Source organism: Alistipes intestinihominis (assembly GCF_040095975.1).
GTDB classification, from domain to species: domain Bacteria; phylum Bacteroidota; class Bacteroidia; order Bacteroidales; family Rikenellaceae; genus Alistipes; species Alistipes senegalensis.
The window spans coordinates 173,015-230,685 of record NZ_JBBMFL010000002.1 but is presented as its reverse complement, the minus strand read 5'-3'; the positions used below and the strand labels follow the sequence as shown (position 1 = coordinate 230,685).

Genomic DNA, 57,671 nt, shown 5'->3' with positions numbered 1-57,671 from the left:
GTGTAGTAGAGCGCAGCGTCTTCGGGCGTGCGGACACCGCCCGCAGCCTTGAATCCGACCTTGCGGCCCGTCTTTTCGAAATAGTCCTTGATGGCCTGGCACATCACCACGGCGGCTTCGGGGGTTGCGGCCACGTCGATCTTGCCCGTCGAGGTCTTCACGAAATCGGCTCCGGCCAGCATCGACAGCAGCGAAGCCTTGCGGATCAGTTCGGGGGTTTTCAGCGCACCCGACTCGATGATCACCTTCAGCACCACATCCTCGTCCATCTCCGTGCGGATCACCTCCACCTCGTTGGCCGCTTCGTCGTACTCGCCCGTGAGCATGCGGCCCACGTTCAGCACGATGTCCACCTCGTCGGCGCCGTTCTCCACGGCCATCGCCACTTCGAGGGCCTTCACTTCGAGGAACGTCTGCGCTGCGGGGAATCCGCCCGCGACGCTCGTGATCTTCATCGGCGTACCGTCCACGGCCAGCCCCACGGTCTCCACGAATGCGGGGTAGATGCAGATCGACGCCACGTTGGGGATATGCGGATATTTCTGGTAAAACTCCACGGTCTTGCGGGCGAACTCCGTGACGGAGGTCACCGAATCGTTGCACGACAGCGTCGTGATGTCGATGGCCGAATAGCAGAATTTATAGACTTCGGTATTGTGGTTGCGTGCCCGGGCGACCTGACGGATGCGGGCGACTTCGGTGTCTACCTGTTCAGCGCTCCATGCCGGAGCGTATTCATTCAGATGGTTGGCGTATTCCATACGATCTTGTTTTTTACAAAATTAGAAAAATTATTCGATCCCGCGTCGCTTCCGGACCAATTATTTTACGAACGGGCCCGCTTTCGCATTTGTTGTCCGCTCCTTCCGGCGCCGATGCAAAAAAAGAGCCTGAACCGTTCCGGTCCAGACTCTTTTTATCGGTTCGTGCTGAAATTACTTCTGCAACGGCTTCAGGTTGATGTCCTTGGCAGCCTTCTGAGCCAGAGCGGGGTTCTTCGAAACGGCGCTCTTCAGCTGAGCCTCTGCGGTCTTGAGGTCGCCTTCCTTCGTGGCGATTACGGCACGCAGGTAGTCGGCGTCGGCCGAGTTGTCCTTGGCGATGGCCTTCTTGGCACCGGCCAGGTCGTTCGACTGAACCAGGGCGATAGCCTCGTTGTAGCCTTTGAGCCCTTTGGCGGCAGCCTTGTAGTCACCCTCGGCGGCAGCCAGGGCAGCCTTGGCCTGAGCGTCGGCGGCAGCAGCGTACTTCTTGGCCTCTGCGGTGTTGTTGTTGGCCAGGTTAGCCAGCAGCAGGTTCTTGTTGAGCTCCTTCGACGAATCCAGCTTGGCAGCCTTCTCGAACGATTTCAGGGCAGCGGCCTTGTCGCCGGCCTGCGTCTGAGCCACGCCGAGGTTGTTCCATACGCGGGCGTCGTTGAATTTCTTCGAAGCGGCGGTCAGGATGGCTACCTGCTCGTCGGCGTTCTTGGCCAGCTCCTGAGCGGCATAGAGATACTGCTCGACGGTCAGCTCGCCGCCGTTGCGGTAAGCGGCCATGATTTCAGCGTCGGTCAGACCCTGGAGGTCGGTGCTGTTGACGATCTGCGAACGGCGCAGCTCGGGAAGCACCTCTTTTTTCAGCTCCTCGAATACCGTTGACATGTTCTTGATCTCGGTCTCACGCTCTGCGGGCGAGTTGTAGAGGCTCAGCACCTGGAGAATGAGGTTCTTGTCCTTGATGTTCGACTTCTCGACCAGCTCCTTGAAGCCGTCCCAGTCTTCGCCGTAGGCAGCGGCGTCGATATCCAGACCTGCGTCTTTCAGCAGTTTGGCAACGACCTTCTTACCCGACTCGCTGCGGGCCTGCGAGAGTTTGTCGTTGAACTTCACCGGACCGTCGGGCGAAGCATAGCCCTTGACGGCGATGTTCTGCGTGGCACGGTCGTTCGTGAGGTTCTTGTCCACGTTCTCCTTGAATGCGCCGAGGTTGGCGTTCTTCTCGTTCTTCTTGGTCACTACCGACGAGTTGATCGCATAGAGCAGGTCGGTCTTGTCAACCACCGTGGTCACCTTCTTGTAGTCGTTGGCCATCTGATCCATCAGGTCGCCGTACTTGAGGTCCTTTTGCAGGGTGTTCAGACCGTAAGCGACCGTCAGACCGAATTCTTTGGCGATGGCAGCTTTGGCAGCGGCGTCGTTGCCGGCCAGCACGGCAGCCTCCTCCTTGGTGGGGATGGCTCCGGTGTTCAGGTTAACGAGCACGAACTCCTTGGCCTTGCCTTTCGGGCATTTGATCTCGGCGCGGAGTTGCAATGCGCACTGGTCCATGCGGGGATCGTAGGGGAACTCCACGTGCTGCGTGAAGTTGCCGCCGTTGATCTTGTCTACGACAGCGTAGTTCTCGTCAACTTTCGAACCCTGATAGTATTTGGTGGCGCCGGCCACTTCGCCGCCCTCGAATACGATGACGGGGGTAACCTTGATGATCGCCTTCTTGTTGAAGTACTCGACGGGGAAAGTGACATTGATGTCGGCGGCGACGATGCCGTTGTTCAGCGTGAGAATCTCGGGGGTAACCGTCAGTTTGACATCGTCCCGGTTCTTGGCCATCTTCTTGAAGCAATTACAGCTCGAAAATGCCAGGGCGGCAGCTACGAGCACAATGCTCAATTTCATTAAGTTTTTCATAATAGGGTAAATTAATGTGTTTATTTTTAATGTTTGCCTCTTGTCTGTCTCGCTTCCTCCCGGTTTTCGGAAACATTCCGTCTCTTTTCTGCCGGAGGAACAGCGCAAATATAGAAAACTCTCGCTAATTATGCAATATTCCGGACGGAAAAAAACGACGCATTTCCGTCCGAAATATCCACATTGACAGTCGTTTTAGTCCTCCTTGTGTTCATGGCGCTCCCGGCGTTCCCCGCGGTCGCGGCGTTCGCCGCGCTCTCCGCGTTCGGGACGCGGGCGGCGTTCCCGCTCCACATAGCCTTCGGGCTTGGGAAGCAGCGCCTTGCGCGACAGCTTGAGTTTGTTGGTCTTGGGGTCTACGCCGATTAGCTTGACATCGATCTCGTCGCCCTCTTTCAGACCGGTCTCCTCCATGGTCTCGAAACGCTTGTAGTCGATCTCCGAGATGTGGAGCAGGGCATCCTTGCCGGGCATGATCTCGACGAAGGCGCCGAACGCCACGATCGAACGGATCTTGCCGTGGTACGTCTCGCCCACCTCGGGAATGGCCACGATCGCCTTGATGCGCGCCAGAGCGCCGTCGAGAGCCGCTTTGTCGATGCCGAAGATATCGACATAGCCCAGGTTGTTGTTCTCGGTGATGGTGATGGTGGTGTTCGTGGTCTTCTGGATGTCCTGGATGACCTTTCCGCCCGGGCCGATCACCGAACCGATCATATCCTGCGGGATGGTGATCTGTACGATGCGCGGCACGCAGGGCTTGTAGTCCGCGCGCGGCTCGGCGATGCACTCGGTGAGTTTGCCGAGGATGTGCATGCGGCCTTTGCGGGCCTGCTCCAATGCGGCGGCCAGCACCTCGTAGGAGAGTCCGTCCACCTTGATGTCCATCTGCGTGGCGGTGATGCCGTCCTTGGTGCCCGTCACCTTGAAGTCCATGTCGCCCAGGTGGTCTTCATCGCCCAGAATGTCCGACAGCACGGCCCACTTGCCGGTCTCGGAGTCGGAGATCAGACCCATGGCGATGCCCGACACGGGTTTCTTGATCTTCACGCCGGCGTCCATCAGCGCGAGGGTTCCGGCGCAGACCGTCGCCATCGACGACGAGCCGTTCGATTCGAGGATGTCCGACACGACGCGCACGGCGTAGGGGTTCTCGTCGCCCAGCGGGATCATCGGCTTCAGGGCGCGCCATGCCAGGTGGCCGTGGCCGATCTCGCGGCGGCTCAGGCCGCGTGCGGCCTTGGCCTCGCCCGTCGAGAAGGGCGGGAAGTTATAGTGGAGCACGAATTGCTCGGTGCCCTGCACGAGCACTTCGTCCTTGACCTTCTCGTCGAGTTTCGTGCCGAGCGTCACGGTCGTGAGCGACTGGGTTTCGCCGCGGGTGAAGATCGCCGAGCCGTGGGCTGCGGGCAGGTAGCCCACTTCGCACCAGATCGGGCGGATCTCGTCGGTCTTGCGGCCGTCGAGGCGCTTGCCCTCGTCGAGGATCATGTTGCGCATGGCCTTCTTCTGCACGTCGTCGTGGAAATATTTGTGGATCAGCGGGGCCTTCTCCACGAGCTCCTCCTCCGAGTAGCGGGCCGCGAACTCGGCTTCGAGGGCGTTGAACTTGTCCTCGCGCTCGTGCTTCATCGTGCCGCTCGTGGCGATGGCGTAAGCCTTGTCGTAGAGCTCCTTGATGATCGTCTGGCGAAGTTCCTCGTCGTTGACCTCGTGGCAGTAGGTGCGCTTCACGTCCTTGCCCAGCTCCTTCGAAAGCTCGATCTGTACGGCGCAGTGCTTCTTGATCTCCTCGTGCGCGAACTTGATGGCGCCGAGCATGACCTCTTCCGAAACCTCCTTCATCTCGCCCTCGACCATCAGGATATTGTCGATCGTACCTCCGACCATGATGTCGAGGTCTACCTTCTCCATGTCCGAGTAGTTGGGGTTGATGACGTATTCACCGTCGATGCGGGCTACGCGGACCTCCGAGATGGGGCCGCCGAACGGGATGTCCGACACGGCCAGCGCGGCCGATGCGGCCAGTCCGGCCAGTGCGTCGGGCTGAATGTCCTTGTCGGCCGAGATGAGGGTGACCGTCACATAGACTTCGGCGTGGTAGTCTGCGGGGAACAGGGGACGGAGCGCGCGGTCGATCAGCCGTGCGACGAGGATTTCGCTGTCGTTGGCGCGGCCTTCGCGCTTCATGAAGCCGCCGGGATAGCGGCCTATGGAGGCGTACTTCTCCTTGTACTCTACCTGCAAGGGCATGAAATCGGTGTCGGGTTTTGCATCCTTGGCGGCCACCACGGTGCCGAGGAGCATCGTGTCGCCCATCTTGACGACGACCGAGCCGTCGGCCTGCTTGGCCAGTTTGCCCGTTTCGATCTCGATCTGGCGTCCGTCGGCCAGCGCGATCGTTTTGCGGACTGCGTTGTACAGCTTCTTTTCTTCCATAAAAATAAACCTATAATGTTTTTCGAATTGTTTTTTCACAATGAAAATGAAGGCAACCCCTCTCGGGAATTGCCTTCATTTCTTCCTCGGGACTACTTGCGGAGATTGAGTGTCTTGACGATTGCGCGGTAGCGCTCGATATCGACCTCCTTGAGGTACTCCAGCAACTGGCGGCGCTTACCTACCAGACGCAGCAGTGCGCGCTGGGTTCCGAAGTCGTGCTTGTTGCTTTTGAGGTGGTTCGTAAGGTGGCTGATACGGTAGGAAAACAACGCGATCTGACTCTCGGGCGAACCCGTGTCGGTGTTAGACTTGCCGTACTGGCCGAAAAGCTCCTGCTTTTTCTCAGCTGTTAAATAAGCCATCGTGTAAAATTATTTTTACGTTCCACTCTACGACGCATCCCCCTTACCGTGGATAACGCCAGAGCGTTCCGCAAAGGTACTAATAAATTAAGAATTAAGAATTAAAAATGAAAAATTATTTATCTTTTCGGCCGGAAAACTTACGATATACTCCGGAAAATCGTACTTTTGTGGCTAAACGAGTGGAAATTATGTTGAAAAAGGGTATCTGCGGAGTCTTGGCCGCACTTGTCGCGGCCGCTTTCTGGAGCTGCGGGCGGCGTCCCGCCTACGTCTCGGTGGACGGGGTGATGCTGGGCACGACGCTGCACGTCGCGGCCGACGTGCGGGGCGTCTCGCCGCAGGAGCTTTACGCCGCGGTCATGGAGCTCGACCGCGAGGCCAAGGCGTCGATGTCGATCTACGACCCCGCGTCGCTGCTGAGCCGTCTGAACCGCAACGAAACCGACAGCGTTGACAGCCATATCGCCTTCAACCTCCGTCTGGCCGACAGCATCGGTTCGCTGAGCGGCGGCCGCTACGATGTGACCGTCAAACCGCTGGTCGAGGCGTGGGGATTCGCCGGGAAGGAGCGCGTCGAGCGCCCGAACGTCGATTCGATCCTCGAATTCGTGGGGCGGGAGAAGGTGCGCATCGAGGCGGGGCGGCTGGTGAAGGACGATCCCCGCGTGCAGCTCGATTTCAATTCCGTGGCCAAAGGCTACGTCGTCGATCTGCTGGCGGCGCTGATCGAAAAATACGGCGCCGAGAATTATATCGTCGATGTCGGCGGCGAGGTCCGCTGCCGGGGCGTCAACCCCCGGGGCGATGCGTGGCGCATCGGCATCGAAACCCCCTTCGACGGCAACATGACCAACGGCGAGTATCTTCAGAAACGGGTGCGGATGCACGACGGCGGGCTGGCCACCTCGGGCAACTACCGCCGTTTCTACCTCGATGCCGAGGGGAACAAGATCGCCCACACGATCGACCCCCGCACGGGATGCAGCGCCGTTTCGCGCCTGCTGTCGGTGACGGTCGCGGCTCCGACCTGCGCCGAGGCCGACGCCCTGGGGACCATGTTCCTGGCGATGGGCGCCGACGATGCGCTGGCCGCGGCGGCCGCCATGCCGGGGGCGAAGGTCTATTTCATCCTCGCGGGCGACGGCGACGAATACGAGGAGTATGTTTCGCCGGCTATGGAAGCGTTGATCCTGCAATAACGAGATATAATGAAACAAGCTGTATTTCTCTACAACACGCAGTCGGGCAAAAGGAAGATCGCCCGCAACGTCGAGGGCATCTGCACGGTGTTCCGGGCCTACGGATACGAGATCGAACCCCGGCTGATCGACTTTTCGGCCAATCCCTTCGACGGCTGCGAGACGATCGACCTGATGGTTGTGGCGGGCGGCGACGGCACGGTCAACTACGTGGTCAACGCCATGAAGCGCAAGGGGCTGGACATTCCCGTCGGGGTGATCCCCGCGGGCACGGCCAACGATTTCGCCGGGGCGCTGGGCATGTCGCGCGAACCGCTCGAAGCGGCGCGGCAGATCGCTTCGGGAAGCATCGACCGGGTCGATGCGGGGTGTGTGAACGGGCTTTGGTTCGTCAATATCTTCTCGTTCGGCCTCTTCACGACCACCTCGCAGCGCACGCCCGACGCGCGCAAACACAAGATCGGCAAACTGGCCTACATCATCGAGGGGGCCAAGGAGATCCGTTCGATGCACGCCGTGCCGCTGGAGATCGAGGCCGACGGCGAACGCTTCGACCTGCGGTCGCTGATGGTGCTGATTTTCAACGGCGAGACCGCGGGCGGCTTCCGCCTGGCGCGCCGTTCGTCGATCAAGGACGGACTTTTCGACTGCATTCTGCTGGAAAAGAAGAACTTCTTCCGCTCGACGATGGCCATGTGCCGTTATCTGGCGGGCGGAAACCCGAAGATCGTCCGCCATCTGCGGGCCCGGACGATCGACATCCGTTCGACGATCGACGAGCCGACGGATGTCGATGGGCAGAAAGGCGCCGGATTTCCGCTGCACATCGAGTGCATCGCCGGAGGTCTGCGCATCATGTGCGCAAAACAGCAATAAGGAATCGCTGCGGGCGGAGGGTTCGGAGAGGGATTTGTGAAATATTTTTCCGACTCTTTTTGGGGGCGGTGTTGCGATTTCGGACCGTTTTTGTTACTTTTGTCGGAAAAATTACGACGATATGGCGGATATTGGCAAAACGACACGCGGCGGCGGGCGTGAAAACCTGCGGAAAGTCTCCATCTCCCGGCTCAAAAAGGAGATGAGCGATGTCTTTTACCTTTCGGACGATCTGGTCATCTCCGCACTCACGGCCGACAAGAACACCACGGCCGACTATCCGACCTCGATCGACGGTTTCACGGCCATCATCATGATGGCGGGCGAGGCCACGGTGTCGATCGACATGCAGAACTACAACGTCAAGCCCAACACCATCGTCTTTTTCAACCCCGATTCGATCATCCGCACGGTCAAATGTTCGTCGAACGCCGCGGCTTACCTGCTGGCTTTCTCGAAGTCGTTCGTCAACGAGATTCAGATCGACCTTTCGACCTCGCTGCCGGTCTACATGCGTTTCGGCAAGGCTCCGGTGCTGGAGGTGACGCCGCAGGACGTGGATGAAATCCGCCAGCTGTTCCAGCTCATCAAGACCATGCTCCGCAGCGACAAGGAGCGCTACCGCCACGAGATCATCCGCACGCTTTTCACCACGGCGTTCTACATCATCACCGAGATCAACCAGCGCGAGCAGCCCGGCGAGATCAAACAGGGCCGCTGCGAGGTGCTGTTCGACGAGTTCATGTCGCTTCTCCAGCAGTACAACAAACGTGAGCGCAACGTGAGCTTCTACGCCAAGCAGCTCAATATCACGCCCAAATACCTCTCTTCGGTGGTGAAGGAGGTGAGCGGCAAGACCGCCGCGCGGTGGATCGACGAATCGGTGATCCTCGAAGCCAAGGCCCTGCTCAAATACTCGGGCATGAGCATTCAGGAGATCGCCTACCACCTGAATTTCTCGACCCAGTCCTTCTTCGGCAAATATTTCAAACAGCATACGGGCACTTCGCCCTCGCGTTACAAACGCAAAGGCTGACATGCCATGAAACGGCTGTTTCTGCTCTGCTGCTGCCTCGCGGCGGCCGTGCCGTTTTCGGCCCGCGGCGAATCCCTCGAACGGGCCCTCCGCGCTGTGACCGACTCGGTGCGGGCGACGGTGGGCGTCGCTGTGGTGTTCGGCGACGGCGATACGCTCGCGGTGAACGGCGGACGCTGCTATCCCATGTTGAGTGTCTGCAAGTTCCATCAGGCGTTAGCCGTGCTCGACCGCCTCGACCGCCGCGGCCTTCCCCTCACGACACGCATTCCGGTCCGCCGTTCCGATCTGCTTTCCGGTACGTGGTCGCCGTTGCGCGAAGCCTGCCCCGGGGGCGGCCGGTTCACCGTGGCGGAACTGCTGACGTACAGCGTCGCGCAGAGCGACAACAACGTCTGCGACGTGCTGTTCCGCTTTCTGGGCGGAACGGAGGCCGTGGACCGCTACATCGCCGGACTGGGCATCGGCGAAACCGTGATCGTGGCCGACGAGGAGATGATGCACCGCCATACGGACAACCAGTATCTCAACCGGACCACGCCGCTGGCCGCCGTGCGGCTGCTCGAACGCTTCCGCCGCGGGGAGCTTCTCTCCGCCGCATACGGGGATCTCCTGCTCGAAACGATGTTCGCCACGGGGACCGGGCCCGACAAACTCCGGGGGCTGCTGCCTGCGGATGTCGCCGTAGCGCACAAGACCGGCAGTTCGGACCGCGACGGGCGCGGGGTGAAGATCGCCGACAATGACATCGGCATCGTCCGCCTGCCCGACGGGCGCAGCTATTCGATCGCGGTTTTCGTCATGGATTCCCGCGAGGACGACCGGACCAACGCCGCCGTCATCGCCCGCATTTCGCGGCTCGTCTACGATTACGCCGCCCGGCGATAATGAAAAACCCCTCCGCAGAGGGGCTTTTTCATGCGCTATTTCAGCGCCTCGACCACTTGCCGGATCATCGCCGGGATGGCGTGTTCCTCCTGCGCGGTGAAGAAATTGCCGTCGATTTCGAACGGGGCGTCCGTCGCCACGGGCCCCGTCACGGCGGCCTTGGCCAGCGGATGCACGGCGACACGCCGTCCGGCGGCGACGCCCGCGAATCCGAACATCATCCCCGCGGCGCAGTGGCCGATCATCGGTTTGCCCGTCTCCCCGAAGGTTTTCAGCACCTCCATCAGGTCTTTGTTCCAGGGCTCGCCGGCATGCTGTGCGAAGACCGGCACGGCGTCGCCGCAGGCGAACACCAGGGCGTCGTACTCGGCTTCGTGGCCTTTGAGGTTGGCGATCACGTCGTCCGCCGTCAGGCCGATGCCCGAGTTGGTGCGGATCTCGCGGCTCTCGGCCACGGCGAACACGGTGCAGGGAATCTTGTTCTCGAAAAACGTCTCCAGATACTGGAACAGGCCCATCCCGTTCACGGGATTCACGGCCACGACAGCTGCTCTTTTTGCCATGATTGCAATTCGTTTAGTGATACGATGGTTATTTTCGGTAAGTTTGTTATCTTTGCATACAAAGATAGGGCGAATCGCCTGCAAAAACAAGAACGCACTTAAAAATGAGTAGGTTACACGTGTGTAACCATTGCTGAATGCCAAACGGATGGAAACGGAAAAAAGTTTTCGGAATTTTACGCCCACGGGCCGTTGTCCCGTCCGGGATGTCCTGAGCCGGCTGGGGGACAAGTGGTCGATGCTGGTGCTGCTGACGCTGCACGCCAACGGCGTGATGCGTTTCAGCGAGATCCACCGCACGCTGGGCGACATTTCGCACCGCATGCTGACCGTCACCCTGCGGACGCTCGAAACCGACGGGATGATCCGCCGCAAAGTCTACGCCGAGGTGCCTCCGCGGGTGGAGTATGACCTTACGGAGCGCGGCGGGAGCCTGCTTCCGCATATTTTCGGACTGGTGGAGTGGGCGCAGGACAATATGGAGGCCATTCTCGGCGCCCGCCGGAAATCCTGAGCGGCATCCGCCGGGCACGGAGCCTTTCGGCGCGCATGTCCGGCCCGAACCGAAAAACGGGTCCCCGCCGGGGACCCGTTTCGTCATCGTCTGCGACGCACTCAGGCGCGCTTCTTCGCCGTCTTGGCCTCGATGGCCTTGTCCAGCTCGATGCTGAAATCCGAGAGGACGTTCATGTAGTTGATGAAGGCGTCGTAGGCCGAGTCGTAGGGATTGAAATAGGAGTGCACGTCGCCGTCCGACAGCCACTTGGTAGCCATGTAGTAGAAGTGGTCGGAGGTCTGCATGAAACTCCACACGTAGTCGAAATCGGGGTTTTTCAGCGTCGTGACCTTCTCTTTCAGGGCGTAGAGCTTCGAGAACGCCTCGTTCTGCAACTCGTTGCCCAGCCATGCCGTCACGTCGCGCTCCTCGTCGGCCCACGACATCACGTGCGGGCAGTGGAGCACGGCCACCGGCTGGTATTTCTTCGCCGCTTCGGTCACCGTGGCGAATTCCAGTCCGTTTTTCTTGGCCAAAACCGCTTTGGGAAGCGCGCGCATGAATTCGAAGATGCCCGTGTCGGCGGTCTGGTGTTCGCCGAACGTCTCGTAGTCCATGAACAGGTTCACCACCTCGCCCGGCGTCTCGTCCGAAGAGAGCCATTGCACGTATTTGTCCACCGTCAGCGGCCACTGGTCCCAGCTCTTGTTCGAGAAGCGGAACGCGATGTCGTCCGAGAGCTTGTAGTTGCGCAGCAGCAGGCGCAGCTTCTGGTCGATGGCGTTGGCATAGACGTAGTTGGGCGACTTCCAGCCCAGCACGTGCTTGGCGCCTTCGGCCAGCATCGTGCGGAAGCCCATGCCGGCCACCATCTCGCCGATCTCGTCCGAATAGATCAGCTCCGTGTTGCGGAACGCCGTGGGCTTCACCCCGAACTCCTTCTTGATGAGGGCGGTGTGCAGTTTGACCTGCTCCCGGAAATCCTCCTTCGAAGCCAGCGAGGCCAGCGAGTGCGAATAGGTTTCGGCCAGGAACTCCACGCATCCCGTCGCCGCCAGCTCCTTGAACGAGTCGAGGACTTCGGGGGCGAACGCACGGAACTGCTCGACGGCGATGCCCGTGATCGAGAACGAGCAGCGGAACCTGCCCTTGTTCTCTTTGATGAGTTTCAGCAGCAGGGCGTTCATCGGCAGGTAGCACTGGCGGGCCACCTTCTGCATGATCGAGCGGTTCAGGAGGTCATCCAGATAGTTATGGTCTTTGCCCATGTTGAAGAAACGGTATTTCTTCAGACGCCAGGGCTGATGTACCTGAAAATAGATGCAAACGGTTTTCATGGCGATACTATTTTGATTGTTTCTCATTCTCTTCGATCACGGCCTCGTAAACCGTCTTGATCTTTGCCGCAGCGTCGTTCCATTTGAGATTGGTGACCTCTTCGAGCCCCTTCGAGGCGAACATGCCCGAGAGGGCGGGGTATTTGATCAGTCCGTAGATGGCGTCCGCGAGGGCGTCCACGTCCCAGTAATCGACTTTCACGGCGTAGTCCAGCACCTCGGCCACGCCGCTCTGCTTCGAGATGATGACCGGAACGTTCGACCGCATCGCTTCGAGGGGCGAGATGCCGAAGGGCTCCGACACCGAAGGCATCACGTATACGTCCGACAGCTGGAACATTTTGTGCACGTCCTCTCCGCGGAGGAATCCCGTGAAGTGGAACCGGTCGGCGATGCCGAGCCGCGCCACGCGGCGGATGACATGGTTCATCATGTCGCCCGAGCCGGCCATCACGAAGCGCACGTCGGGCACGCGCTTCAGCACCTTGGCGGCGGCCTCCACGAAATAGTCGGGCCCCTTCTGATAGGTGATGCGTCCCAGGAAGGTCACGATCTTGTCCTTGACGCCCCGTTCGGGCACTTTGCCGCTGTTCTCGGCGAAGCGCACGGCGTTGTGCACCGTCACGACCTTGTCGGCCGGGACTCCGTAGCGGTTGATGACGATGTTGCGCGTGAGGTTCGACACGGCGATCACCCGGTCGGCGGCGTGCATGCCGGCGCGTTCGATGGCGTAGACCTGCGTGTTGACGTTCTCGCCCGAACGGTCGTATTCCGTGGCGTGCATGTGCACCACGAGCGGTTTTCCGGAGACGCGCTTGGCGGCGATGCCCGCATAGTAGGTGAGCCAGTCGTGGGCGTGGATCACGTCGAACTGCCCTTCCAGATCCTTGGCCACCTGCGCGGCGACCACGGCATAGCGGGCGACCTCCTCCATGAGGTTGGCGCCGTACTTGCCCGAAAAGGTGTAGCGTTGTTTCCAGGCGTCGGTCGTTGACCAGGTCCGCTCTCCCGACTTGACATATTTCTCGTGATAGACCTCGTACTCCTCCGGCGAGATGTAGGGAACCATGTTCGAGTCGATGTGGATGAACGACATCTTTTCCAGAATGTCGTCCGCACCGCTTCCCGTCGAACCGTACATGGCTTCCACGTCGCTGGCGTTCAGCACGTGCGTGAAGCGCTGGTCCTCGTCGCCGTAGGCGTGCGGGACGACGAACGTGACGTTGACGCCGTTGCGTGCCAGTCCGCGGGTCATTCCGTAGCAGGCCGTTCCCAGTCCGCCCGCAATGTGGGGCGGAAACTCCCATCCGAACATTAATACTCTCATACCGTTATTCCTTGTTTTTTACTTATTCATCGTTTTCACGCATCCCGAGGCTTCCGATTCACGGCTCGCGGCCGTGTTTGCAAGTCCGACTCTTTTCTGAATCCCCGCCGTGGCGGAGACCTCCTGTCGGCACGACGCTGTTTTATCTCTTGGCGGTCGCTTTTTTCGCTGCGGGCTTCGCCGCTTTTGCGGCGGACGCCTTCTTGCCGGCGCTTTTTCCGGCCTTCGCACTCTTCGCCGCCGGCTTTTTCGCGGCTTTCTCCGCCTTTCGGGGCTTCTCTTCCGGCCGCCGGCGCCGGATCATGCCGTAGATGTCCAGCACGGCCGCCACGCTCCACGCCTGCGAAATGGCTCCGCGGGGTGAGAACGGGGGATCGGCGTCGAACAGCTCTCCGATCGAACCGATGCCGTAGGTCTGGATGTCCTCCTCGAAGTTGGCCAGCATCTCTTCGGCCTGCGGCAGGAACGAATCGCCGTTGACATCGAAGCAGGCCCGCACGTAGAACGACAGCAGCCACGGCCATACCGAGCCGTTCTTGCCGGCGAAGTCGCGTTCGGCGGGCGTACCCTCCTGCGAACCCTTGTAGAGCGGGTTGCGGGGCGAGAGCGTCCGCAGCCCCTTGGGGGTCAGGAGGTGTTGGCTCACGGTGCGGATCACCTCCAGCTGGGTCTGCTCGTCGATCATCTTGTAGGGGAGTCCGCAGGCGAGGATCATGTTCGGGCGGATCTCCTTCGAAGTCCCTTCGCAGCCGATGCAGTCGGCCAGATAGCCCTCCGGCAGACGGAACAGTTCGTTGAACGACGCCGCGGTCCGTTCGGGCAGCGACTCCCAGGCTTTCACGAACTTCTTGTCGCCGTGTTCGCCCGCCAGCCGCAGCGTGTAGCGGACGGCATTGTACCACAGGACGTTGACCTCGACCTGATAGCCGTTGCGCGGGGTGACGGGCACTCCGTCGATCACCGAGTTCATCCACGTCAGGGGCACGCGCTCCGACGAGGCCCATACGAGCCCGTTCTCGTTGAGCAGCACCCGTCCCGCGACGCCTTGCTTATAGGCTTCCAACACCCGTTTCATCGCCTCGCCGTAGCGTTCCCAGACGGCTTTGGCGCCGATCTGCTCTTCGAGCCGCTGCAACGTCCAGAAGAACCACAGCGGAGCGTCCGCAGCCACGGCCGCCGAGGCGTCCCCGGCGAACATGCCGTCGTGCATGGTGCGCACCTCGTAGTCGAGGGCGTCGATGCAGTCCTCCTTGTGGTCCTGCTCCAGGGTGATGCCGGGCAGCGAGACGAAGGTCTGGCGCCCCGAAACCCCGTGCCACGGGTAACCCGATATGACCTCCGTGCGGTTGCCCGGACGGCGGATCAGGAACTGCCGCGCCGAGTGTTCGAGGCAGCTGATGAAGTCGATCTTGTGCGTGCGGCGGGCGATGGAGCCTTCGAAGAGCTCTTCGATGGTCTTCGTCGAGCCCATCTCGTCGAGCGACGCCGAGAAGATGATGCTCTCGCCCTTTTTGAGCTCGGTTTCGAAATAGCCCGTCGTCAGCAGGTCTTCGTGCCCCTCGTAGCCGCGGGCGATGTCCTGCTGGTATTCGAAATTGTAGTACCAGTCGGGCGCCGGCACGAATTCCGTGCCGGGTTTGCTCGTCTGGAGGTAGAGCCACGGGAACGAACCGTAGAGGCGGCATTTCACGCCGTTGACCGCCGGATAGGAGCGTCCGTCGGCGGCCATGTTGGCGCGGGTCAGCGCGTGTTTGTCGCGGAAGGCTAGGAACGGGCGCAGTCTCAGACGCGTTTCGGAGTGGGCGTCCACGAGCGTGTAGCGGATCATCAGCTGCGTGCGCTTGTGAATCCAGAGCATCTCCTTCTTGAGAATGACGCCGCCCACGCGGTAGGTGATCGTGGGGGTCGGCGTGTACTCGAAGTCGGTGATGTACTTGTGGCCGCGGGGTTCGTAGACTCCCGGGAAGCGGTGCAGCGCCAGATTGAACGTCTGGTCGTGCTGGATCACCGTCTCGTCGAGCGACGAGAGCAGGACGTAGGTCCGGCCGCTGTCGTCGATCGGCGCCACTATCAGTCCGTGGTAGCGGCGGGTGTTGCAGCAGACGATGGTCGTGCTCATGTATCCGCCGATGCGGTCCGTTGCGAGCATCTCGCGCTGGAGCGAGTACTCCAGGTTGCCCAATTCGCTTTTGTCGAAAGTAAGTGCTGACATATCGCTGTAAAATGCTGTTCGTCCTTATAAAGATATTGAAATTTTCAGAATATTGCAATCCTGCGACTGAAAATCGACATCTTTTTTATCCGTTTCCTTTCGGAAGCCTATGCCCATTTCACCAATGCAAAATCCATGCGATGCGGAAGATGCGGATTGCAGGGATAGATGCGCAGCGCCACGTCGAATGTGCCCGTCTCGTCGGGCGTGTAGTCCAACGCATAGGTCACCAGATTGTTGTCGGTCCGGGTTCGTTCGAGCCGGATCGTACGGACGACGTTGACGCCCTGTCCGCCGACGATCTGGCGGGCGATGACCATCTCCACGCCGATGTCCTCCGGACGGAGGTTGGCGATGTCCACCGTCACCGAGAAGCGGTACTTCTCGCCGACGCAGACGGCCTCCTTGTCGATCTTCACGCGCTCCACGTCCACCGCGCGGACCTGGTCCCAGGCCGCTGAGACCTTGCGCTTCCAGGCCGCGATCTCGCGGGCCAGCAGGCAGGAGTCGGCGCTCAGCTTGCGCTTGCGGGCCGCCAGTTTGTCGTAGAAGCGCTCCTCGTAGTCGATCAGCATGCGGTTGGTCGTGAAGTTCGAGGCGATGTCCGCCACGCATTTCTTGACCGAGGCCACCCATTCGTGGGGGATGTTGTCCGTGCCGCGGGCGTAGTATTTCGGGGCGATCTGCTCCTCGATGGTGTTGTAGATCATCTCGGCGTCGAGTTCGTCCTGGAAGTGCTGGTCGGTGAACGTGCGCTCCATGGGCAGCATCCATCCGGCGCCCTCCTTGTAGCCCTCGACCCACCAGCCGTCGAGCACCGAGAACTGCATCACGCCGTTCATCACGCACTTTTCGCCCGAGGTTCCCGAAGCCTCCAGCGGCCGCGTCGGGGTGTTCAGCCAGACATCGACGCCCTGCACCATGCGGCGCGCCAGCTCCATGTCGTAGTTTTGCAGGAAGATGATTTTGCCCACGAACTGCGGCATGGCGGCCACCTCGACGATGCGTTTGATGAGGTCCTGCCCCGGTTTGTCGTTGGGGTGGGCCTTGCCGGCGAAGATGAACTGCACGGGGCGCTCCTTGTTGTTGACGATCGCCGCCAGCCGGTCGAGGTTCGTGAAGAGCAGGTAGGCGCGCTTGTAGGTGGCGAAGCGGCGTGCGAAACCGATGGTCAGCACGTCGGGCTTGATGCCCTCGATGATCTGGAGCATCTGGCGCGGCGAATCGAGACGCACCTGCGCGGGATCGCTGTAACGCCGGCGGATGTGCTTGATGAGCTTGTTCTTGAGCTTCATGCGCTCCTCCCACAGTTCGCCGTCGGGGATGTCGTGCACCTTCTGCCAGGCCGGGATGTCGTAGACATGGCCTTCGAATCCGTCGGCGAAATAGCGGGCGTAGAGGCGCCGCAGCGACGTGGCGATCCACGTCGGGAAGTGCACGCCGTTGGTGACGTAGCCGATGTGGAGCTCGTTCTTGAAGTAGCCCGGCCACATGTTGCCCAGAATGTCCTTCGACACCTCGCCGTGGAGCCACGACACGCCGTTGACCTCCTGCGAGAGGTTGCAGGCCAGCACCGACATCGAGAATTTCTCGTTGGGGTCGTTGGGGTTGGTCTTGCCCAGGTTGATGTACTGCTCCCAGGTGATGCCCAGCACGTCGGGATAGTGCGACATGTACTGGCGGATCATCGACTCGGGGAATGCGTCGTGGCCGGCCGGCACGGGGGTGTGCGTCGTGAAGAGCGACGACGAGCGCACCACCTCCAGCGCCTCGGAGAACGAGAGCTTGCGGTGGTTCACCAGGTCGCGGATGCGCTCCACGCCGATGAAGGCGGCGTGCCCCTCGTTGCAGTGGTACACCTCGTGTTTGACGCCCACCTTGCGCAGGGCGCGGATGCCGCCGATGCCCAGCAGGATCTCCTGTTTGAGCCGGTTCTCCCAGTCGCCTCCGTAGAGGTAGTGGGTGATCTGGCGGTCCTCTTCGAGGTTGTCCTCGATGTCGGCGTCGAGCAGGTAGAGGTCCGTGCGGCCCACCTGGCATTTCCAGATGCGCGCCGAGAGCGTGCGGCCCGGGAATGCGACGGTGACCGTCATCCAGTTGCCGGCCTCGTCGCGCACGGGCGAGATCGGGAGTTTATAGAAGTTCTGCGCCTCGTAGGTCGCCTCCTGCGCCCCCTGCGCCGAGAGTTTCTGCGTGAAGTAGCCGTAGCGGTAGAGCAGGCCCACGGCGGCCATCGGGACGTTCTTGTCCGAAGCCTCCTTGAGGTAGTCGCCGGCCAGAATGCCCAGGCCGCCCGAGTAGATTTTCAGCGACGAGTGCAGGCCGTATTCCATCGAGAAGTAGGAGATCGTCGTGGTCTTCGGGTCGGGCTTTTCGTTCATGTAGTCGCGGAACTGCGTGTGCACGGCATCGAGCATGGCGAGGAAGTTCGAGTCCTTTTCGAGCTGTTTCAGGCGTTCGACGCTCAGCGCGTCGAGGAATGCGATCGGGTTGCGCTCGCATTCGGCCCACAGCACGGGGTCGATCCCTTCGAACAGGTCGCGGGCGCCGGGGTTCCAGCACCACCAGAGGTTGCGCGACAGCTCTTCGAGGGCGTGCAGCCGCTTGGGCAGCGTCTTATCGACCATCATGCGGTTCCAGACGGGCTTCTCGACGAAAAGCTGCTGGCGCACGAAGTTGATCTGCTCGGTCTTGGCGCCTCCGTCGTCCAGCACGGCGCGGTTGGTGCGCACGATCGAACTCTCGACCGCTTCGGAATAAGCCTGCTCGTAGGCGGCGAAGAGGTGTTCCCAGAGTGCCGTCGTCGAAATTTCGTAGGCCGAGGTGCGCATCTCGTTCACGTGCTTCTCGTCCAGCAGGCTGAAGCGCAGCAGGGTTTCGGCGACCTTCTGTTCGACCTCCCGGTCGTTGTAGTCGTCGCGGCGGACGACCTCCACGCCGGCGTGTTCGCGGTGTTTGTCCACCCAGAGCCCGAATCCCGCCAGCGTCGTGGTGACGGTCGGCACCGAGAAGGCCACCGATTCCAGCGGGGTGTAGCCCCACGGTTCGTAGTAGGAGGGGAAGACCGTGAGGTCCATGCCCACCAGCAGTTCGTAATAGTCCTTGTTGAAGATGCCGTCGGCCTTGTTGAGGTAGGTCGGCACGAAGATCACCTTCACCTTCGATTCGGGACGGGTCAGGACCGAGTCCTTGAGGGCGTTGACGATCGGGTCCCAGGCCGGATTTTCGAGGTAGTGGGTCGTGTATTTGTACTGGCTCCCGTCGATGGGGTTCGACGCATCGGCCAGATGGGCCTGCAAGTCTGCGCGCGGACCGCGGTTGCCCGCGGGTACGGTGATGTAGGCCAGCACCTCGCGCCGGAGTTTGTCCGACTCCGCGAGCTGTTTGAGCGATTCGATGAAGATGTCGATGCCCTTGTTGCGGAACTCGTAGCGGCCGCTGGTGCCGACGATCAGCGGGTCGCCCGCGAACTTCTCGCCCAGGCAGGCTTCGGCCACTGCGATCATCGCCTTGCGGGCCTCGTCGCGCTTGGCGTAGTACTCCTCGCCGGTCCACACGAAGTCGTTTTCGAAGCCGTTGGGCGTCACGCCGTCCGGCTCGCGGCCCAGCAGGTATTTGCATTCGTTGGCCGTGATGTCGCTCACCGTGAGGAAGGCGTCGTGGTATGCGGCGGCCATCTTCTCGATCGAATGTTTGGCCGTGACGTTGAACCGCCGGGCCAGTTCGTCGGCGTTGAATTTCGTGAGGTCGTTGTAGAGCGGCAGTCGGTTGCCGGCGATGCAGCGGCCCATGACCGTGGCGTGGGTGGTGAACACCGTGGCCACGTAGGGGGCGCGGTTGCGCAGGTAGAGGCCGCCGGCGGCGGTCATCCATTCGTGGAAATGCGCGGCGGCCTTGTCGGTCGGGGCGCAGAAGGTCTCGACGTAGGAGGCGATCACCACGCCCGCGGCCCAGCCGAAGAGCACCGGCTCGATGTAGTCCCACTGTCCCGAGATCGAGTCCACGTGGTACGACTCCCAGAGGCTTTTGAGGATCTCGTCCTTGCGGGGGATCAGCGACGAGAAATCGACCAGCACCGCCGTCGGTTCGCCCTTGATCTTCCAGCGGCCGACGCGCACGCGGACGCCCTCGTTGTAGAGTTTCTGGCGCCATGCCTTCAACAGCGCGGGGTCCTCTTCGAACTCGGGGTTCACGCCCTCGTGCGAGAGGTCGGGGCCGAGCAGGATGTAGCGGTCTGCGAATTTGCGGATTACGGTCTGTGCCTTGGTGGAGATGACGGTGTGAATGCCGCCGACCTTGTTGCATACCTCCCAACTAACCTCGAACAGGAAGTCGGGAGAGTGTTTTGCATTGCTCATATGTTATGCTTGTTTGTAATTTCTCAGAGACGAAGTCGGATTCGAAATCCGGTTGCAAAGGTAATGCTTATATTTCTATAAAACAACCCAAAGCCATATTTACTAAAAAAAATTAATAATAACTTAACATTTCTGTTTCACCCGGTTGCGGGGCCGTTACGTTTCGAAAAGCGCCTCGATCACCGCATCGGAAACCAGCATCCGGGCCGCCGGCACGACCATCCGTCCGCCGGAAACGACGAGCGCTCCGGCCCGTATCCAGGGCGCCGCGCCGCGCTGCATCTGCGCCGTGCGTTCCGGACCGAAAAGAGCCTCCGTTTCCGCCAGGCCGATGCCTTCCGCCGTGCGCAGCCGCGTCATCACATATTCGTTGAAGCGGTCGCGGTCGGTCAGCGTTTCGGTTTCCGCGGCGGCTCCCGCAAGGTAGTCTTCCACGGAACTGACGTTCCAATGGCGTTCCCACCCGTCGAACGAATGGGCTGCCGGACCGATGCCGAGATACTTCGCGCCGTGCCAGTACGAGGCGTTGTGGCGCGCCCGGAACCCCGGCAGGGCGAAGTTCGAGACCTCGTAATGTTCGAAGCCCGCCCCGGTCAGCGTTTCGTGCACCAGGGCGTATTCCGCTTCGCTGACCGCCTCGTCCACCGGGGCGAACTCCCCGCGGGCGGCACGCCGTCCGAAAGCCGTATCGGGTTCTATGGTCAAATGGTATGCCGAAATGTGCTGCACGTTCAGTCCGAGCGCCGTGTCGAGCGTGCGGCGCAGCGAATCGCCGCCGAATCCCGGCACCCCGAAGATCAGGTCCACGGTGATGTTTCCATAACCTTCGGCTTGTGCACTCCGGACCGCCTGAAGGGCCTGCGCGGCGTCGTGGCGGCGGTTCATCAGTTTCAGGCATGCGTCGTCGAACGACTGTACGCCGATCGAGAGGCGGTCGATGCCCGCCCGGCGCAATGCCGCGAGGTATTCGGGCGTCAGGTCGTCGGGGTTGGCTTCGAGGGTGGTCTCCTCCGCCGCGGAGCAGTCGAACAGCTCTCCCGCATGATCCAGCAGCCCGGCGATGGTTCCGGGCGGGCAGAGCGACGGCGTTCCGCCGCCGAAATAGCGGGTGCGGACGGCTTCGCCGCCGAGATATTCGCGCTGCGCCTCCAGTTCGCGGTGCATGGCTGCCGCGAGCTCCTCCATGCGTCCCAGTCCGACGCTTTTGTAGAAATCGCAGTAGGCGCAGATGCGTTTGCAGAAGGGTATGTGGAAATAGAGTCCGGCCATACTATAAAGATATGAAAAATAACGGAAGGTACCAAAACCGGATTGTGCTTCGTCCGCAAATTCGCCGGGCAGAACGGTCCGGAGAATTTCCGGCAGCTTGTTTGCAGGGAGTGTTCTGCGGTGCGGAATGCACTCCCGACGAGTTTCGGGAAACCGGGATACGCCGTTATGAATGAAGCGTATAGCGCGGCGGGAAAAAATAATAAAAATTTTTTGTAATTTCGGCTGTTATTTTTTTCACAATTCTGAAAGTTTTTCTACCTTTGTGCCGTTGGAGTCCGGAGAGTCCGGACGATAACATGAGGTTGAGAAGTGGATTTTAATCAAAAATAATTGCACTATGGACAAAATGGATTTGAAGAAGTACGGGATCACCGGCGTGACCGAGATCGTGTACAATCCCTCCTACGACGAGCTGTTCCGTGAGGAGACCAAGAAGGGCCTGCGCGGCTACGAGAAGGGTCAGCTGACCGAGACCGGTGCCGTGAACGTGATGACCGGCGTCTACACCGGCCGTTCGCCCAAGGACAAGTTCTTCGTCATGGACGAGACCACCAAGGATACGATCTGGTGGACTTCCGACGAGTATAAGAACGACAACAAGCCCGTCACGAAGGCTGCCTGGAAAGAGCTGAAGAAGATCGCTTCGCAGGAGCTGTCGGGCAAGAAACTCTACGTCGTCGATACGTTCTGCGGCGCCAACGAGAACTCGCGTCTGAAAATCCGCTTCATCATGGAGGTGGCCTGGCAGGCTCACTTCGTGAAGAACATGTTCATCCGTCCGACGGACGAGGAGCTGGAGAAGTACGGCGAGCCCGATTTCGTGGTGCTCAACGCTTCGAAGGCCAAGGTGAAGAACTACAAGAAACTGGGTCTGAACTCGGAGACGGCCGTTGTCTTCAACCTCACCGAGAAGATGCAGGTCATCATCAACACCTGGTACGGCGGTGAGATGAAGAAGGGTATGTTCTCCTACATGAACTACCTGCTGCCGCTGAAGGGCATGGCTTCGATGCACTGCTCGGCCAACACCAACGCCAAGGGCGAGACGGCCATCTTCTTCGGTCTGTCGGGTACCGGCAAGACCACGCTTTCGACCGACCCGAAGCGCGAGCTGATCGGCGACGACGAGCACGGATGGGACGACGACGGCGTGTTCAACTTCGAGGGCGGCTGCTACGCCAAGGTCATCAACCTCTCGAAGGAGAACGAGCCCGACATCTGGAACGCCATCCGCCGCAACGCCCTGCTGGAGAACGTGACGGTGGACAAGAAGGGCAAGATCGACTACGCCGACAAGTCGGTGACGGAGAACACCCGTGTATCGTACCCGATTTTCCACATCGAGAATATCGTGAAACCCGTATCGAAGGCTCCGGCCGCCAAGAAGGTGATCTTCCTTTCGGCCGACGCATTCGGCGTGCTGCCCCCGGTTTCGATCCTGAATCCCGAGCAGACGCAGTACTACTTCCTGTCGGGCTTCACGGCCAAGCTGGCCGGCACCGAGCGCGGCATCACCGAGCCCACGCCGACCTTCTCGGCCTGCTTCGGCGCCGCATTCCTGTCGCTGCACCCCACCAAGTACGGTGAGGAGCTCGTCAAGAAGATGAAGAAGTCGGGTGCCAAGGCATACCTCGTGAACACGGGCTGGAACGGAACCGGCAAGCGTATCTCGATCAAGGATACGCGCGGCATCATCGACGCGATCCTCGACGGTTCGATCGACAAGGCTCCGACCAAGACCATGCCTATCTTCGATTTCGTGATTCCGACCGCTCTGCCGGGCGTAGACCCCAAGATCCTCGATCCGCGCGACACCTACAAGAGCGCCAAGGAGTGGGAGGTGAAGGCCGAGGACCTCGCCAACCGTTTCGTGAAGAACTTCTCGAAGTTCACGGGCAACGAGGCCGGCAAGAAGCTCGTGGCTGCCGGTCCGAAGGTGAAATAATCCGAAAGATTTTGTATGTATGCGGGACTCCCCGGACCAGTCGGTCCGGGGAGTCTCCGTTTAAGAGGTTCTATGGGCGATGGAAGGCTTTTCGTGTCGGAGTCCTGTCCGCGCTTCAACCCGTCTGAGAGACGGGCTCTAAGGTCGGATGCGCGGCATTGCACTCCGAAGCCCGGTCGTCCACAGCGACCCTAAAACCGCCTCTCAGGCGGGCGCAGAACCGGATGGTAAGCGGGAAAAATGCTTGGATCGTCTATAAATCAGGCGTCTTACGCTTGGGCTGGAAAATCCGGTAGCCGATCGAAACGCCGATCTTGTTGGGATACCACTCCGAGGAGCCGTTGAACGGATCGGGGTGCTTCGGCTGCACGGGACGATGGGGATTCATGTCGATCTCTCCGTCGAAACTGTATCCGTTGTAGTGGCTGTCCATCCAGGCCCAGCCGACATAGGCGTCGAGCAGCCACCGTTCGCCGAACTGGTATTCGTAACCCGCGCACAGTCCGATCATCATGCCGTAGCCCTTGCAGTAGCGGTTTTCGAATTTGAGGCGCCAGTTCTCGATGTAGGGTTTCGACATGTCGAAGGCCATCATGCCGATATTGGCTCCGAGATACCACCCGCGGTTGTGCTCCTTGAAGAAGCGGCGGTATTCGCCCATGAAGATGGCGAAAGTCATGTGTTTGCCGTCGAAGGATTTCCACGGGGAGATCACGACTTCGCTTTGGAGCGTGGATTTGGGGGTGACGGCGAATTCGACGGCAGGGTTTATGATCCCGACCAGCGCATAAAGCCCGTTGAGCTTGACATATCCCTGCGGGAGTGCGTTCTGTATGGCGAACAGCGTGAACAGGAGCGCACAGGCTCCGGCTTTGCGAATGGTTCGTGTCATGGATTGCGGATTTCTGCCGGGTGCAAAGATAGGGATAAGCGGGGGTAAAAGCAAGTTCGCCTGCAATTTGCCGGGCGGAAGCATCCAAGGCGCAGCGACGATACGAACAGCTGGGTTCAACTATGACGCCAAAAGCGCGAAAAATCCGGCCGATCGTGTACATCGGCCGGATTTTCACCTTCTGTCCGGATTTCGGATGCCGGGAAACTTCGTTACATCGCTTCGAATCGGACTGTCATGGTCGTGAGGTCCGCCGTGATCCGGTAGTTGCCGTTTCCGAATCCCATCAACAGGGGATAGAACTGATTGCTTCCCTGAACGAGTTCCCATCCCGTGTATCCATCGTCGAACGATCCTTTGGCACCGTATTCCGTGAGCCACTCGGTGTTCGAGATGATGAACTTGAATCCGTTGCCTTTCGGATTCCCTTCCTGTGCCGTGCCGACATTCACCGGGACATTCTCGGCGGTGAAAATCCCCGGGGAGGTTTGGGTCATTGCGACGGCTTGGTTCAGATCCCAGCCGTGGGGCATGGCATCTCCCAGGATATAGAGCGCTGCCGGGTAATCTGCGCCCTGCGCTGGCTCGAAACGTACGGCCATCGTCGTGAAGTCTACGGTGATGTCGTATGTTCCGGATGCGTATCCCATCAGCAGGGGGTAGAACTGGTTACTGTTTTGTGCAAGTTCCCAGCCGCGGTAGCCTTGCTGTCCGTCGTGGTCGTCGAAAGCCTCTTTGGCACCGTATTCCGTCAGCCAATCGCTGTTCGAGATACCGAATTTGAATCCGTTGCCCTTGTTGTCGTCCGGATTGGCCGTGCCGACGTTGATGTTCACACCTTTGACCTGGAATACGCCGTTGCCGGTCTTGGTCAGCGGGATGAAGCTGCCGAGATTCCACCCGGCCTCCGTGGCCGGTCCGAAGAGGAACAGCGTTTTGGGATAGGCGGGTGCCGTGCCGCCCGTAAGGGTGACCTTCAGGGTATTCAGATCGACACGCACGGTGTAGTAACCTTCACTGAAACCCTGGTCGCCCGGGATGAAGCGGATGTCTCCGTCTCCGTCGCCTTTTTTCTTGAGGGTCCAGTAGTCGCCGGCCGCCTCGTCGCGGATATACTCCGTCCAGTCGTAGAAGTCGAATTTGAAGCTGCTCTCCGGTTTGAGATAGATGCGGGTGTTTTCATAGATGTTCTCTCCGACAGGCAGCAGGGCGTTCGCCTCGACCATCTCCCAGCCGTTCTCCATGTTGTCGCCCAGAATGTAGAGGGCCGATTCGGGATCGAACTCCGTAACGTCGCCCGTCCGGGTCAGCGTGAGCATCATCGTGTTCAGGTCAACACTTACGGTGTAAATGCCGCTCGTGTAGTCGTACTGTAAGGGATAGAACTGCGAATCCCCGTCATTGGCGATGGCGAAAGTCTGGATCTGACCGAATTCGCCGCCGATCTTCTGCCCGTAGAACGGATAGCTGCCATCCTCCTCGATATAGAATTTGAAGCCCTTGTTGTCTGCGGGTTTGCCGAATTTCAATACGACATTCTCTGCCGTGTAAACCCCTTCGTCGCTCTGCGGCAGTTCGATCGCTTTGTCCCAGCCGTATTCGCAGGCGCCGCCCTTCATCCAGAGCGATGCGGGCTTGACCACTTCGGCGGCGTAGGCCGTAGCGGCGAACGACACCTCCTCCGAGGTTTTATCTTCGATGAGGTAGTTGTCTGTGTGTGCATAGACGCAGGCCCGGAAAACGAAGCGTTCGCCGCTTTTGCCTCCGAATGTCGTTACGATGAGATCGTTGAGTTCCTTGTGGGTGAAAGAGATCGCCAGATCGGCTTCCCCCCCCCACTCTCGTTTTATCCCTTTGAACAGGTCTTCGCCCTCTACGTTCAGGTACAGGTCGTACATGACCGACGAGCTGCGGGTTACGATTGCTGCGGCTGTCCACGAGAATCTCAGGGCTTCCTGATCGGCTTTGTCGGCATCGAGCGTAATCTCCTCGTCCGAGACCGTGAGCACAGGGGCCGTCAGTTCGCTCCACTCCTTGTCGGGAAAATCCGATGTGTTGTCGTCGCTGCACGAGGCGATGGGAAGAGCAAAAGCCAGCGCGCCTGCGATGTATTTCCAAAAATGTTTCATACTGGTTGGTTTAGGTTTGTTAACGAGTTTTTTTCGAACGTAAAAATAGAGGACAAAAACCGGATAACCATGAAAAGCGCCGCATGGTACAAGCATTTGATGAAAAAGTATCATTCGGGCGGCCCGCTGTTCTGAAAGTTCGGCGATGATAGTGGGCCGGGGCGGGCTGTTTGGGGTCGTAGCGTGTTTTGGGGGAGGTGTTTCGGCCGGGGCGGAAACGCTTTTGCCGTATCGCGGGTGTTAAAATGGTATTATCCCATCCAATCGTGATACTTTTCAATCCTTCTGCGCCGCATTCGTTGCAGAACCCTTTCGAAACCTCTATTTTTACACAGCACAAACGGGAAATACCGCCTGTTTTATTGTGTGTCGTAAACCTGCTTATTATCTGTGAACCATGAGAAGAATAGTTGTATCCGTTTTATTTGCATTGCTTTGCGTTCCCGCACTCGCAGTTCGTGAAAAAAGTTATACGGTTCTTTCTCCCGATGAGACGATCGGGATTACACTGGCCGTCGGAGAGAGGTGCACCTATGAAGTCCGTGTGGACGGCCGGACGGTCGTGGCGCCCACTCCGGTGTCGATGACGCTGGGCGGCGGAACCGTATGGGGCGGTTCGGCGCAGCCTTTCCGTATCCGTAAAGGGACCGTCGATACCTCTTTCGCCACGCCTTTTTATATCAAGGCGCGGGTTTCGGATCGCTACAACTGGCTGCGGGCCGATTTCCGACCGGGTTTCGCCATCGAGCTCCGGGCCTATGACGACGGGGTGGCCTATCGTTTCGTCTCGATGACGGATAAACCGCTGACCGTCGCTTCCGAAGAGGCCGGTGCTTGTTTCCCGGGAGACTGGAAATGCTGGGTCCCTTATGTTAGGGATTGTGACGGAACCGAGATCGTACCCTTCGGGAGTCAGTTCAAAACCTCGTTCGAGAACCTCTATACCGTAGCCCGGCTTTCGGAACTCGATCCCGCACGACTGGCTTTCCTGCCGCTGGTCGTAGCATCCGACGATGGCGTGAAACTCTGTTTCACCGAGGCCGATCTGCAAGCCTATCCGGGTATGTATTTCAATTATCCCGGCCAGGGAAATTCTCTGCGCGGTATTTTCGCTCCGTATCCGAAACGGACGCACGACGGGGGACATGACGATCTTCAAAATGTCGTGGACGAGTACGATGATTTTATCGCCAAGGCTTCGCCGCGGGCGTCGTTTCCGTGGCGGACGATCCTCATTGCCCGCGAGGACAGACGACTGCTCGATAACGATATGGTCATGCGTCTGGCCGAACCGTCGCGTCTTGCGGACATATCGTGGATTCGTCCGGGATTGGCGGCCTGGGAGTGGTGGAACGACTGGGGGCTTCACGGCGTCGGTTTCGAGGCCGGGGTCAATACGCCGACTTATAAGCACTATGTCGATTTCGCGGCCCGCAACGGGATCGAATATCTGGTGATGGATGACGGATGGTCGAAGGATAAGACCGACCTGATGTCGGGCGGCAGCGACCGCCTCGATTTGGACGAGGTGCTGCGTTATGCGAAAGAAAAGGGTGTAGGTATCATCCTTTGGGCGGGTTTCCGTGCTTTCGACCGCGATATGGAGGAGGTTTGCCGCCACTATTCGGCATTGGGTGTCAAAGGTTTCAAGGTTGACTTCATGGACCGCGACGACCAGCAGATCGCCGAATTCCTCTACCGCGGGGCGGCGACCGCAGCCAAATACGGGCTGTTGCTCGACTACCACGGTATTTATAAGCCTGCCGGTTTGCAGCGCACCTATCCCAATGTCGTCAATTTCGAAGGTGTACATGGACTGGAGCAGATGAAATGGTCGGAAGAGTCGGTCGATCAGGTGACCTACGATGTGACGATGCCGTTTATCCGGATGACGGCCGGTCCTGTGGACTACACCCAGGGAGCTATGCTCAATGCCGCGAAGGGACATTTCTTTCCGCGCCGCAGCGAACCGATGAGTCAGGGCACGCGCTGCCGCCAGCTGGCCGAATACATCGTCTTCCATGCTCCGCTGTCGATGCTCTGCGACTCGCCCTCCAACTACGACCGGGAACCCGAATGCACGGCCTTCATCTGCGGCGTTCCCACGGTGTGGGATCGGACCGTGGCGCTCGACGGCCGTCTCGGGGAGTATGCGGCCGTTGCCCGCTGCAAAGGGGATGTCTGGTACGTCGGCGGCCTTACGGGACACGAAGGCCGCACGGTGACGCTCGATCTCGGATTTCTGGGTGACGGGAATTTTACGGCCGAGATCTTCTGCGACGGTGCCAATGCCGCCAAGTATGGACATGATTATCAGCGTGTGATCCGTCCGCTGGGGACGGACCGAACGCTGGAAATAACGATGGCTCCTGCCGGTGGATTCGCCTTGCGGATCACCCGGGAATAAAATAAATACTCTATTTCATTCGTTTTATGACAAGATTAGATTTCGAGAAGCGTATTTCAGCCCTGCGTTCGGTTCATGAGGAGTTGATCGGCAGGAAAAATCCGGCAGCGGATTCCAACGGAGTATGGACCCGTTATACTTACCCGATCCTCACGGCTGCGCATACGCCGCTCTTCTGGCGCTACGACCTGAACCCCGCTACTAACCCTTTTTTGCTCGAACGGTTCGGGATCAACGGAACGTTCAATGCCGGAGCCATCAAGTTCGACGGCAAATACGTACTGGTGGTCCGGGTTGAAGGGAACGACCGTAAATCCTTTTTCGCTCTGGCTGAGAGCGACAACGGGATCGATGGATTCCGGTTCCGCGACCGTCCGCTGACGATTCCCCCGGCCGACGGGGATGAAACGAACCTTTACGACATGCGCCTTACGGCCCATGAGGACGGTTGGATTTACGGTGTTTTCTGTGCCGAACGGCATGATCCGTCGGCTGCCCCGGGCGATCTGTCGTCGGCCGTGGCGACGGCCGGCGTAGCCCGAACGAAGGATCTCGTGCATTGGGAGCGTCTCCCCGACATCAAGTCGCCCACGCAGCAGCGGAACGTAGTGCTTCACCCCGAATTCGTGGACGGGAAATATGCCCTGTACACCCGTCCGCAGGAGGGGTTCATCGCCGCCGGAGCTCTCGGCGGGGGGATCGGTTGGGCGCTGGTGGACGATATGACCCGTGCGGAAATCCGCGATGAGAAGATCATCGACGTGCGGTTTTACCACACGATCAAGGAGGTGAAGAACGGCGAGGGGCCCCATCCGATCCGCACTCCGCAGGGATGGCTGCATATGGCCCACGGCGTGCGCGCCTGCGCGGCGGGACTCCGTTATGTGCTTTACATGTACATGACGGCCCTGGACGATCCTTCGCAGCTGATCGCCGTGCCGGCCGGATATACGCTGGCCCCGGAGGGCGAGGAACGTGTGGGCGACGTGTCGAACGTCCTTTTCTCGAACGGTTGGATCGCCGATGACGACGGCCGGGTATTTCTCTATTATGCGTCGAGCGACACCCGCATGCACGTGGCGACATCGACCATTGAGAAACTTGTGGACTATTGTCTGCATACGCCGTCCGACGGCCTTACGACGGCGGCCTCCGTTGAGCGGCTGAACGAACTGATCGACCGAAATCTGAATTATTACCGAAAAACAGACCGATGAAAGACAACGTCACATTCCGGGAGAAGATCGGATACGGCTTCGGGGACATGGCTTCGAGTATGTTCTGGAAGATATTCGGCATGTATCTGCTCTTTTTCTATACCAGGGTGTTCGGCATCACGCCGGCCGCCGCCGGAACCATGTTTCTGGTGACCCGCATCTGGGATTCGCTCAACGATCCCATCATGGGCCTGCTGGCGGACCGTACTCGCAGCCGGTGGGGGCGTTACCGTCCTTATCTGCTTTGGGGCGCCCTGCCGTTCGCCGCGATCGGAGTGCTGACGTTTTGGACGCCCGATTTCGGGATGACGGGAAAACTGGTGTGGGCCTACGTTACCTATACGGCCATGATGATGGTCTATACGCTGGTCAATGTCCCTTATGCTTCGCTGCTCGGGGTGATGACGCCGGATACGAAACTGCGCAATACGTTCTCGTCTTACCGGATGTTCTTCGCTTATGTCGGCAGTCTGGTGACCTTCATGCTGTTGCAGCCGCTGGTGGATTTCTTTGCCGGATGGCTCGGCGGCGGGGAGGCCGACATGCTGAATGAAAGCGTTGCCGGGAGCGACGTAGCCATATCGGGCATGCCGGAGGCGTGGACCTGCGCCGTGGCCGTTATCGGGGCTCTTTGCGCATTGCTCTTCTGGCTCTGCTTCCGCTGGACGCGCGAGCGGATTCGGGACGACGATTCGCAGCAGGCGAAAGGCTCGGTCGGGCGTGACCTGAAAAGCCTGGCCCGCAATGCTCCCTGGTGGATTCTTCTGGTCGCGGGAGTGGCGGTGCTGCTGTTCAATTCGATCCGCGACGGGGTGGCGATCTTCTATTTCACGGACTATGTCCGGAGCGCCTATAAACTGCCTCATCTGGGCTGGACGCTGGGAACGCTTTATCTGCTGTTGGGCCAGCTGGGGAATATGGCCGGGGTCGCTTTGGCCGTGCCGTTAGCGGCGCGTATCGGTAAAAAAGGGGCTTTTGCCGCAGCGATGGGTGCGGCGGCGGTGCTGAGTCTCTTCTTCTTCCGGCTGGAGCCTTCCGAACTGGGATGGCTTTTTACCCTGCAAGCGTTTGTCAGCGTTGCGGCGGGCGTCGTGCTGCCTTTGTTATGGAGTATGTATGCCGATATCGTCGATTACGAGGAATACCGCAGCGGCCGGCGGCCTACGGGACTGATCCTCTCCTCTTCGTCGATGTCCCAGAAACTCGGCTGGGCGCTGGGAGGCGCTGTGACGGGCTGGCTGCTTGCGGCGTTCGGTTACGATCAGTCGGCTGCTGTGCAGAGCGGTGAGGCGATAGCGGGAGTGCGGCTGATGATGAGCTGGCTCCCGGCGGCCGGATGTCTGGTGGCTGTCGTGGCGGTCCTTTTTTATCCGCTCGGCGAAAAACGTATGGAGCGAATCACGACGGAGCTCGCTCTTCGTCGGAAAACGAACGAATGATGGAAAAGATGCTTGTACAATGGCGCAACGAACTGTCGGAGGAGCTGACCTGCGGCATCCTGCCTTTTTGGACGGCATTTCTGGGTGACGGAGAGCATTTTGCGGGGCGGATCGACGGCCGCGGGAAAGCACACCCCGAAGCCGGGAAAGGCGCTGTTCTGATCGCGCGGATGTTGTGGACCTTTTCGGCCGCTTACCGCATGACCGGAAGGTCCGAATACCTGGATGCGGCCCGCAAGGTCCGCGAACTGCTGGTCTCGCGGCTGATCGACCCGGTGTACGGAGGCGTCTATTGGGAGATTGCCCCCGGCGGAGATCCGCTCTGCTGCAAGAAACAGAGCTATGCCATCGGCTTTGCGATTTACGGGTTGAGCGAATATGTCCGGGCAACGGGTGACCCGGCGGCTCTGGATGAAGCGGCTGCGTTGTTCGGGGCACTTGAAGAACATGTCTGGGATGCGGCGCGGGGCGGATATGCCGAAGCTCTGACCCGGGACTGGCGGCCGTTGGAGGATATGCGCCTGAGCGAGAAGGATGCCAACACCTATTTCAGCATGAACACGCACCTGCATCTGCTCGAACCCTGTGCGAACCTGTTGCGGGTTTGGCCGGAAGGTCGGGTTGCGGAGGCGGTCCGGCGGTTGCTCCGCATTCATACCGATCGGATTTTCGATCCGCAGACGGGGCACCTGAACCTCTTTTTCGATGCGGAGTGGCGGCCGCAGGGACGGACGGTCTCCTACGGACATGACATCGAGGCATCGTGGCTCATCGACGAAGCCGCCGACTTGCTCGGCGATCCGCAGATCACGGCCGGTGCCGGTTCTGTGTCCGAGGCATTGGCGAAGGCTGCCGCCGAAGGCGTACAGCCCGACGGAAGCCTGATTTACGAACACGACCCGTTGACAGGACGCACCGATGCCGACCGCCATTGGTGGGTGCAGGCCGAGGCTGTCGTCGGATTTTTCAATAGGTATGAGCGAACCGGGGACGAGGCGTTTCTGAGGCATAGCCGCGATGCGTGGCGGTATATCCGGACGCATCTGTGCGATACCGAGAACAGTGAATGGTTTTGGAGCGTTCGTGCCGACGGCTCGGTCAACCGCGACGACGACAAGGCCGGGTTCTGGAAATGCCCCTATCACAACAGCCGGATGTGTCTGGAACTGATGCGGCGCATCGGACGGCTGCTTGCTGAAAACTGAAACCGAAAAATTGAAGGCTATGGCAAATAACAATATTCTTACGGAGGTGCCTCCCATTTCGAAGCAGGACAGCTTCGTCGTGTTCGAGCGCCGGAAGAGCAATTTCAATTTTCCGATCCACATCCACAGCGAATGCGAGCTCAACTATATCATCGGGGCGCGCGGCGCGCGGCGCATCGTCGGCGATCATGTGGCCGACATCGGCGACCGGGAGATGGTGCTCATTACCGGCAGCAATCTGGAACATGCGTGGATGGACGGCAACCTGGCCCCGGGAGCGGAAATCTACGAGGTGACGATCCAGTTTTCGCCGGAGCTGTTCCAGGGCGGCGGGCTGATCGACCGGAAACAGTTCGTGCCGATCAAGAAGATGTTGCAGGACGCTCAGCACGGGATCGCGTTCTCCGAAAAGACCATCCTGCAAAGCGAGCCCGGAATTCACCAGCTGATCAACAGTACGGATAATTTCAATTCGATTCTGATCTTCCTTTCGCTGCTCAACCAGCTGGCCCACGATCAGGCGTATACCGTGTTGTCGCATTCGCATTTTAGCAAACTGGAGGATACCTACGACAGCCGTCGGGTGCGGACCATCATGGATTATCTCAACAACAACTACCATCGTCCCGTGCGGCTTTCGGAGATGGCGGCGCTGGTCAACATGAGCGAACCGTCGTTCAGCCGTTTCATCAAGCGGCGCACGGGATACAATTTCATCGACTGTCTGAACAACATCCGCATCAGCGCCGCTTCCCGGCGGCTGATCGACGAACCGGCGAATACGATTGCGGAGATCGCTTTCAAATGCGGGTTCAACAACCTCTCGAATTTCAACCGGATTTTCAAGAAATACAAAGGCTATACGCCCCACGATTTCCGGGAATACTACGACAAGAAGAAGATCATCATCTGACAAACCGATTCGCTCTAATCTGTTTCAAACCATGAACAAACTGTTTTGCATAGTATGTATGGCCGTACTTTCGGCCGCCTGTTCGGGTTCTTCGCCTTCTCCGGCCGATTCGCGGGCCACGCCTGAAACGTGCGCACTGTACCGCAACCTGTTCCGGGTAGCCGACGACGGGGTGATGTTCGGGCATCAGGACGACGCTCTTTACGGGCACGGCTGGAAGTATGAGGAGGGGCGCTCCGATGTCAGGGAGTGCTGCGGCGATTACCCCGCTGTCTTCGGGTGGGAACTCGGAGGTCTCGAAGCCGGGGCCGACCGGAGCATCGACGACGTTCCGTTCGCTGAAATCGCACGCCTGCTGTGTGCAGCCTATGGGCGCGGAGCCGTGAACACGGTCAGCTGGCATCCGCAGAATCCCGAATCCGGGGCCAGCGCCTGGGACTGTAAAACCACCACGGCCGTGAAATCCATTCTCCCCGGCGGCGCCAACCATGCCGAATACCGGTCGTGGCTCGACCGTCTGGCGGGATTCTTCGCTGGGTTGAAAGCCGCTGACGGAACTCTGGCGCCGGTGCTGTTCCGTCCGTTCCACGAACATACGGGCAGCGGATTCTGGTGGGGCGAGGCGCAGTGTACTCCCGACGAATACCGGGCTTTGTGGCGGTTCACCGTGGAATATCTGCGCGATGTGAAAGGGGTGCACAACCTCCTTTACGTCTATTCTCCCGACCTGTACCGCGATGCGGAGCATTATATGGAACGTTATCCGGGCGACGAATGGGTCGATGTGCTCGGACTGGATGCCTATCACCGCCAGCAGGATTGGGATTTCCTGTCGGGCGGAGAGCGGATGCTTTCGACCTTGCAGCGGCTGGGACGCGAGCACGGCAAGCCGACGGCTTTCACCGAGACCGGGCTCGAAGGCATTCCCGATGCCGAATGGTGGACCCGATGGCTGCTGCCGATCATCCGCGGCAAGGGGTTGAGCTATGTCTTGGTGTGGCGTAATGCCCACGACCGTCCGACGCACTTTTTCGGTCCCTGGCACGGGCATGTTTCGGAATCCGATTTCAGAAAATTCGCTGCCAACCGGGAACAGCCCGTTCTGTTCGAGAGCCGGTTGCCTGACATGTATCGCTGACAATTAACCTAAAATAACTGATAATTATGTGGAAACGAATTTTTTATCTGTCGTGTCTCGTCGTGGCCGGATGCAGTGATATTGCCGACCGCGAATATCCGGAACCACAGCCGGCTCCCGCGGCGACGACCGATTCGCAGGCTACGGTGCAAACCCGCAACCTGCTCGGTAACCTGCGCAGCATTGCCGAAAACGGCGGTACGCTTTTCGGACACCAGTGTTCGTCGCTCTACGGCGTCGGCTGGTCGGGCGATGCCGACCGTTCGGACGTGAAGAGTATCTGCGGCGACTATCCCGCGATGATGGGCTGGGACCTGGGCCAGATCGAACTTGGGCAGGAAGCCAATATCGACGGCGATAAGTTTGATGACATACGCAGCCGTATTCTCGAAGCCTATGCCCGCGGCGGTGTGACTACCATCGGTTGGCATACGACGAATCCCGTTACCGACGGTACGGCCTGGGACGTGACCTCGGCCGTGGGCCGGATCATTCCCGGCGGCGATCTTCACGAAAAATACTGCGGCTGGCTGGACAAGGTCGCTGCTTTCATGCTCTCGCTCAGGACTGTTGACGGGGAGTATGTCCCGGTGTTGTTCCGCCCGTTCCACGAGCACACTGGCAACGGATTCTGGTGGGGTAAGGGCAACTGCACCGCTGATCAGTACATCGCCTTGTGGCGTTTCACGCTCGAATACCTGCGCGATACGAAGGGCGTGCATAATCTGCTGTACGTCTATTCGCCCGACATTGTCAGTTCGCAGGACAACTACCTCGAATTCTGGCCGGGCGACGCCTATGTCGATGTGCTCGGTTTGGATGCTTACGACCGCAGCTCCTGGGCGATCGACACCAACGGCCTGCGGCTGATGCGCCTGCTCAAACATATCGCCTATCTGAAAAACAAACCGTTCGCTTTTACGGAGACCGGACTTGAAAACAACACGTCCCAACCGAAATGGTGGACCGAAAAACTTTCGAAGGCCATTGCGGGCATTCCCGTGGCTTATGTACTGATCTGGCGGAACAAGGATACCAACCACTTTTTCGGCCCTTATCCGGGCTGCGTTTCGGAGGAGGATTTCAAGACCTTCGTCGCCGGAGAGCAGATCCTGATGGAGAAGGACATAGCCGGTATTTACGAATAATCCCTGCTTGAAATGAACGGAATCAGATCTTTTTTGGGATGTATCGCGGCATTGGCGGCCGTTTCCTGCGGGAGTCATTCGCCGGTTCCGCACGGGGAGATCGCCCGGGTGCGCGAGTTCATCCGCACGTCGTGGGATGCGTCGGTGCAGTATAATCCGGTCGATTCGCAGACCCTGATCGGACTGCCCCGTCCCTATACGGTTCCCAGCGTCAGCCAGACTTTTCAGGAACTCTATTATTGGGATACCTATTTCACCAACGAGGGGCTCGTGCGCGACGGCCGTCTCGATTTGGCGAAAAACAACACCGAGGACATGCTCTATCTGGTCGATCGTTACGGATATATGCCCAACGGCAGCCGGACGTGGTATCTCAACCGCTCGCAGCCTCCTTTCCTGTGCATGATGGTCGATCGGGTGTTCGAAGAGACCGGGGACAGGAAGTGGCTGGCCGGAGCCTTCGCGACTTTGCAGAAGGAGTATGATTTCTGGATGACGCAGCGTATTACGCCCGTCGGACTGAATCGTTACTCTTCATCTGCGGACGACGATCTCAAACAGGAGTTCGTGACTACCGGGGGCCGGCGGCTCGGTACCGACTTCCGCGACCGGGGGCTTTCCGACGCGGAAATTCTGCGGCTGGGAGCGCATTTTGCCGCCGAGGCCGAGTCGGGCTGGGATTTCAATCCCCGTTTCGAGCGCCGCTGCGAGGATTTCTGCCCCGTGGATCTCAATGCCAATCTCTATTTCTACGAGACGCTCTTTGCCCGTTACGCTCTCTTGACGGGCGATTCTGCGGCTGCGGAGACTTGGAAAAAACGGGCTGAAAAACGCCGCGGTTTGATAAACCGCTACTGTCTCGGAGAAGACGGTGTTTATTACGACTACGATTTCGTCAACGGCCGCCGTTCGACGGTGGTTTCGGGCGCGGTGTTCAGTCTGCTTTATGCCGGTATTCCGGATGCGGAGCAGGCTCGGACTCTCGTGGAAAAGGCGCTCGGACGGTTGGAGTTCGAGTGCGGGATCGCCGTTTGCGAGGACAAGCCCTATGAATACGATTACCAGTGGTCTTATCCCAATACCTGGCCCCCGGTCGTTTATCTGGCCATCCGCGGACTCGATACCTACGGCTACCGGCGGGATGCGCGGCGCATTGCGGAGAAATACGTCGCAATGGTCGTGAAGACCTTCGGCGAAACCCGTAACCTGTGGGAAAAGTACAATGTCCGGGAGGGAAATATCAATGTCAGCAACGAGTACGACATGCCCACGATGCTGGGGTGGAGCGCCGGGACGTTCATCTATGCCAGCGATTACCTCGACGGCAAAATTGACAATCAATCGAAACTCTAAAACTCAGACACCATGAATACAATAAATCTATGCCTGCGGGGCAGGTGGCTTCTGGCGCTTTTCGCCTCCCTGTTCCTCGCTGTCGGCGCATCCGCCCAGAATGAGGTCCGGGGCCGCGTGACGGCCGACGGACAGCCGCTCGTCGGTGCCAGCGTCATCATCAAGGGGACGACGACCGGAACCAGTACGGATACCTCGGGTAATTTTACGATCCGGGCCAAAAGCGGGGCCGTGCTCTCCGTCGGGTTCGTCGGTTACAGGACCCGTGAGATCGCCGTTACGGCCGGAGCGACTTTCCTCGACATCGTGCTCGAAGCCGAAGAGGCCCTGATCGACGATGTGGTCGTCATCGGTTACGGCTCGATGAAGAAGAGCGATCTGACCGGATCGGTCGTCTCCGTGAAGATGGACGCCATCAAGGATATTTCGGCTCCGTCGGTCGAGGGATTGTTGCAGGGCCGCGCTGCGGGATTGCAGATCATGAATACTTCGCAGGACCCCGGGGCGGGGGCCGTGGTGCGCATTCGCGGCAACAGTTCGCTCAACGGCTCGAACACTCCGCTGATCGTGGTGGACGGATTTCCCATCGGCGATGCCGGCAACCTGTCGCAGATCAACCCCTCGGACATTGAGTCGATCGAGATTCTGAAAGACGCTTCCTCCTCGGCCATCTACGGTTCCCGCGGCGCCAACGGCGTGATTCTGATCCAGACCCGCACCGCCAAAGGCGGATCGACCCAGGTCTCGGTGAACCACCGGACCACCATCGGCCAATTCACCGATGAACTCAATGTCTGGCGCAATCCGCTGCAAATGGCGCAGATCGCCAACGAGGAGCTGACCAATGCCGGACTGCCGGCCCTCTATACGGGCCAGTACAATAACGGCACCTACTATCCGTCGCTCATCGAGATCCAGCAGGGCAAGTGGTCGAACACCGACTGGGCCGACCTCTGTATGCGCACGGCCGTGGTCAATAATACGACGGCCACGTTGTCCCACTCCACCGACAAGGCGTCGATCAATCTGAGCCTTAATTATTTTGACGACGAGGGCGTCTATAAGAAGGACAATTTCCGCAAAGGCAATGTCACGCTCAACGGTTCCTACAAGTTGGCCAAGAACTTCACGCTTCAGACTTCGAACATTTTTTCGATCCATAAGCGCCATGTGAACAACTCGCTCGAATACGGTCGCAACCCGTTGTGGCCCGTTTACGATGAGGAAGGCAACTATTTCGTCGCTTCGGAAACCGACTTCGGCCATCCGCTCATCATCTCCGACAACGTCAAGAACGAGACGCAGGGCCGCGACCTCATTTCGTCGCTGGCCGCCGAGTGGGAGATCGTCGAGGGGCTGAAAATCCGCACGCAGCTCAACTACAACTATTCGACTACCGTGCAGGATGTCTATAACGCTTCGAACACCTCGCAGGAGGCGCACGACATGAACGGCATCGCCCAGATGAACAACACCCTGTCGCAGGACGTGCTGAGCGAGACCTACATCACCTTTCAGCGGACCTTTGCCGACCGGCACAACCTGTCGGTCATGGCGGGGCACTCGTTCGACTACAATATGGGCCGCACGCTCAGCACCACGGCCTACGATTTCGTAAACGATGCCCTCGGCAACGAGAACATGGGTGCGGGAAATCCCCAGAAGAACGTGATCAACAACACTTATCAGAACAGCAAGCTGCTCTCGTTCTACGGCCGTCTGAACTATGTGCTCGACGACAAATACCTCTTTACGTTCACCATGCGCGCCGACGGGTCGTCGAAATTCGGCAAGAACAGCAAGTGGGGCTATTTCCCTTCGGGCGCCGTGAGCTGGAAACTCCACAACGAGCCGTGGATGCAGAAACTCAATGTTTTCGACGAGTTCAAGATTCGTGCGAGCTGGGGGCTTTCGGGTAATCAGGGTATCTCGCCCTACCAGACGCTCAACCGTTACGGTACCGAGAAATACTGGTTCGCGGACAAATGGCAGACGGCTATCGGTCCGGGTTATGAGGCCGGCCGCGAGGGTGCCAACGACCGCTATATCCTTTGGGGCGGCATTTCCAACCCCGACCTGAGGTGGGAATCGACCCGTCAGTGGAACCTGGGTGTCGATCTGGCCTTTTTCAAGCGCCGTCTGCGCGTGACGATGGATTATTACGACAAATATACCACCGACCTGCTGCGTGAGAAATATCTGCCGCTGTCGAGCGGTTACGACAAGATGTGGGTTAACGACGGCAACATCCGCAACCGTGGTTTCGAGCTCACGCTCGACGGCGACATCGTCAGCCGGAAGAACACCTCTCTCTCCGCGACGTTCATCTTCTCGCGCAACCGCAACAAGGTGACCGATTTGGGCAACGCCGTATCGAGCGGTCTGAGCACCGATTACCTGACGGGGATGCAGTACGAAGTCTGCGGCCAGTCGCTATCGATGTTCAACGGCAATCCGAGCGTTTATGCCATCGGCTATCCGATGTATGTCTTCTACGGATACCGGGTGGACGGCATCATTCAGCAGGGCGAGGACCCCGACTTCATGAGTTCCGACGGCAAGGATCTGCCCGGCGAGTTCAAGTATGTGGATCTGAACGGTGACTATGCCATCGACGATAAGGACCGCTGCATCATCGGCGACCCGAATCCCGATTTTACGGCCAGTCTCAATCTGGCGTTCCGTTACAAGAATCTCGACGTATCGGTATTTCTCAACGGTGTGTTCGGCAACGACATCATCTATAACGGCTATACCTACGATCCGCGCGTGAAGATCAAGCGCTGGACCCCCGACAACCCGACGAACAAATACCCGCGCCTGAATTCGACGCGAAGCTACCTGTTCTCGGACTATTTCGTCCATGACGGCTCGTTCGTTCGCTTGCAGAACATCAATATCGGCTACACGATCCCTGTCCGCAAAGCCTTTATCCGCAGCGTGCGTGTGTTCGCCAACATCGAGAACGCCTATACCTTTACCGAATTCGACGGTTACGATCCCGAGGTGGGGGTCGATGGTATCTATTGGGGCGGTTATCCCCGCCTGCGGAAATATACCATCGGTCTGGATCTGAAATTCTAAGCTGACGACTATGAAAAATTTGCTTTATATCATTTCGCTCTGCGGGCTGCTCACGGCGTGCGACCTGCAAGAGGAGCCGTACGGATTCTATTCCGACGACAATTTTTACAAGAATGAGACCGATGCCGAGTCGGGGTTGCTCTATGCTTATAATGCCTTGACGTTCCTCGAATATTCGCGCGGCATCTTCTACATCGGCGACATTCCGACCGAGACCATGTCGCCCAAGAGCGACGAGGCCGGCGATGTCTACCAGCTTGAGAACTGGATCGCGGGCCGCGAGACCGAGCAGTTGAAATACTATTTCAAATACTGCTACATTGCGATCAACCGCGCCAATACGGTGATCGACCATGTTCAAAACAGTTCGGCGCTGAGCGAGACGGCCCGCCGCCGTATTCTGGGCGAAGCCTATTTCCTGCGTGCGTGGAACTATTTCAACTTGGTGCGCACGTTCGGTATCGTCCCCGTGCAAACGCAGATGGTGGCGGAACTGTCGCAGACGACGCCTCCGATGGCGACAGGTCTCGACCAGCTTTACGACCTGATCTTCGGCGACCTGACCCGGGCGGACGACCTGCTCGAAGTCAACAAGGTTTTCGGACGGGCGGACAAAGTGGCGGCGCAGTCGTTGATGGCCAAGGCTTACCTGACCGTCGCCTCGTCGAAGGAGCACAACGTTTACCGCTATACGGAGATGCGCCGCGAACCGCAGATCATGTACGACAGCGCCGCTTATTGGGCGGGAAAGGTCGTTCGTGATTATAGGGACTCGTACGATTTCGATACCGACCTGCGCGCCATCTACGATGTGGACAAGCCCACGGGACCCGAGCATATCTTCATCATGCCGATCGACCGCAGCGGTACGCAGGAGGGCAACTATTCCAAACTGCCTTTGCTTTTCCTGCCGTCGAACAACTCCGTGCCGTTTTACATCCGTTACGGCAACGGCGATTTGCAGCGGGCCAACGGCAACGGCTGGGGCGTTTTCCTCTGCAACGACGAGTTCGTCGAGACGCAGTTCAGCACCACCGACAAGCGCCGTACCGAGCTGATTCATCGTGATATATACGATGCCTCGGGCAATCCGATCGTGCCCAACCAGGTCAAGGGCTACTTTTCGAGCAAATATGTCGATCCCGATTTCATCGGCGAGCGTACCAGCGCCCGGCCTTATCTGATCCGGTTTTCGGATATTGCGCTGGTGTATGCCGAGGCTGCGGGACCCGAAGAGGGGTTGGCCTATGTGAACCGCATCCGCGAAAGAGCCGGTGTGACGCCGCTTCCGTCCGGAATGACGACGGATGAATTCCGCAAAGCCGTAATCAAGGAGCGTGCGCTCGAATTGGCATTCGAGGGCAACCGGCTTTACGATCTTCGTCGCACGGCCTCGGTTACGACCACCGACATCAGGGCTGCCGGACTGAGCGAGGCCGAAGCCGCCTATTATCCGATCCCGCAGCGTGAAATAGATTTGAATCCCAATTTGTAGCGTTATGAAAAATCTGAAATATATCGTATTGTTGCTTTCGTGCCTGACTGTGATTTCCTGCACGAAGGACATCGACGAGAAAGAGCCGAGCAACGAATGCTCGATTCTCGACATCAAACTGACGGGGCAGCTGGGCAAGGCCACCATCGAACGGGTGGACGACAATCAGGGAACCGTGATTCTCTATATTTTCGAACAGGCCGATTATCCGTGGGAAGCGGTAGGCGTCGAGGCGCTGGCCCTCTCGGCCTATGCCACGGCGGATGTCGCCGACGGCGGTACGCTCGATTTTCGGAATCCGGACCGCAAGGCGCGTATCATCGTGCGTTCCCAGACCGGGAAACAGGTGCTGTGGACGGTTTATCTCAAACCCTACGACCCGTTCTATGTCGGCACGTGGTCCGTCAGCGACATCAAGATCTACGTGGATCAGAATATCAGCGGCAACGGTACCGGGAAATGGGATACTTCGATGGGCGGTTCCGAGTTCGGGACGTTTGCCTCTCCGGAGCTGGACAACGTCATCACGATTACGATGAACGAGGAGATGGTTGACGGGAAGTTCACAGGCAAGATCGTCAATGCTGCCGGGGCCGACGGGCTGTACGGGTCGTTCAAGGGCGTCTATCCGGGCGAGTACACCGAGGATGCTCCGCTGGATATGGACCCGCGTCTGCGGCATCTGATTCCTGCCGGGGAGTCCGACTGGGTGCTGGACCTCTCGACCAACGAGATGAAGATCTCGAAGAACAACATCACTTCGACGATGACTTTCAGCCAGGATACTTCGGGCAATCTTTTCTTTGATTTCGCTTTGCCGGATGCGTCGGGCGATACGCCGGGCAACAATTTCTATAATAATTTCTGGCGTAGTTCGTACAAGTTCTCGTACATCGTGCGGGCCGCCGAATAGGGCGGACATGCTAACCTTAACGAAAAACCGGACCTGCCGTACGGCAGGTCCGGTTTTTCAGTTGTCGGAATGAACGGTCTATACCGTCATGATCTCCTTCTCCTTTTTGGCGAGGACCTCTTCGAGGACCTTGGAGAACTTTTCGAGCAGTTTCTGCGACTGCGTTTCACCGTCTTTCGACTCGTCCTCGGGCATGCCCTCCTTCTGGGCCTTCTTGAAGGCATCTACGGCGTCGCGGCGGGCGTTGCGCAGGCTGATGCGCGCCGTTTCGGCCTCCGAACGCACCTGCTTCACCAACTCCTTGCGGCGCTCCTCGGTGAGGGGCGGAATCGACAGGCGGATCTGCTCGCCGTTGTTCGAGGGCGTCAGGCCGATGTTCGAGTCGATGATCGCCTTCTCGATCGGCCGCAGCATGTTCTTGTCCCACGGCTGGATCAGAATGGTTTTGGCGTCGGGTACGGTGACGCTGGCGGCGCCCGAGACGGGAACCTGCGAGCCGAAATAATCGACCATCACGCCGTTCAGGGCGTTGGGCGACGCTTTGCCGGCGCGTACGTTCAGCAGTTCCTCTTCGAGGTGGTCGATGGCCTTCTGCATGCGGCCTGTGGCATCGTTGAGAATCGTTTGTGTATCCATGACGTTTGAGGTTTAATTTTCGAGTGTCTTTTCAATGGTGCGGATCAGGGCGTCGAACTCCTCGTCGTCGTAGCCCACCGTGGCGAGGATCACCTTGCCCTGCTTGTCGATGAGGAAGTTGCGCGGGATGTAGTCCGTCGCATAGCGGTCGTAGACGGTCCGTGCGGAGTCGAGGCCCATCGGGAACGTGTAGCCGGTCTTTTCGCGGAAAGCTTCCACCGTTTCGCGCTTCTCGCCGCGCGAGACGGGCAGGAAGACGAAGGGTTTGCCGGCGAAACGGTCGATGATCTCTTTCTGCACGCGGGTCAGCTCCTGGCGGCAGGGCGGGCACCACGTGGCCCAGAAATTGAGCAGCACGACCTTGCCGCGCAGCTCTTCGAGCGACAGGCGGCTCCCGTCGGTCAGTTCGACCGTGAAGCCGGGAGCCGTCTCCCCGGCCCCGACGAGCGTGGTCGCTTCGGTCTTCGTCTCGGCGCTCTTCCGGGCGTTGCGGCTGCCGCATCCGGGGAGCAGCAGGATGACGGCGATGATGACGGCGATCAGCGCCAGCATCACCCACAGCGATTTGTTGCTTTTTTTCTTGGCCATAGCTTTACGGTTTTACGAGCGTTCCGATCGGTTCCCCGGCAAGTACCTTGCCCAAATTGCCTTCGGTGTCCATGTCGAAGACGATGATCTGCAAGCCGTTTTCGCGGCAGAGCGTGAAGGCCGTGAGGTCCATGACCTTCAGCCGGCGGTCGAGCACCTCCTCGAACGAGATTTCGTCGAATTTCACGGCCGCGGGGTCCTTCTCCGGATCGGCCGTGTAGACGCCGTCCACGCGGGTGCCTTTCAGCAGTACGTCGGCCTCGATCTCGATGCCGCGCAGGGCCGAGGCCGAGTCGGTCGTGAAATAGGGGTTCGAGGTGCCGCCTCCGACGATCACCACGTAGCCCGCTTCGAGATACTCGATGGCACGGGCCTTGGAGAAATACTCGCCGATCGGCTCCATGCGGATCGAGGTGAGCACCTTGCACTTGACCCCGTTGTCCTCGAGCGCCGATTGGAGCGCCAGCGAATTGATGATCGTGGCGAGCATGCCCATCTGGTCGCCCTTCACGCGGTCGAAGCCCTTTTTGGCGCCCGAGAGGCCGCGGAAGATGTTGCCGCCGCCGATGACGATGCCGATCTGCACGCCCGTCGCCGCTGCCGCCTTGATCTGTTCGGCGTAGGATTGCAGCACCTCGGGCGAAAGCCCGTACTTTTGTGCGCCTTGCAGCGATTCGCCGCTCAGTTTCAGGAGTATCCGCTTGTATTTCATCTCTGATGCGTTTTATCGTAACGCGAAGATAGGTATTTTTTCGAGAAATTTGCATATTATTGTCTATCTTTGGTGTCGTTACGGCACTTTTGTCGGTCGGGGTGTTTTGCCGTGCCGCATGCAATCCGGTTTTGGCGCCCTCCGTTCTTTTTCCTATCTTCGGAGGCGTAACGCCCCTTTATAGGAGTCGATAGGTTGTCCGGAGACCGGGCGTGATCCGGTTTTGGATTCGTTCGTTCTTTTTCCTATCTTTGCAATCCTTATGTCGTCGGAAGAATATAAACTGCTCGATACGATCTCGTCGCCGCGGGAGCTGAAAAAGCTCTCGGCGGAGGAGCTGCGCGTTTACTGCGACGAGCTGCGACGCTATATCATCGACGAGTGTTCGGTCAACCCGGGGCACCTGGCTTCGAGCCTCGGGGCCGTGGAGCTGGCCGCGGCGCTGCATTATGTCTTCGAAACCCCGGAGGACAAGATCGTCTGGGATGTCGGCCACCAGACCTACGCCCACAAGATCATCACCGGACGCCGCGAGGCGTTCCGGACCAAGCGCCGGCTGAACGGCATCAGCGGCTTTCCGCGCATGTCCGAGAGCGAATACGACGCTTTCGGGGGCGGTCACGCCTCGGTGTCGATCTCCGCGGCTTTCGGCATGGCCAAGGCGGCCGAACTGCGGGGCGAGAAGCGGCAGGTGGTGGCCGTCATCGGCGACGGTTCGATGACCGGCGGGCTGGCTTTCGAGGGGCTCAACAACGCCGGGGCCTCGAAGCGCACGAACCTGCTGGTGATCCTGAACGACAACAACATGGCCATCGACCAGGCCACCGGGGCGCTGAAAAACTACCTGCTGAAAATCTCGACTTCGGTCCACTACAACCGTTTCAAACAGCGGCTGTGGGGCATTCTGTCGCATACGCCGCGTCTGCTGAGGCTCTGCCAGAAGGCGGGCAACGCCGTGAAACAGGGCCTGCTGAACAAGAGCAACCTCTTCGAAAGTCTCAATTTCCGTTACTTCGGGCCCGTGGACGGCCACAACCTCAAAGAGCTGGTGCGGACGCTCCGTGCGCTGCGCGACATTGAGGGCCCCAAGCTGCTGCACGTTATGACCGTGAAGGGAAAAGGCTACCTTCCGGCCGAGCACAACCAGTCGGTCTGGCATGCTCCGGGGTGCTTCAATCCCGATACCGGCGAGCGGATTTCCGCTCCGGCCGACGCGGCGCGCTATCAGGATGTTTTCGGCGAGACGCTGTTGGAGCTGGCCCGCAGGGATGCCCGCGTCGTGGGCGTCACGCCCGCCATGCCGTCGGGCTGTTCGATGAACATCCTCCTGCGCGAAATGCCGGAACGCTGTTTCGACGTGGGGATCGCCGAAGGGCACGCCGTGACCTTCTCGGCGGGGCTCGCCGCGGCGGGGATGGTGCCTTTCTGCAACATCTATTCGACGTTTATGCAGCGGGCTTACGACAATGTGATCCACGACGTTGCGATACAGGGGCTTCCGGTGGTGATGTGCCTCGACCGCGGCGGATTGGTGGGCGAGGACGGCGTGACGCACCACGGGGTCTTCGACATGGCCGCTTTCGGGGCCGTGCCGGGGCTGACTGTCGCCGCGCCGATGAACGAACCCGAACTCCGCAACATGATGTGGACCGGCTTGCAGGCCGGCGCACCCTTTATGATCCGCTATCCCCGCGGGCTCGGGGAGGGGTTGCCGTGGCGGGGTCTGCCGTTCGAGACGCTGCCCGTGGGCCGCGGACGCCGCCTGCGCGAGGGGCGCGACGTGGCGTTGGTGACCGTCGGGACCGTCGGCAATGCGGCGGCCCGGGCCGCGGAACGCGCTGCGGCGCAGGGGGTGGAGGCGGCCCATTATGACCTGCGCTGGGTGAAACCCCTCGACACGGAGCTGCTCGACGAGGTGGGGCGCACGTTCCGCCGCGTCATTACCGTCGAGGACGGCTGTCTGCGCGGAGGTGTCGGCGAGGCTGTCGCCGCCTATTTCAATGCCCGCAGTTACGATGCGCACGTCACGTGTCTGGGCATCGGCGACGCCTGGGTCGAACACGGCACGCCCGAACAGCTTCACGCGCTCTGCGGCTACGACGAGGAGTCGATTCTCCGCGCCCTCACGCAGTCCGTTTGAGAAGCGGGTTTTAGGGGCGCAGGCGTAAGACGTCTGTATAGCGCGTCGTCCCGCACTCCGTTCGCTTCTGCGCTTCCTGTAATTTGTTACATGGTAAATGTCCAGTCGTCGCCGCGGCTGAGAGAGGGATCGAACCGGAAACCCTCCCATTCGAAGGCTTGAAGCGCCGCAGGGTCGGTGATCCGGTTTTTCAGTATGTGCCGCGTCATCTCGCCGCGGCACATTTTCGTGTAGATGACGATGGTTTTCAGCCGGTCGCCCTCGCGGATGCGGAACTCCGGGGTGATGACCCGCACTTCGCGGCACACGCGCTTCCAGTCGAAGAGCCGTTTCATCTCCCCGCTGGCCAGGTTGACCAGAATGCCGTCGTCGCGCCGGATTTTGTCCAGCAGGGCGTCGGTCAGCCGTTCGTGCCAGTAGGCGAAGAGCGTCTGTTCGTCGTGGCCGGGCAGCACGGCGTCGCCTTCGAGCCGGTAGGGGCGGATGGCGTCCAGCGGGCGGAGCACTCCGTAGAGGAACGACGTGATGTTGAGGTGCTCCTGGGCGTATTCGAGGTCGGCGGCGGAGAAGCTCGCCGGGTCGATGCGTTTGAAGACGATGCCCGTGTAGGCCGCGAGGGCCGGGAGCGCCGGGGTGTCGCTGTCGTGGAATCGGCGGTAGCGCAGGTGGTTTTCGGCGGCGATGCGGCGGTTGACGCGCAGCAGCCGCGCCAGTTCGTCGGTCGGGAGCGTCGCCAGCTCGGCGGCCAGCCGCCGGGCCTCTTCGAGATGAACCGGAACGGTCGTACGGGGCGTTGCGACGGAGCTCCGCTCCGCCATCGTCTTGGCGCAGGAGAGGAGTATTTGCATGGCGTCAGGCTACGGAGCAGGGGATGCCGAGGGCCTCGACGCGCGCGGCGATGGCCTGCAACTCCTCTTTGGAAACTTTTTCGAGCGTTTGGCAGGGGGTGTCGCGGTCGAGCGAGTAGACCATCACCTGCCGCGGACGGATTTCGTCGACCAGCTTCAGCCACGCCGCGACCTCCTCTTCGGTGGTGTTGTCGATGGGCTGGCCATCGCACGTTCCCCGCAGGAACATCGTTTGCAGGATCATCTTCCCCTCGAAGCGTTTCATCTCCTCGACGATGCCCCGGACGGTGTAGGCCGGGTTTTGCGGGTTGTTCATCCGCCGCACCGTCTCGTCGAACGCCGAGTCGAGTTTGAGGATGTTGTTGTCCACGCGCAGCAGGGCCTGGCGGACGCTGTCGCGGTGGATCTGCGTGGCGTTGGAGAGCACCGAGACTTTCGCCGCGGGGCACAGCGCGTCGCGCAGGGCCAGCGTGTCGCCGATGACGGCTTCGAATTCGGGGTGCAGGGTCGGTTCGCCGTTGCCGGCGAAGGTGATGACATCGGGCGGGGTGCCGTCGGCCATCATCTGCCGCAGGGTGGCTTCGAGTTGGGTGCGGACCTCTTCGCGGGCGTTGAAACGGCGCGCTCCGGGGTGTTCGGCGTTCCAGCCGCATTCGCAGTAGATGCAGTCGAACGAGCAGAGTTTCGACGCCGTGGGCAGCAGGTTGACCCCCAGCGAGAGGCCCAGCCGCCGCGAGTGCACCGGGCCGAAGATGATGTCATGGAATAGCGATGTCATAGGGCAAAGATAGTGCAAGGTGAGCGGAGTGCCAAATTTATTTGAGCACTTCCGAAACGCCGCCTATCTAAGGCAACGCCAAAGATCGTGCAAGGCGAGCGCAAAAGCAAGTTTACTTGCGTTTTTGCCGAACCGAATTGTCGGGCCGGGTCGCGCGTGCGGATTCTTGCTGCCCGGCGCGGCTGAAATCTCGGAAATAAGTATAAATGCGTATCCGTGCGGAATAAAAAACGGTTATTTTTGACTGCTGATTCTGTTTTATTTATACTTTTGTGCGTCCGAATCGAAAAAATCGTACATAACTTACTAATTACAAGATAAAATGGTTGATATTTTTTCACGCCTCGAAAAGAATGCGGGCGGACCGATCGGTCAGTATATGTCGTATGCCCACGGTTATTACGCTTTCCCCAAACTCGAAGGCGAAATCGGCCCCCATATGGTTTTCCGGGGCAAGAAGATGCTCAACTGGAGCTTGAACAACTACCTCGGACTGGCCAACCATCCCGAAGTGCGCAAGGCGGATGCCGAAGGCGCCGCCAAATTCGGAATGGCCGCCCCGATGGGCGCCCGCATGATGAGCGGACAGACCGTTTACCACGAACAGCTGGAGCGTGAGCTCGCTGAGTTCGTCGGCAAGGAGGATGCCTTCCTGCTCAACTTCGGCTACCAGGGCATGATCTCGATCATCGACTGCCTGCTGACCCCGCGCGACGTGGTCGTCTACGACGCCGAGGCGCACGCCTGCATCATCGACGGACTCCGCCTCCACAAGGGCAAGCGGTTCGTGTTCGGCCACAACGACATGGAGTCGCTGCGCCTGCAACTGCAACACGCTACGGATCTGGCCGAAGAGCAGAACGGCGGCGTGCTGGTGATCACCGAAGGCGTGTTCGGCATGAAGGGCGATCTGGGCAAGCTGGACGAGATCGTGGCGTTGAAGAAGGATTTCCAGTTCCGCCTGCTGGTGGACGACGCTCACGGCTTCGGTACGATGGGCCCGGGCGGTCGCGGTACGGCGGCGCATTTCGGCGTCGTCGATGGCGTGGACGTGCTTTTCAACACCTTCGCCAAGTCGATGGCCGGCATCGGCGCTTTCGTGAGCGGTCCCCGCTGGCTGATCAACCTGCTGCGCTATAACATGCGTTCGCAGCTTTACGCCAAGTCGCTCCCGATGCCGATGGTGATCGGCGCGCTGAAGCGTCTGGAGTTGATCCGCAACCACCCCGAATTCCAGGAGAAACTCTGGGAGAACGTCCGCGCGCTCCAGAGCAGCCTGAAAGAGAACGGTTTCGAGATCGGTGTGACCAATTCGCCGGTGACGCCCGTCTTCCTGAAAGGCGGCATTCCCGAAGCCACGAACCTGGTTGTGGACCTGCGTGAGAACCACGGCATTTTCTGCTCGATGGTGGTTTACCCCGTGATTCCGAAGGGCGAAATCATCTTGCGCATCATCCCGACGGCGGTGCATACGCTGGAGGACGTGAAAGTTACGATCGAGGCATTTAAGGCCGTTCGTGAGAAGCTCGAAAGCGGTTATTATGCTTCGCTGCCCATTCCGGTCCGCGCCGACGAGGGCTTCAAGGTACGTTAGTTTCCGGGCAGGAGTTTTCTCTCCGCCTGTCGTATGGGACAACCCCGGCTTCTGCGGAGCCGGGGTTGTTTCTTTAAGTGATAAAATTTGTCGGAAAATTTTGCAGAATAATTTTTTTCATTTTATATTTGCAGTCCCGAAACGCAGGGAACAGCGGTTTCCGAGGTGCGGGAATAGATTGCGGAAATAGCTCAGTTGGTAGAGCGCAACCTTGCCAAGGTTGAGGTCGCGGGTCCGAGTCCCGTTTTCCGCTCACGAGGTCCTTCTATGAAGGACCTTTTTTGTTGGGTAAGATTGCGTAACATGAAGCGAATAATTCTGTATATCAACGATATGTAGAATCGTTTCGTTTTTGTGTCGTAGCAAAAGACAGCAAGCAAAAGCACCTTCTCCGTGTGCAGAAGCGTTATTCCGCGGTGGAAGAATCCCGGTGCCGACGGTCGCAGGCGACATCTGCGTGCCGTGGCGCCCCGTGAAGCGGGGATGCGAACTTCGGCTGGCAGTTCCCGGGGAAACGACCGCCTGCGTGTCCGTACCCGAAAAGGCTCCCCGCCGATTACGAAGCCGGAAAACACTCGAATGTCTATTGAACGGAGTCCTCGGCTCTTCTGTTCCGCCGCTGCGCCGGATGCAATGACGGGGATGTCGCCGCAATACCGGCTGGTTATGATCGTTATGTGCGATCGGAAAACACCTATCGTTATATAGATTCGATCTGACACACAATAAGGGTCTTTCGATACGCCAAATCGTAACTTATTGATATTCAATGTGTAAATTTTTAGGGGGGGGGGATTTTTCGGCCGAAAACCGCCGGATAATTTGGCTGTTCAGGTAAAAGTAATTACATTTGTGCACTAAGTGCAATGGTTTCTGATACAGAGGTCGTGCATTGAGCTGCGGTTCTGTCTTAGATTTAGGAATGGAATCGGCGAATTGATTCAATGATCGGACTGAGAATCAACATGGTATCCTTCGTGTGCTGCGTGACTGGAAGACTTGTTTCCGGACACGGGGGAATACAGGGAATGTCCGTACGTTAACATGACAACCGGCGCCGGATACATACATTGGTACGGGTTGAAAGTCTTTTTCAACAAAGTATTCGAAATAGAATCTTTGCTTTCTGCCGACGGGGTGGAGAGTTATATCCCCTGCGAAATGGTTACGGTGGAGGTTCGCGGCATCTGGAAACAGGTGCGGCGGACGGTCATTCCGTCGCTGATGTTCTTCCGCTCCACCGAGGAATATGCCAAAGAGCTGCAAACGTCCCTCCGGGGCCGCGTGATGCTGTATACCTATGTGAACGAAAAGTGGAAGAAGGTTCCCTCCCTGATTTCGGAATACGAGATGGATATGTTCAGACTCGTCACCTCGTCGGGGGCCGCCGGGCTCGATTATTTCGGGGACGACAGCATCGTTTACGGCATCGGGGACCGCGTCCGCGTCACGGGCGGGGTTTTCAAAGGCGCCGAGGGCTACATCAAGCGGATCAAGGGAAAGCGGAGGTTGATCGTCTCCATCACGGGCATTTGCGCCGTGGCCACCTCGTTCATCCCGAACTGCTTTTTGCAGAAGATCTGAGAGGTCGTTCAAGACCGCAGTTCCGGGGTTCCCGGATCGGTTAATCACGTATTTACAACATGACGGACTGCCGCTTCTGAAAACGACGGCCGGGGTCGTTGCGGACCGGATGTGCGTTTTGGAACGGGATATGGATATGCTCCCTCGTGGGGGGGGAGTGATGGACGGGGTTCATCGGGGTGCGGCCTCCTCCCGGTGACGCGTGACCTGAATGAAGAGGATTATCGAATGGTTTCTGGTAAAATTTCAATTTGCGAAGTATGACGCCTCAGTACTCTGTATTATTGTCTCTGATAATCTCGCTGTTGGTTGTCAGTTGGATTCATCCCCGGTTGGTTAAGATCGCCCTGTTGAAAAATCTGGTGGACAATCCGGATAGCCGCAAATTGCAGCGTCAGCCGGTTCCTGTTTTGGGCGGGATCGCCGTTTTCTTCGGCATCGTCATCGGATACGGGAGCGTTTGCGGGATGGTGAACTATGCCGGGATGCTGATCGTGATCATGGCCATGATGGTCATGCTCTATATCGGGACTATGGACGACATTCTGAGTCTTTCTCCGGCATTGCGGTTCGCTGTCGAATTCTTCGTCGCCCTGTTGTTGATCTTCAACGGGGGTTATCTTCTGGACGATTTCCACGGTTTGTGGGGCGTCGGGATGTTGCCCGATTGGATGGCCGTTCCTTTGACGGTCGTTGCCGTGGTCGGCATTATCAACGCCATCAACCTGATCGACGGCGTGAACGGCTTGTCGTCGGGTTATTGCATCACGGCCTGTACGATGTTCGGAACGTTGTTCTACCTGTCGGGCGATATGAAAATGACGATTCTTGCCGCAGTTTCGGTCGGAGCCCTGATCCCGTTTTTCCTGCACAACGTTTTCGGCAAGACTTCGAAAATGTTCATCGGCGACGGCGGGACGTTGGTCATGGGAGTCGTCATAACGGTCTTCGTCATCGAGACATTGCGCAGCGGTTCGTCGTGCGGGGCTTACGTGGAGCCTCGGGTCGGGTTGGTTCCCTTTTCGTTGGCCGTCCTGTGCATTCCGGTCTTCGATACGCTGCGGGTCATGTTCTCGCGTATTCTGCGCGGGGTGTCGCCGTTCCGGCCCGACAAAACCCACCTGCACCATATGTTTATCAATCTGGGGTGTTCGCATGCCGCCGTGACGCTGGCCATCGTCGCGTTGAACACGTCTGTCGTGTTGTGTTGGTGGGGGTTGACGAGATTGGGGGTTTCGATAGACGTGCAGCTTTATGCCGTTGTCGTCATGGGCTTTCTGGTCACGTTCGGGCTCTATCACTTCATGGAGTGGCATTTGCGCAGGAACACTTCTTTCCTGCGGGCGGTCCGCCGCCTCGGCTACCGGACCCATGTCAGCCGGCGGGGCGTTTTTCTGCGGATGCAGCACTTTCTCGACCGGCTTTAGAGATGCCGGGGTTTACGAACAATCATCATCAAAGAGAATAAATCGTTATGCACGGAATAGTTGAAAAAGTCCGTCTGTTTCTATTGTTTTTTTTGTTGGCCGCTCCTTTTGGGACCGCTTATTGTCAGATGAGCGACGAAGCGGTTGTCAAGTACGCTTTGGAGGGCCGGCAGTCCGGCAAGAGCGATCAGCAGATCGGCAAGGAGTTGTTGGCGCGCGGCGTCACGCCGGAGCAGGTTGAGCGCTTGAAGCAGAAATACGAGGATAGCCGGACATCCTCCGAGACCGTTGCTTCGGATCAGGTCATCTCGGGCCAGCGCCGGGAGCGGCCCCGTTCGTCGTCCGATACGCTTGCTGTCGAGATTCCTCCGGTTCCGGACCCGGCCGAAAGGGGTGCGGATTCCCGCGCTGTTTTCGGTCGCAACGTGTTCCGGAGCCGGGCTCTGACTTTCGAGCCGAACGAGAATCAGGCCACGCCGGAAAATTACAGGCTGGGCCCCGGCGACGAGGTCATCATCGACATCTGGGGCGAGAACGAGCGGAGTCTTCGGGAGGAGATCTCCCCGGAGGGAAATATCATGGTCGAGCAGGTGGGTCCGGTCTATCTGAACGGGCTTACGATCAAGGAGGCGAACGCGAAGTTGCGGGGCGTTTTCGGCCAGATCTACGCGGGAGTTTCGGGCGACAGCCCCGCTTCGGAGGTCCGCGTTACGCTGGGCCGCCTTCGCACGATCCAGGTGAACGTGATGGGCGAGGTCGAGATGCCGGGCACCTACCGGTTGTCGTCGTTCGCCACGGTGTTCCATGCCCTTTACCAGGCCGGGGGTGTCACGGACATCGGTACCCTGCGCAATATCCGGGTGCTTCGCAGCGGCCGTGAGGTCGCGTCCGTGGACATCTACAAATACCTTTTCCACGGGGATTCGAAAGACGACATCCGCTTGGAAGAGGGCGATATCGTGCTGGTTCCCTCGTACGATCTTCTGGTGGAGGTCACGGGGTGCGTCAAACGTCCGATGCGCTACGAGATGGAGGCCGGCGAGCCGTTGTCGCAGTTGTTGGCCTATGCCGGCGGGTTCACGGGCGACGCCTACGGGCGCGAGGTTCGCGTGGTGCGCACTATGGGGCGGGAGCACGAATTGTTCAACGTGGACAGCGTCGGTTATGGGACTTTCGCCCTGATGGACGGGGATTCCGTTGCCGTCGGGCGGGTGCTCGATCGTTATGCGAACCGGATCGAGGTTCAGGGTGCCGTCTATCGCCCCGGGATGTACGAACTGGGCGAGGGTACGCATACGGTCCGGGAGTTGATCGGACGTGCCGAAGGACTCCGGGAGGATGCTTTCCGGGGCCGGGCCTTGTTGTTCCGGGAGCGGGACGACCTTACTCCGGAGATCGTGGCCGTGGACCTGGAAGGGGTTCTTTCGGGGCGGTTGACGGATATTTCCCTGCGGCGCAACGACGTATTGGTCGTGTCGAGCGTCCATGATCTGGAGGACCGCGGGGGGTTCACGATCGGCGGCGAGGTGGCCCGCCCGGGAGTTTATCCCTATGCGGCGCATACGACGGTCGAGGATCTCATCGTGCAGGCCGGAGGACTTCTGGACGGCGCCTCTACGGTGAAGGTGGAGGTTTCCCGCCGGTTGAAGGACCCGAAGAGCACGACCCCCTCGAACGGAGTGGGCAAGGTCTATGCGTTTTCGTTGAAAGAGGGTCTGGTCGTGGACGGAGAGGCTGGTTTCGAACTGGCACCGTTCGACGTGGTGGAGGTCCGGCGGAGCCCCGGCTACCAGCCCCAGCGGCAGGTCGTACTCGACGGGGAGGTCGTTTTTACGGGGAATTACACGCTGATCCGTAAGAACGAGCGTTTGTCGGACCTTGTCAAGCGCGCCGGCGGGATCACGGACGACGCCTATGTGCGCGGAGGCCGTCTGATCCGCCGCATGAACGAAGAGGAGCGTGCCGTACGGGATGCGGCGCTTCGCGCCGCACAGCAAAACCGCGGAGCCGATTCGGTTTCTTTGGAGAAACTGATGGCGGACGATTACTATGCGGTGGGCATCGAATTGGACAAGGCGCTGTCGAACCCCGGTTCGGACTACGATGTGGTGCTGCGCGAGGGGGACCGGCTGGTGGTTCCGGAGTATGTGAGCACGGTCAAGATCAACGGGGATGTCATGTACCCCAATACGACGGTCTATTTGAAGGACAAGCGGGTGAAATACTATATCGCTCAGGCGGGCGGTTACGGGGCGCGTGCCAAGCGGAACAAAGCCTATATCGTTTATATGAACGGCCGCGTCGCGCGCGTGAAGGGTCGTGCGAAGGTGGAGCCGGGCTGCGAGATCATCGTTCCGTCCAAGCGCGATCGCAAGCGGATGGGTATTGCGGAGATTCTGGGTCTGACGACCTCTGCGGCGTCGATCGGCACGATGGCGGCGTCGATTGCGAACATGACGAAATAACGGAACGGACGATGGAATCGAACAACATGCAGCAGCAGCCGGAGACTGCGGATCAGGAGATCGACCTGATCGAATTGGCGCAGAAGCTCTGGCAGGGTCGCCGGATGATCGTCCGGTGGTGTATCGCAGGGGCTTTGGCGGGACTCGTCATCGGGTTCAGCATCCCGAAGGAGTACACGGTGACGGTGAAGCTGGCCCCGGAGATCCAGGGCGGGAAGACCTCGCTGGGGGGCCTGGGTTCGCTGGCCTCGATAGCCGGCATCAACATGGGGAACATGAACTCTGCGGATGCGGTGTCTCCGGATCTGTATCCGGACATCGTGCAGTCGGTTCCGTTCATGACCGAGTTGTTCGGCGTGGAGGTCGCCGACGCGAAGGACCGGAAGACCATGCCCCTTTATGACTATGTTTCCGAGGAGTTGCGGAGCCCGTGGTGGGGTGCGGTGCTCGCGGCGCCTTTCAAGGCGCTGGGGTGGTTCGCGGGGTTGTTCCGCGCGGAGGAGCCGGAGGATGAAGGTCCCACAGACCCGTTCCGGCTGACCAAAGAGGAGAACGAGGTGGTCAGATCGCTCCAGGAGCGTATTTCGACGAGCGTGGACAAAAAGACGCAGGTGGTGTCGTTGTCGGTGACGATGCAGGACCCGTTGATCGCGGCGACGCTGACCGATACGGTGATGCTGAATTTGCAGAACCACATCACGCAGTACCGTACGGACAAGGCGCGGCACGATCTGGAGTTCACGCAGCGGCTGTTCGACGAGGCGCAGGGGAAGTATTACGAAGCGCAGCAGCGTTACGCGCAGTATGTGGACCAGAATCAGGCGCTTTCGCGCCGGAGCTTCCGCACGGAGGAGGAGCGTTTGCAGAACGAGATGTCGTTGGCTTACAGCCTCTACAACCAGACGGCGCAGCAGTTGCAGTTGGCCCGGGCGAAGGTCCAGGAATCGACTCCGGTCTACGCCGTGGTGCAGCCCGCGACGGTGCCTTTGAATCCTTCGAATCCTTCGAAGATGATGATTCTCGTGGGTTGCGTGTTCCTGGCCGGGGCCGCCGCCGCTGTGTGGCTGCTTTTCGGACGGGAGTTCATCGGGGCGTTCGGGAAAAGAGAGAGCTGAAAGGTTATATGAGAAATCAGCCTTGGGGCGGGCTCGGGATTCCATATGCGTAAACAAAATACCTACAAAAACATTATGGCCAATATCGTCTCGATGTCGGTCGTGATGTTATTGACATTCGTCAGCCGTTATGTTTTTCTGACTTATTTGAATATTACGTATTTTGGCCTCAATTCGCTCTGCGTCGATGTCCTGTCCATGTTGTCGCTTGCGGAATTGGGCATCGGACAGGCCATGGTGTATGCGCTTTATAAACCGATCGCCGAGGACGATTATTCAACCATCAGGACTTATATAAAGCTGTACAGATTGTTGTACCGTTATGTGGCGTTGGCAGTTCTCATCATCGGTCTTGCGGTCATGTTTTTTCTGTCGCAGCTGGTCAAGGACGAAGTGGCCATGCCTTTGGTATATACCGTATTTGCGCTGTATTTGTTAAATTCGGTCATTTCGTATCTTCTTTCGTATAAACGTTCGATTCTGTATGCCAATCAAAAAGCATATCGGATGGTACTTTCGGATATGGTATTCAAGATTCTGGCCGGTATCGGTCAGATCGTGGTACTTGTCTGGTTGCAGAATCTGGTCGCATATGTTTGCGTAACGATCGTCTCGACCATACTTGGCAATCTCTATGTCAATTTTATGGTTGACCGCAATTACCCTCTTTTGAGACATGTCTCCGATGCCGTTTCCCTGGATAAGACGCGGAAAAGGGAGATCGTCAGGAATGTCAAGGCTCTTTCGATTCACAATATGGCCAATTTTTTCGTTAAAAACACCGACAATATTGTGCTTTCGTATTTCCTTACGCTTGGCATCGTGGGCATGTTTTCCAATTATATGTTTATCATTGTCTCGACAGGCATCGTTGTCTCCAGAATATTCGATTCGGCTACCGCCAGTATTGGTAATATGATCGTTGAGAACGATACTTCTAAAACCAGAGAAGTGTTCCATACGGTATTCTTCGCCAATTTCGTTGTTTCGCATATCGTCATATCGATGCTTTGTGTGCTTATGCAACCTTTCGTTACTCTGTGGGTTGGTAAGCAATATCTGTTGCCGGACACTGTCGTGTATCTGATGGTCGGGTATCTTTATCTCCAATTGATGCGTTCGGGAATCTACTGCTTTAAAACGGCCAGCGGTATTTTCGATCAGGATAAGATATATCCGGTTATTCAGTCGGTGGTTAACCTGGTTCTTTCGGTCGTTCTCGTCTATTGGCTCGGAGTCCCCGGCGTTTTGATCGCGAAAATCATCACCAGTTTCTGCCTGATTAATTGGACGCATGCATATTTTACCTATAAATATACGCTCAAATGCAATATGGGCGGTTATTTTCACCGGATGCTGACCTATACGGCGACGACCGTTTTCGTTTGTCTGATCGGAATTTGGCTGTGCAATGCTTGGTTTGCGGAATACTCTTTGGCCAATGCCATTTACCGGGCATTGAGCGT

The 57,671-nt window shown here is 58.9% G+C and carries 42 protein-coding genes and 1 tRNA gene (2 of these 43 running past the window's edge); 26 read left to right on the top strand and 17 right to left on the bottom strand.

Annotated elements, in window-relative coordinates:
• From deoC to rpsO, 4 genes are all read right to left on the bottom strand, one after another.
• Positions 1–761, bottom strand: partial view of a deoxyribose-phosphate aldolase gene (gene deoC / locus WMO46_RS02500; RefSeq protein ID WP_019151687.1) — the 5' portion only. Its footprint begins 121 nt before the window's first position; only the first 761 of its 882 coding nucleotides appear in the window; it begins with the start codon at positions 759–761; the stop codon falls past the left edge of the window.
• Between the two features lie 174 nt (positions 762–935).
• Positions 936–2,657 carry a hypothetical protein gene (locus tag WMO46_RS02495; protein ID WP_026076715.1) on the bottom strand — a complete coding sequence of 574 codons (1,722 nt, stop codon included), beginning with the start codon at positions 2,655–2,657 and terminating at the stop codon, positions 936–938.
• Positions 2,658–2,864: 207 nt separating this feature from the next.
• Complete coding sequence (pnp, locus tag WMO46_RS02490; protein WP_019151685.1) at positions 2,865–5,108, bottom strand: polyribonucleotide nucleotidyltransferase; 2,244 nt, start codon at positions 5,106–5,108, stop codon at positions 2,865–2,867.
• A 92-nt stretch (positions 5,109–5,200) separates the two neighbouring features.
• On the bottom strand, positions 5,201–5,473 hold the full coding sequence (gene rpsO / locus WMO46_RS02485) for a 30S ribosomal protein S15 (protein ID WP_019151684.1): 273 nt from the start codon (positions 5,471–5,473) through the stop codon (positions 5,201–5,203).
• Positions 5,474–5,664: 191 nt separating this feature from the next.
• Between rpsO and WMO46_RS02480 the strand changes: the two genes are divergently transcribed.
• The 4 genes from WMO46_RS02480 (at position 5,665) to bla (ending at position 9,475) form a co-directional block, all read left to right on the top strand.
• Positions 5,665–6,675, top strand: coding sequence for an FAD:protein FMN transferase (locus WMO46_RS02480; RefSeq protein WP_349093724.1), 1,011 nt, complete (start codon positions 5,665–5,667; stop codon positions 6,673–6,675).
• A 9-nt stretch (positions 6,676–6,684) separates the two neighbouring features.
• Complete coding sequence (locus tag WMO46_RS02475; RefSeq protein WP_349093723.1) at positions 6,685–7,551, top strand: YegS/Rv2252/BmrU family lipid kinase; 867 nt, start codon at positions 6,685–6,687, stop codon at positions 7,549–7,551.
• Between the two features lie 121 nt (positions 7,552–7,672).
• Positions 7,673–8,587 (top strand): AraC family transcriptional regulator, encoded by a 915-nt coding sequence (locus WMO46_RS02470; protein WP_019151681.1) that lies wholly within the window; start codon positions 7,673–7,675, stop codon positions 8,585–8,587.
• Between the two features lie 6 nt (positions 8,588–8,593).
• Complete coding sequence (gene bla, locus WMO46_RS02465; RefSeq protein WP_349093722.1) at positions 8,594–9,475, top strand: class A beta-lactamase, subclass A2; 882 nt, start codon at positions 8,594–8,596, stop codon at positions 9,473–9,475.
• Between the two features lie 35 nt (positions 9,476–9,510).
• Here bla and WMO46_RS02460 read toward each other — a convergent pair whose 3' ends face one another.
• A complete protein-coding gene (locus WMO46_RS02460; RefSeq protein WP_026076714.1) occupies positions 9,511–10,038 on the bottom strand; it encodes a DJ-1/PfpI family protein in 528 nt (175 codons plus the stop codon).
• A 148-nt stretch (positions 10,039–10,186) separates the two neighbouring features.
• On the opposite strand from WMO46_RS02460, the gene WMO46_RS02455 reads away from it, so the two are divergent.
• Positions 10,187–10,552 carry a winged helix-turn-helix transcriptional regulator gene (locus WMO46_RS02455; RefSeq protein ID WP_019151678.1) on the top strand — a complete coding sequence of 122 codons (366 nt, stop codon included), beginning with the start codon at positions 10,187–10,189 and terminating at the stop codon, positions 10,550–10,552.
• 101 nt (positions 10,553–10,653) lie between these two features.
• Here the strand turns inward: WMO46_RS02455 and WMO46_RS02450 are convergent, their stop codons facing one another.
• The 5 genes from WMO46_RS02450 to hemW form a co-directional block, all read right to left on the bottom strand.
• Positions 10,654–11,871, bottom strand: a complete 1,218-nt coding sequence (locus WMO46_RS02450) for a glycoside hydrolase family 57 protein (protein ID WP_019151677.1) — start codon at positions 11,869–11,871, stop codon at positions 10,654–10,656.
• Between the two features lie 7 nt (positions 11,872–11,878).
• Positions 11,879–13,198: a glycosyltransferase family 4 protein gene (locus WMO46_RS02445; protein ID WP_317127299.1), complete on the bottom strand. Its 1,320-nt coding sequence runs from the start codon at positions 13,196–13,198 to the stop codon at positions 11,879–11,881.
• 142 nt (positions 13,199–13,340) lie between these two features.
• Positions 13,341–15,410: a glycogen debranching enzyme N-terminal domain-containing protein gene (locus WMO46_RS02440; protein WP_349093721.1), complete on the bottom strand. Its 2,070-nt coding sequence runs from the start codon at positions 15,408–15,410 to the stop codon at positions 13,341–13,343.
• A gap of 107 nt (positions 15,411–15,517) precedes the next feature.
• Positions 15,518–19,768, bottom strand: coding sequence for an alpha-glucan family phosphorylase (gene glgP, locus WMO46_RS02435; RefSeq protein ID WP_279190880.1), 4,251 nt, complete (start codon positions 19,766–19,768; stop codon positions 15,518–15,520).
• A gap of 156 nt (positions 19,769–19,924) precedes the next feature.
• Entirely contained in the window at positions 19,925–21,037 is a 1,113-nt protein-coding gene (hemW, locus tag WMO46_RS02430; protein ID WP_349093720.1) for a radical SAM family heme chaperone HemW, read from the bottom strand.
• Between the two features lie 340 nt (positions 21,038–21,377).
• Here hemW and pckA point away from each other — a divergent pair, with 340 nt between their 5' ends.
• The gene (pckA, locus tag WMO46_RS02425) at positions 21,378–22,985 is read left to right on the top strand and encodes a phosphoenolpyruvate carboxykinase (ATP) (protein ID WP_019151672.1); all 1,608 of its coding nucleotides are present in this window, start codon (positions 21,378–21,380) and stop codon (positions 22,983–22,985) included.
• 253 nt (positions 22,986–23,238) lie between these two features.
• Here pckA and WMO46_RS02420 read toward each other — a convergent pair whose 3' ends face one another.
• A complete protein-coding gene (locus WMO46_RS02420) occupies positions 23,239–23,877 on the bottom strand; it encodes a DUF3575 domain-containing protein (protein WP_349093719.1) in 639 nt (212 codons plus the stop codon).
• A gap of 212 nt (positions 23,878–24,089) precedes the next feature.
• Positions 24,090–26,006 carry a SusE domain-containing protein gene (locus WMO46_RS02415; protein WP_349093718.1) on the bottom strand — a complete coding sequence of 639 codons (1,917 nt, stop codon included), beginning with the start codon at positions 26,004–26,006 and terminating at the stop codon, positions 24,090–24,092.
• Between the two features lie 397 nt (positions 26,007–26,403).
• Between WMO46_RS02415 and WMO46_RS02410 the strand changes: the two genes are divergently transcribed.
• Genes WMO46_RS02410 through WMO46_RS02360 form a run of 11 tightly spaced genes read left to right on the top strand, consistent with a single transcriptional unit; the run spans position 26,404 to position 42,318 of the window.
• The gene (locus WMO46_RS02410) at positions 26,404–28,413 is read left to right on the top strand and encodes a glycoside hydrolase family 97 protein (RefSeq protein ID WP_349093717.1); all 2,010 of its coding nucleotides are present in this window, start codon (positions 26,404–26,406) and stop codon (positions 28,411–28,413) included.
• A gap of 26 nt (positions 28,414–28,439) precedes the next feature.
• Entirely contained in the window at positions 28,440–29,630 is a 1,191-nt protein-coding gene (locus tag WMO46_RS02405; protein ID WP_349093716.1) for a glycoside hydrolase family 130 protein, read from the top strand.
• Positions 29,627–31,069, top strand: a complete 1,443-nt coding sequence (locus tag WMO46_RS02400) for an MFS transporter (RefSeq protein WP_019151666.1) — start codon at positions 29,627–29,629, stop codon at positions 31,067–31,069. The genes WMO46_RS02405 and WMO46_RS02400 overlap by 4 nt, the downstream gene beginning before the upstream one ends.
• Positions 31,069–32,274, top strand: coding sequence for an AGE family epimerase/isomerase (locus WMO46_RS02395; RefSeq protein WP_276762145.1), 1,206 nt, complete (start codon positions 31,069–31,071; stop codon positions 32,272–32,274). Before WMO46_RS02400 ends, WMO46_RS02395 begins: the two co-directional genes overlap by 1 nt.
• Before the next feature lie 19 nt (positions 32,275–32,293).
• A complete protein-coding gene (locus WMO46_RS02390) occupies positions 32,294–33,187 on the top strand; it encodes an AraC family transcriptional regulator (RefSeq protein WP_129651342.1) in 894 nt (297 codons plus the stop codon).
• A 31-nt stretch (positions 33,188–33,218) separates the two neighbouring features.
• Complete coding sequence (locus tag WMO46_RS02385) at positions 33,219–34,325, top strand: glycoside hydrolase family 26 protein (RefSeq protein ID WP_349093715.1); 1,107 nt, start codon at positions 33,219–33,221, stop codon at positions 34,323–34,325.
• Between the two features lie 26 nt (positions 34,326–34,351).
• On the top strand, positions 34,352–35,473 hold the full coding sequence (locus WMO46_RS02380; protein ID WP_019151662.1) for a glycoside hydrolase family 26 protein: 1,122 nt from the start codon (positions 34,352–34,354) through the stop codon (positions 35,471–35,473).
• A 12-nt stretch (positions 35,474–35,485) separates the two neighbouring features.
• Positions 35,486–36,826: a trehalase family glycosidase gene (locus WMO46_RS02375; protein WP_349093714.1), complete on the top strand. Its 1,341-nt coding sequence runs from the start codon at positions 35,486–35,488 to the stop codon at positions 36,824–36,826.
• Between the two features lie 12 nt (positions 36,827–36,838).
• Entirely contained in the window at positions 36,839–39,910 is a 3,072-nt protein-coding gene (locus WMO46_RS02370) for a SusC/RagA family TonB-linked outer membrane protein (protein ID WP_129651346.1), read from the top strand.
• Between the two features lie 10 nt (positions 39,911–39,920).
• Positions 39,921–41,405, top strand: coding sequence for a RagB/SusD family nutrient uptake outer membrane protein (locus WMO46_RS02365; protein ID WP_349093713.1), 1,485 nt, complete (start codon positions 39,921–39,923; stop codon positions 41,403–41,405).
• A 4-nt stretch (positions 41,406–41,409) separates the two neighbouring features.
• Positions 41,410–42,318: a hypothetical protein gene (locus WMO46_RS02360; RefSeq protein WP_019151658.1), complete on the top strand. Its 909-nt coding sequence runs from the start codon at positions 41,410–41,412 to the stop codon at positions 42,316–42,318.
• Positions 42,319–42,396: 78 nt separating this feature from the next.
• On the opposite strand, the gene frr is transcribed toward WMO46_RS02360, so the two are convergent.
• From frr to pyrH, 3 genes are read right to left on the bottom strand one after another with little or no spacing between them, the layout of a single operon-like run.
• Positions 42,397–42,954: a ribosome recycling factor gene (frr, locus tag WMO46_RS02355; protein ID WP_019151657.1), complete on the bottom strand. Its 558-nt coding sequence runs from the start codon at positions 42,952–42,954 to the stop codon at positions 42,397–42,399.
• Between the two features lie 12 nt (positions 42,955–42,966).
• A complete protein-coding gene (locus tag WMO46_RS02350; RefSeq protein WP_195498288.1) occupies positions 42,967–43,542 on the bottom strand; it encodes a TlpA family protein disulfide reductase in 576 nt (191 codons plus the stop codon).
• Between the two features lie 4 nt (positions 43,543–43,546).
• Positions 43,547–44,254: a UMP kinase gene (pyrH, locus tag WMO46_RS02345; RefSeq protein ID WP_019151655.1), complete on the bottom strand. Its 708-nt coding sequence runs from the start codon at positions 44,252–44,254 to the stop codon at positions 43,547–43,549.
• A 262-nt stretch (positions 44,255–44,516) separates the two neighbouring features.
• Between pyrH and dxs the strand changes: the two genes are divergently transcribed.
• Entirely contained in the window at positions 44,517–46,394 is a 1,878-nt protein-coding gene (gene dxs / locus WMO46_RS02340) for a 1-deoxy-D-xylulose-5-phosphate synthase (RefSeq protein ID WP_349093712.1), read from the top strand.
• Positions 46,395–46,480: 86 nt separating this feature from the next.
• Here the strand turns inward: dxs and WMO46_RS02335 are convergent, their stop codons facing one another.
• Both WMO46_RS02335 and WMO46_RS02330 read right to left on the bottom strand, forming a co-directional pair.
• Positions 46,481–47,242 (bottom strand): YaaA family protein, encoded by a 762-nt coding sequence (locus tag WMO46_RS02335; protein ID WP_129651356.1) that lies wholly within the window; start codon positions 47,240–47,242, stop codon positions 46,481–46,483.
• 4 nt (positions 47,243–47,246) lie between these two features.
• Complete coding sequence (locus tag WMO46_RS02330; protein WP_276715029.1) at positions 47,247–48,020, bottom strand: radical SAM protein; 774 nt, start codon at positions 48,018–48,020, stop codon at positions 47,247–47,249.
• A gap of 322 nt (positions 48,021–48,342) precedes the next feature.
• Between WMO46_RS02330 and WMO46_RS02325 the strand changes: the two genes are divergently transcribed.
• The 8 genes from WMO46_RS02325 to WMO46_RS02295 all read left to right on the top strand — a co-directional run.
• Positions 48,343–49,614 (top strand): aminotransferase class I/II-fold pyridoxal phosphate-dependent enzyme, encoded by a 1,272-nt coding sequence (locus tag WMO46_RS02325; RefSeq protein WP_195498284.1) that lies wholly within the window; start codon positions 48,343–48,345, stop codon positions 49,612–49,614.
• 180 nt (positions 49,615–49,794) lie between these two features.
• Positions 49,795–49,867 (top strand) — tRNA-Gly (locus WMO46_RS02320).
• Positions 49,868–50,044: 177 nt separating this feature from the next.
• On the top strand, positions 50,045–50,251 hold the full coding sequence (locus WMO46_RS15595; protein ID WP_353963990.1) for an alpha-L-rhamnosidase C-terminal domain-containing protein: 207 nt from the start codon (positions 50,045–50,047) through the stop codon (positions 50,249–50,251).
• 407 nt (positions 50,252–50,658) lie between these two features.
• Positions 50,659–51,198, top strand: coding sequence for a UpxY family transcription antiterminator (locus tag WMO46_RS02315; RefSeq protein ID WP_129651383.1), 540 nt, complete (start codon positions 50,659–50,661; stop codon positions 51,196–51,198).
• Positions 51,199–51,458: 260 nt separating this feature from the next.
• Complete coding sequence (locus tag WMO46_RS02310; RefSeq protein ID WP_129651385.1) at positions 51,459–52,625, top strand: MraY family glycosyltransferase; 1,167 nt, start codon at positions 51,459–51,461, stop codon at positions 52,623–52,625.
• Between the two features lie 47 nt (positions 52,626–52,672).
• Positions 52,673–55,090 (top strand): SLBB domain-containing protein, encoded by a 2,418-nt coding sequence (locus tag WMO46_RS02305; RefSeq protein ID WP_410520075.1) that lies wholly within the window; start codon positions 52,673–52,675, stop codon positions 55,088–55,090.
• Between the two features lie 11 nt (positions 55,091–55,101).
• Positions 55,102–56,205 (top strand): Wzz/FepE/Etk N-terminal domain-containing protein, encoded by a 1,104-nt coding sequence (locus tag WMO46_RS02300; RefSeq protein ID WP_349093710.1) that lies wholly within the window; start codon positions 55,102–55,104, stop codon positions 56,203–56,205.
• 75 nt (positions 56,206–56,280) lie between these two features.
• Positions 56,281–57,671: the 5' portion of a lipopolysaccharide biosynthesis protein gene (locus WMO46_RS02295; RefSeq protein ID WP_349093709.1), read on the top strand. The gene runs 115 nt beyond the window's last position; the window shows 1,391 of its 1,506 coding nt (coding positions 1–1,391); it begins with the start codon at positions 56,281–56,283; its stop codon lies off the right edge, out of view.

Coding starts and splice junctions, on each gene's coding strand:
- glgP (WP_279190880.1), bottom strand. CDS start 19,768: ATGAGCAATGCAAAACACTCTCCCGACTTCCTGTTCGAGGTTAGTTGG.
- WMO46_RS02390 (WP_129651342.1), top strand. CDS start 32,294: ATGGCAAATAACAATATTCTTACGGAGGTGCCTCCCATTTCGAAGCAG.
- WMO46_RS02440 (WP_349093721.1), bottom strand. CDS start 15,410: ATGTCAGCACTTACTTTCGACAAAAGCGAATTGGGCAACCTGGAGTAC.
- pyrH (WP_019151655.1), bottom strand. CDS start 44,254: ATGAAATACAAGCGGATACTCCTGAAACTGAGCGGCGAATCGCTGCAA.
- WMO46_RS02380 (WP_019151662.1), top strand. CDS start 34,352: ATGTGGAAACGAATTTTTTATCTGTCGTGTCTCGTCGTGGCCGGATGC.
- rpsO (WP_019151684.1), bottom strand. CDS start 5,473: ATGGCTTATTTAACAGCTGAGAAAAAGCAGGAGCTTTTCGGCCAGTAC.
- WMO46_RS02495 (WP_026076715.1), bottom strand. CDS start 2,657: ATGAAATTGAGCATTGTGCTCGTAGCTGCCGCCCTGGCATTTTCGAGC.
- WMO46_RS02460 (WP_026076714.1), bottom strand. CDS start 10,038: ATGGCAAAAAGAGCAGCTGTCGTGGCCGTGAATCCCGTGAACGGGATG.
- pnp (WP_019151685.1), bottom strand. CDS start 5,108: ATGGAAGAAAAGAAGCTGTACAACGCAGTCCGCAAAACGATCGCGCTG.
- WMO46_RS02420 (WP_349093719.1), bottom strand. CDS start 23,877: ATGACACGAACCATTCGCAAAGCCGGAGCCTGTGCGCTCCTGTTCACG.
- WMO46_RS02370 (WP_129651346.1), top strand. CDS start 36,839: ATGAATACAATAAATCTATGCCTGCGGGGCAGGTGGCTTCTGGCGCTT.
- WMO46_RS02365 (WP_349093713.1), top strand. CDS start 39,921: ATGAAAAATTTGCTTTATATCATTTCGCTCTGCGGGCTGCTCACGGCG.
- WMO46_RS02415 (WP_349093718.1), bottom strand. CDS start 26,006: ATGAAACATTTTTGGAAATACATCGCAGGCGCGCTGGCTTTTGCTCTT.
- pckA (WP_019151672.1), top strand. CDS start 21,378: ATGGACAAAATGGATTTGAAGAAGTACGGGATCACCGGCGTGACCGAG.
- WMO46_RS02470 (WP_019151681.1), top strand. CDS start 7,673: ATGGCGGATATTGGCAAAACGACACGCGGCGGCGGGCGTGAAAACCTG.
- WMO46_RS02385 (WP_349093715.1), top strand. CDS start 33,219: ATGAACAAACTGTTTTGCATAGTATGTATGGCCGTACTTTCGGCCGCC.
- frr (WP_019151657.1), bottom strand. CDS start 42,954: ATGGATACACAAACGATTCTCAACGATGCCACAGGCCGCATGCAGAAG.
- WMO46_RS02455 (WP_019151678.1), top strand. CDS start 10,187: ATGGAAACGGAAAAAAGTTTTCGGAATTTTACGCCCACGGGCCGTTGT.
- WMO46_RS02310 (WP_129651385.1), top strand. CDS start 51,459: ATGACGCCTCAGTACTCTGTATTATTGTCTCTGATAATCTCGCTGTTG.
- WMO46_RS02305 (WP_410520075.1), top strand. CDS start 52,673: ATGCACGGAATAGTTGAAAAAGTCCGTCTGTTTCTATTGTTTTTTTTG.
- WMO46_RS02410 (WP_349093717.1), top strand. CDS start 26,404: ATGAGAAGAATAGTTGTATCCGTTTTATTTGCATTGCTTTGCGTTCCC.
- WMO46_RS02445 (WP_317127299.1), bottom strand. CDS start 13,198: ATGAGAGTATTAATGTTCGGATGGGAGTTTCCGCCCCACATTGCGGGC.
- WMO46_RS02360 (WP_019151658.1), top strand. CDS start 41,410: ATGAAAAATCTGAAATATATCGTATTGTTGCTTTCGTGCCTGACTGTG.
- WMO46_RS02475 (WP_349093723.1), top strand. CDS start 6,685: ATGAAACAAGCTGTATTTCTCTACAACACGCAGTCGGGCAAAAGGAAG.
- WMO46_RS02375 (WP_349093714.1), top strand. CDS start 35,486: ATGAACGGAATCAGATCTTTTTTGGGATGTATCGCGGCATTGGCGGCC.
- WMO46_RS02400 (WP_019151666.1), top strand. CDS start 29,627: ATGAAAGACAACGTCACATTCCGGGAGAAGATCGGATACGGCTTCGGG.
- WMO46_RS02335 (WP_129651356.1), bottom strand. CDS start 47,242: ATGCAAATACTCCTCTCCTGCGCCAAGACGATGGCGGAGCGGAGCTCC.
- WMO46_RS02350 (WP_195498288.1), bottom strand. CDS start 43,542: ATGGCCAAGAAAAAAAGCAACAAATCGCTGTGGGTGATGCTGGCGCTG.
- WMO46_RS02300 (WP_349093710.1), top strand. CDS start 55,102: ATGGAATCGAACAACATGCAGCAGCAGCCGGAGACTGCGGATCAGGAG.
- WMO46_RS02480 (WP_349093724.1), top strand. CDS start 5,665: ATGTTGAAAAAGGGTATCTGCGGAGTCTTGGCCGCACTTGTCGCGGCC.
- WMO46_RS02405 (WP_349093716.1), top strand. CDS start 28,440: ATGACAAGATTAGATTTCGAGAAGCGTATTTCAGCCCTGCGTTCGGTT.
- dxs (WP_349093712.1), top strand. CDS start 44,517: ATGTCGTCGGAAGAATATAAACTGCTCGATACGATCTCGTCGCCGCGG.
- WMO46_RS02395 (WP_276762145.1), top strand. CDS start 31,069: ATGGAAAAGATGCTTGTACAATGGCGCAACGAACTGTCGGAGGAGCTG.
- WMO46_RS02325 (WP_195498284.1), top strand. CDS start 48,343: ATGGTTGATATTTTTTCACGCCTCGAAAAGAATGCGGGCGGACCGATC.
- bla (WP_349093722.1), top strand. CDS start 8,594: ATGAAACGGCTGTTTCTGCTCTGCTGCTGCCTCGCGGCGGCCGTGCCG.
- WMO46_RS02315 (WP_129651383.1), top strand. CDS start 50,659: ATGACAACCGGCGCCGGATACATACATTGGTACGGGTTGAAAGTCTTT.
- WMO46_RS02450 (WP_019151677.1), bottom strand. CDS start 11,871: ATGAAAACCGTTTGCATCTATTTTCAGGTACATCAGCCCTGGCGTCTG.
- hemW (WP_349093720.1), bottom strand. CDS start 21,037: ATGGCCGGACTCTATTTCCACATACCCTTCTGCAAACGCATCTGCGCC.
- WMO46_RS02330 (WP_276715029.1), bottom strand. CDS start 48,020: ATGACATCGCTATTCCATGACATCATCTTCGGCCCGGTGCACTCGCGG.